A 41,202-nucleotide genomic window follows, 5' to 3' on the forward strand; every position below is an offset into this window, starting at 1 on the left:
GCAGGTTCAAATCCTGTCACCCCGACCAATCTGGGCCATCCTTGTCTGCGGAAAGCGCAGACTGGGATTGGTCGTCATCAGCCCTGGGGGGCGACCCCCCAGACCCCCACGGTGCGAGCTCCTTTCGACCCGGCGCTGGGCACGATTCGTCTGGACCAGCCTTCGTTTACTCGCTTCGCTTCGTTTCGCTTGCTTTCGTTTCACTCGCTTCGCTTCGTTTGTGGGCGGGTTCGGCTCGGGACTGGGCTGGTTTGTTTTTTCGCTTGTGTGGCGGGCTTTTCGGTGCTCCATCTTCGACCATCGTCGGTGTCGTCTCTCGGCTCTGCCGTCCCGTTTGGACAGTCCTCGGTCGGGCCTTTCCTCGATCTTCGCGTCCTCCGCCATCGCCGTGTGTTCTCTCGCGGGCTTCTCTCCTCGCGGGCTTCTCCTCGCGGTCATCACCCGCGGTGGTCCTCCAGCAGTCATCCTCGCCGCCCTTCCCCTCGCCGCCTTCCCCGCGCCGCCCTCCCCCCGCTGCCTTCCCTGCGTCGCCTTCGCCCCGCCGCCTTCTCGGCCCTTCCCCCGGGGCCTCCCCTCGTCGCTCCCCTCGTCGGGCCTTCCCTGCGTCGACCTTCCCTCGTCGGCCTTTCCTGTCGGCCTCCCTTCGTCGGCGTTCCATGTCGGCGTTCCCTGTCGGCCCTCGTCCCTCCGGCCTTTCCTCTTCGCGTTTTCTCGTGGGCTTTGTGGCTGGGCTTCGCGTTTGGGTTCGCGTTGGGGTTCCCGCAGGGTCTTCCCGGTTCGCGTTCCCACATTGTGTTGCCGTTTGGGGTTCCCGGTGGGCTCTCCCGTTGGGATTCCCGGTAGGGCTCTTCGGTTGTCGCCTCGGTTGGGCTTCTCTGGTGCGGGTTCTCGGGTTGGGGTTTTCCTACCGACAGGCTTCCTGTTCCCTTCTCCGGAGTCTCTTAGTCTTTCTTTTGTGCCATGCCGTCTCGCGCTCGGGGCTTCGAGGGGGGCTTCATCCCGGTTTTCCCAACCCTGTTCCCAATCCCGGCTTCCCAACTGGCGTTCCCTGTTAAGCCTCGCTGTTCAGTCTTTCCGGCTTGCCCCGTCTGGTCGGCATTCCCAGCTCAGGCTTCCTGGCCCTTCCGCTGCGCCCTACGCTCTCCCCGCCTTCCACTCTCTCCCGGCATTCGCCTTCCGGCCTGGCTGCCTGCGTCACTCCGCACCGTCGCCTGGCAAGCGCTGTCTCGAAGCCTGCTCGCTGGCCGTTCTCCCCAGCCTGTTTCCCGGCTCGTGATCGGCGCTTCTCCGCCTGCCCCTCGTCCCCCCACATCTCCCGGCCCCTCGGCGGGTTTCTTCGGTGTCGGTGGGGTTTCTCTGGGTCGGGTCCGGGGTGGGCGGGTGGGTGAAATTTCGGGTTTCGGTGGTTGTTACGTAACGGAGTGGGTCGTTGCGGCGAGTTAGCAACCGTCTGCTTCTTGCCGGCGCGGGGGTCGGCTTCTTCCGCGATCGCTTGGAGTGCGTCATGAGGCTGCCTCGTAAGGCCACCGTCGGCTTGATGGTCGGCGTCGTCCTGGTTGCGGTGCCTTCCGCCGCTGCGGCTGCGCCGCCCGATCCCAGTGCCATCTCGGTCAGCGCCACCACCGTCCATCAGGGCGACACCTTCACCATCGCCCAGGACGTCTACAACCCCAACGACAGCACCCTCGTCGGCGGGATGCCAACCCTCTACGGGCTCGTCGACCTCGTCGACATCGTGTCCTGCACCAACAGCATCTTCTCCTGCGGGCCCAACGCCGACGGCCTGCGCGCCTACGTCGGCGACCTCGCGCCCGGCGCCACCAAGACCGTGGTCTGGACCCTGCGCGTGAAGGACGACGCCCAGCCCGGACCCACCCAGCTGCGCCACCAGCTCGACGGCGAGAGCTTCGCCTTCCCAGCCGTGAACGGGCCCATCCTCACCATCACCGGCACCCCGCAGGCCGCCGACCTCGGCGTCGGCATCACCGCCCCGCGCGGACTGCTCACCGGGCGCGTCGAGTACTCGGTCACCGTCACCAACCGGGGGCCCGGGGACGCCACCGCCGTCCGGCTCGTGGCCACCTACGCGGCCGGGCTCCAATGGGCCGGGTCGACGAGCTGCACCCGCACGCCCAACACGCGCACCGTCACCTGCGACATCGCGCAGCTGAACAACGGCCAGACGAAGACAGTCAAGTTCGCCACCAACGCCGGGCTCCTCGCCCTCGGGCCGTTCACCACGACGGCCCAGCGCCAGCAGAGCACCCCGGCCGACCCCGACGCGGCCAACGACCGCGCCAGCAAGACCTGCTCAGCCCTCACCGGCCTGCTGGTCAGCTGCTAGCCCGAGCGCACGGCGGGTCCGCGGGGTGTCCTCGTGGACCCGCCACTCGGTCACCTCGTCCCCGGCAACAGTGGCTGTCCACAGGGCCCGGCCCGGTCAGCACCTCGTGGCCAGGACACTCCGAGCGGCCGACGAGAACGACCCCGCCGGGCCGGGGAACGACGGCGGAGAACACGTTGCCCTCGATGTCGACGAACCGGTGGTCCGCCGACATCAGCGCGGCCAGACCCGCGAGGTCGGCCGCGGTGATGCACTCGTTGAAGCGAAGGGCCACGAGGCCGGACATGTCAGTCCAGCTTCCCCTCGCGCTTGCTGCGGGCCACCAGCGCGCGCACGTTCGTTAGCGTGCCGCAGTTCGCGTCGATCTGGCGGTTGCGCTCCGTGAGAAACGCGTCACCGAGATCGGCGCGGGCCCGGGAGCCGAGCGACGAGCGAGCCGGGTTGAGGATCGTCAGCTCCTCCTCCACGAGGTGGTGGTAGAGCACCTGCGACAGCTTCTCCACCGCGTCGTCGAAGGCCTGGGTGTCCGTCCCCTTCAGCTCCAGCACCGCCAGCAGCGCCTCGTGCCCCTCCGCGTGCTCCTCGGAGCCGTGCTCGGCCTCGTGGGCGCCGACCGCCGATCTGTTGCGCAGCTTGGGATACACGAACTTCTCCTCCGCCTCCGCGTGCGCCACGAGCACGGCGGCCAGCGCGTCGCGGACCGCGGGCCGGTCGGCGCTCGCGTCCCGCAGGTTGCGCAGCAGCTCCTCGAACAGACGGTGGTCGTCCAGGATCAGATCGAGCACGTCGCCCGAGACCGGTCGGTGTACGTCGACGGCATGGTTCATACGGACAGTTCTACCGGCCGTAGCCACAGTCGGCCGATCCAACGACGGCACAACACGATCGGGCGGTCATGAGGCAGGATCGAGGAGTGAGCAAGCACCCCATGGCCGAGGTCCCCGACGCCCTCTTCGCCGACGCCGAGGCGGAGGCCCGCTGGCGCGACCGGTTCACCGCCGCACGCGTGTCGCTGCCGAGGTGGGCGCACGACGCGCCCGACCGCAACCTGTACCTGTCGAACTCCAGCGGGGTCTGGGAGGTCTACGCCTGGGACCGGGCCACCGGCACCCACCGGCAGGTCACCGACCGGCCCAACGGCACCTCCTACGCCGCGATCGGCCCGGACGGCGAGCACATCTGGTGGTTCGCCGACTCAGACGGCAACGAGTTGGGCACCTGGGTCAACGAGCTGTTCGCCGGCCGCCCGTCCGGCGAGGCGCCCGGGCCGGCCATGCCCGGCAGCGAGCTCGGCTACCCGGCCGGCATCGAGATCGGCCGCACGGTCAGCGCGGTCGGCGTCTCCAACGACGCCGGCACCACGGTCTTCGTGTCGCACGACGGCGGTACCGCGCGGGTCGTCTACCGCGACGAGCACGACGGCGGGGTGGCCGCGCTCTCCCGCGACGAGACGCTGCTCGCGATCGAACACTCCGAGCACGGCGACAACAGGCACCCGGCGCTGCGCGTGCTGTCGGTCGCCGACGGGTCCACGGTCGCCGAGAAGTGGGACGGCAAGGGCAAGGGCCTCGACGCCATCGCGTTCAGCCCCGTCCAGGGCGACCAGCGGCTGCTCGTCCTGCACGAGCGGCACGGCCGCGAGGAGCTGCTGGTCTGGGACCTCGCCACGGACACCGAGACCGAGATCGCGCTCGACCTGCCCGGCGAGGTCACCGCCGACTGGTACCCCGACGGCTCGGCCATCGTCGTCGTGCACACCCACGAGGCACGCAACACGTTGCACCGCTACGACCTCGCCACCGGTCGTCTGTCCCAGTTGGACACTCCCAACGGGACGATCGGGGCGGCGGCGGTGCGCCCGGACGGCACCGTCGAGTACGCGTGGTCCAACGCCGCGCGGCCGCCGGTCGTGCGGGCGCAGTACTCCGACGGGACCGAGCAGGTGCTGCTCGAGCCGCCCGGCCACAAGGCGCCGCCGTCGGCCGAGCTCACCGACGTGTTCGTGCCGGCCGAGGGCATCGGCAACGTGCACGCGCTCTACGCGCGCCCGGCGGGCGCGCCGGACGGCCCGCTGCCCACGATCTTCACCCTGCACGGCGGCCCGCACTCGGCCGACGAGGACCGGTTCTCCGCCTACCGCGCGGTGTGGCTGGACGCCGGGTTCGCCGTGGTGCACGTGAACTACCGCGGCTCCACGGGCTACGGCTCGGCGTGGCGCGACGCGATCGAGGGCCGGCCGGGGCTCACCGAGCTCGCCGACGTCGCGGCCGTGCACGCGTGGGCGGTGGAGAAGGGCCTGGCCGACCCGGCGCGGTGCGTGGTCAACGGCGCGTCGTGGGGCGGGTACCTGAGCCTGCTCGCGCTGGGCACGCAGCCGCAGCTGTGGGCGGCGGGCATCGCGGGCGTGCCGGTTGCCGACTACCTGGCCGCCTACGCCGACGAGATGGAGCCGCTGCGCGCGTTCGACCGGGCGTTGTTCGGCGGCTCGCCGGACGAGGTGCCCGAGCGCTACGTCGAGTGCTCGCCGATCACCTACGTCGACCAGGTCCGTGCGCCGGTGCTGGTGGTGGCCGGGGAGAACGACCCGCGCTGCCCGATCCAGCAGATCGAGAACTACCTCGAGCGGCTGGCCGTGCGGCACGCGGCCTACGAGGTGTACCGCTACGACGCCGGGCACGGCTCGCTGGTGGTGGCGGAGACGATCAAGCAGATCGCCATCGAGGTCCACTTCGTCCGCCGGGCGCTGGGCCTCTAGACACCGAACGGCGCCTTCCGGGTTGTCCGGGAGGCGCCGTTCGGGGCACTCACCTGGCGGTCTGGGCCTGCCACATCCAGTGCTGCTTCTCGAGGTTCGCCGTGATCCCGATCAGCATGTCCTGGGTGACCAGGTCGGACTTGTCGGTCTCGTCGATGCCCTTGCGCAGCCGCGCGATCAGCGCGCCGAGGATCTCGACGATCGCGGCGACCGTGGCCTCGACCGACTGCCAGTTGTCGGGGTAGTCGGGGATGCCCGAGCTCGCGACGATCGTCTTCGCCTTGCCGTTCGGCGAGATGCCGATCGCGTTGGCTCGTTCGGCGACGTCGTCCACGTACTGCCGTGCGGCGTCGACCAGCTCGTCGAGCTGGAGGTGCGCGCTGCGGAAGTTCGGGCCGACGACGTTCCAGTGTGCCTGCTTGGCGATCAGGGACAGGTTGATGAGGTCGACCAGGGTGGCCTGCAGAACGGCCCCGGTGGCCTCGCGGTCGCCGTCGCCGAGCGGGCTGCTGATCGGAGATTTGGTCATTACGTCCTCCTCGCGGATCCGCTCATTCCAACGCCCGGCGTACCCGCATCCCTGCCCGTCACACGCGCGCTGTGGCGAACTCCACGACCTGTAAGCCGATAGTGCGCAGCGTGGCCGTGACCTTGGCGTCCGAGCAGTCGCCGTCGGGACCGAACTTCACCTGGGCGGAGTTCACCGCGGCCCCCAGCGGAGTGGGCCAGCCACGCAGCGCGTGCACGATCGAGCGCAGCGACGTCAGCGTGGTGACCGCCGCCTGCCAGCCCTGGGCGGTCGCCACGCAGCCCACCGCGCGGCCGTCGAGGTACGGGCGGAGGTCCTCCCGCAGGTCCTCGACGTAGTCCAGGGCGTTCTTGACCAGGCCGGACACCGTGCCGTGGTAGCCCGGCGACACCAGCACCACGCCGTCGGCCGCACGCAGCTCGTCGACCAGCCGGCGGGCCACCGGCGAGCGGTCGGGCTCGGCCGGGTCGTAGAACGGCAGTACCAGGTCCGCACCGGACACGAGGGTGGTCTTCGCCCCGGCCTGCGCGGCTCCGTCGAGCGCGATGCGCAGCGCCCGCTCGGACTGCGAGTCGGTGCGCAGGGATCCGCCGATACCCACCACGTTGACCGTCACAACCCCGATCATTCCCCATCGGGTGACACGGTGGGGGGCACCGTAGCGCGGGATACCCCGAATCACGGCCTTGGTGTATAGCCTCACCTCGTGCGAGCGGGGAGGACGTCGATGTCAAGTGCCAATGAGCGAGCTGGCGAGCGAATAATCGACACTGGGCGACCGCGAGCGGCACAACCGAGCCTGCGAGGGAGTGTCGTGCGCAAGATTCCACTGTCGGTTCAGGGTGCCGCGCTGCACGCGGTGTTCGCCCTCCCGCAGCCGATGCGCCGGGTCATCGCCGGCCCGCCGGTCCGCCGCGACGGCCTCGAGCTGGCCCTCGACGCCCAGCTCCTCCTGCGCATGGTGGCGCTGAGCGACATCAACCTCACGGGAGGCACCGCGGCCGCCGCCCGCACCCGGCTCGAGGCCGGCCGCACCATGCTCGGCGGCCCGATCGTGTCCGGCGTGCGCACCCGCAACCTCAACCTCCCGACCGCCGACGGCACGATGCCGGCGCGCCTGTACGAGCCCCCGGACCTCCCCGCGGGCTCGCCGCTGCTGGTCTACTACCACGGCGGCGGCTGGGTCGTCGGCAGCCTCGACACCCACGACGGCCTCTGCCGCTACCTGGCCAAGCAGGCCAACCTGCGGGTGCTCTCGGTGGGTTACCGGCTCGCCCCGGAGTACCCGTTCCCGGTCGCCGCCGACGACGCGGTGGCCGCGTACCGCTACGCCGTCGAGCACGCCGAGGCGCTCGGCGCGGACCCGGCGGCGATCGCCGTGGGCGGGGACAGCGCGGGCGGCAACCTCGCGATCGTGGTCAGCCTCGACACGGTCCGCGGCGGTGGGCCGCGCCCGGTCTTCCAGCTGCTGTTCTACCCGGCCACCGACCCGTCGGTGCGCCGCCGCTCGCGGGACCTGTTCGCCGACGGCTTCTTCCTCACCGACGACGACATGACCTGGTTCATCGACCACTACTGCCCCGACGTCGAGAGCCGCACCGACCCGCGGGTCGCCGTGCTGCTCGCCGACGACCTGCGCGGGCTGCCGCCGACCTACCTCGCGACCGCCGGGTTCGACCCGCTGCGCGACGAGGGCAACGCGTTCGCCGACCGGCTGCGCGACGCCGGCGTGCCGGTGGTCAAGCGCCAGCACGACGACCTGATGCACGGTTTCACGACGTTCATCAGCCTCGGCACACGATTTCGCGAAGCGGTCTCGGAAGCCGCCGGCGCCCTGCGTACGGGCCTCGCGCTGCGCTCCCGGGCAAATGTCGTCGACATTTTCCGGCCCACCGCATAACCATTCCGAAGAAATGCGGAACGAGACCGCGGTAATCCACACCCCTCGACGGATTACCGCGGTCTCGTGAATTGCCGCTACATCAATTCGGTCACGGCACCGCGGGCAGCGGCGCGTTCGGAGCCGGGACCGGAGGAACCGGCACGTCCGGCACCGGGGGAACCGGCACGCCCGGCACCGGGGGAACCGGCACGGGGGCGCCGCCCCCGGGCGCGGGCACGTCGGGCACGCCCGGCACTCCGGGCACGCTCGGCACACTGGGCACTCCCGGCACACTGGGCACGCCCGGCACGCCCGGGACCTCCGGCGCCGGCACGCCCGGCAGGTTGGGCAGCGGCACGCCGGGCAGCTCCGGCACCGGCAGCGGCAGTGGCACCGGCAGGCCGCCCAGCAGGCTCGACACCAGGTCCAGCAACGTCGTGAGCAGCGACGTCACCAGTCCGGTGATCGGGGCCAGCAGGGTCAGGCCGGGCAGGTCCCGCTCGACCTGAGCGGCCTTGGCGTCCACCCGATCGTTCAGCACCAGCGCCGCCCGCTCGGTCGGGGCCTTGGCCACGACACCGAGCACGGGGCGCAGGTGGGCGACCGCCGCCTGGACCGCGGCGACGTCGTCGGCGGACACGGCCGCCTCGAGGTAGTGGTGCAGCTGCTGCAGGTACTCACCGGCCGTGTGCGTTGTCTGCGCGGTGGCCGCGTTCTCGATCCGGGACTCGATCTGGTCGGTTGTCGACGCGTTGGCCATACCCGCGCCGAGCACGGAAACCATCGCTGCGGCCGCCAGTCCGGCGACGAAGCGAATAAGTCTGACGTTCATTCGCGGACTTCTCCTTAGGGTGTTGAAACTCCCTCCGGAAAACATGGTTACCGCAGAAGCCCGGCCGCGCCAGACAGAACGGACGCGGATTAGATAATCGATTAGCAATGCGTGAATAAATACGGCCGAGCAGGCGGTTCGGCCCGCCTCAAAAGGGTGACCAAGGCAACGACCGGTTACCACCCTCTCGGTGACCAGCGAAAACGGTGCGACACCAGTGACACGATCGAGCCGCCGAACAACCCGTGTGGAGGATTTACGCGCGCCACCCCGGTGTGCCTGCTTGACCCCACGACAAGGCCCCCTCTCGATCGGAAGCGGCCCGGTCGCCATTTCTTGCCGCTGATCAGGCGATCGGCGGCGAGCCGGTCAGCCGTCGAACGCGCCCGCGACCTTGTCGCCGATGGCCTTGTCGACATTGCGCCAGGTGTGCGGGGTGTCCAGCTCGCCGGCGACCGTGGAGAACCGGACCGCACTGTCGGTGCGGGTGCCCGGCTGGAGGACAGCGGCCTCGGTGAACCGGCTGACATCCTCGGTGAGCTCGAGGAAGCCGAACGCGCCGCCGCCCTTGGCGTGCACGACCCGCTCCGGCACGCGCTCGCGGTCGACCTGCGCGTTCTTCTCGATCAGGTAGCGGTCCTGGAGCAGGATGGGGCCGTTGGTGCCGAGGGTCAGCGAGTCGTCGTCGCTGGCGACCGGGATGCCGATGTTGTCCGTGGTCGGCCGAGTCACGTCCGGTTGTTCATCGTGACCCCACACCATCACCTTTTCTGGAGTCAGTCAAGAAAACCTTCGCGTGATTGTCGGTGGGCGGTCGTAACTTGGTTGCCGCAGACGGTCCACGAGAGGTCAGATCAACCATGCAGCTTTACCGCCGAACGCTCGCGCTGCCCGGCGTGCGCACCCTGATGGTGCTGGTGTTCTTCGCCCGCATCCCGCTGTCGGCCGCGGGCATGGTGCTCACGCTGCACGTCGCGGTCGGCCTCGGGCACGGCTACGGCGCGGCGGGCACCGCGGGGGCGGTGGCCACCATCGGCATCGCGCTGGGCGCACCCGTCATGGGCCGGGTCGTCGACCGCTACGGCTTACGCCCGATGGTGGTCGTCACCACGCTCGGGGAGGCCACGTTCTGGCTGTTCGCGCGGTACCTGCCGTACCCGCTGCTGCTGGTGGCGGGCTTCGCCGGCGGGCTGCTGGTGCTGCCGGCCATGTCCATCGGCCGGCAGGCCATCGCCGCGCTCGTGCCGCCGGAGCTGCGGCGCACGGCCTACTCGATGGACTCGGTGTCCACGGAGCTGTCGTTCATGGTCGGCCCGGCCGCGGCCGTGCTGCTGGCCACCCAGTTCGCCACCACCACGGCGATGCTGGCCATGGCCATCGGCATCGTGGTGGTCGGCGCGGCGTTGCTCGTCGTCAACCCGGCGGTCCGCAGCCAGGAGGAGAACGCCGCGGCCACCGGCGAGCGGGTGCCGCGGCGCACGTGGCTCACGCCGCGGATGGTCGCGGTGCTGGTCATCGGGGCGGGCGCGGTGTTCATCCTGGCGGGCACCGAGGTGGCCATCGTGGCGCAGCTGCGGGAGAACGAGGAGCTCGCGTACACCGGCTTCGTGGTGGTCGTGTGGTCGGCGGTCTCCGCCGCCGGCGGGCTGGTCTACGGGGCGCTGCGCCGCTCGCCGAGCCAGGTCACGCTGATGGCGTGGCTGGGCCTGCTCACCGTCCCGATCGGACTCCTGGCCGGCGAGTGGTGGCTGCTGGCGGTGGCGTTGGTACCGGCGTCTGCCCTGTGCGCCCCCACCATCGCGGCCACGGGCGAGGAGGTCAGCCGGCTGGCCCCGGCGGCGGCCCGCGGCGAGGCCACCGGCATGCAGTCCTCCGCGTTCACCCTGGGCTCGGCGGCCGGCGCGCCGCTCGTGGGCTTCGTGGTCGACCACTCGTCACCGGGGTGGGGCTTCGCGCTGGCCGGCGTGGGCGGGGTCGTTGTCGCGGGGGTGGCGGCCGTGCTCATCGCCCGCCAGCGGCGCACCGCGCTGGTCACCACGCCGGTCTGAGGGGGTTGTCCACAGGCGGGATCCACACTGTCCACAGGTCGCGTTCGCGGCCTCGGCATCGGCACCGGCAGAGTCAGCTGGTGGCGGTGAGGTCGGCGTAGCTCACGACCGCGTTGCGGCCGTTGCGTTTGGCCTGGTACATCGCCGTGTCGGCGGCGTGCACCAGGCGTTCCACCGAGGAGCCGGCCGATGGGTAGGCGGCCACGCCGACCGACCCCGACAGGCCGGAGATCACCGTCTGCTGCTCGTCGATCGCCACCGTCAGGCTCAGCCGGGCCACGGCGCCGCGGATGCGTTCGGCAACGTCGCGGGAGCCCTGCTCGGTGATCTCGGGCAGCAGCACCGCGAACTCCTCGCCGCCCCACCGGCCCACCGCGTCGTAGGCCCGCAGCTCGCCGCGGATGGCGTCGGCCACCGCGCGCAGGACGGCGTCGCCGGCGATGTGGCCGTAGGTGTCGTTGACGCGCTTGAAGTTGTCCAGGTCGATGATCAGCACGCCGAACGGGTCCCGCGTCCGCTCGGTGCGCGCGAGCTCGGTGGTCAGCCGGTTCTTCCACTCGAGGTCGGTCAGCAGGCCGGTCTTCGAGTCCTGCGCGGCCATCTCCTCCAGCTGGCGCATCAGCACGCACCGGTGCAGCACCACCACCGGCAACAGCATCAGCGCCACCAGCAGCGGATGCATCACCACCACTGCCGCGGTCGCGCCGCCCAGGCTCAGCGTGCCGAACTCGAGCGCGTTCTCCGACCGCGTGCCGAACAACGTGACGAACGGCCGCGCCGGGCTGTGCAGCTTCACCCCGATCGCGATCAGCACGCCGTTGACAGTGGTGTACAGCAACGCGGCGACGCCGATCGCGAGCAGTGCCCGCGCGTTCTCCCAGTCCGCGGGGCGCGCGCCGGTCATGCCGAACCAGCTCGGCACCGCCGACACCATCAGGCACGACAGGATGATCGTCGCCGTCGAGAACGGGATCCGGTACGCCGGGCGGTTCTGGATCGGCCGCCACACGCGCAGCCACAGGTGCCCGTAGATGAGCACGGTCAGCAGCACGGCCAGCTCCGGCGGCAGCACGACGGCGCCGCTGAAGATCCACACCGACGTCATGTTGATGTGCGGCATGGTCGACAGGTACAGCCGCACCCGCTCGGTGCCGAGCGACATCTCCGCCTGCACCACCCCGACGACGAGCAGCGCGCCGAACCGCGCCCAGTCGGCCGCGGTGGTGGTCACGGGAAACGTGAGCGCCAGGAGGAGGACGGCGACCAGTTCGGTGCCGAGGTAGTACGGCACGACGCCACGCGGCGCGCCCCGCAGCGCCCAGTGCGCCGGCCGGACGACGAGCGGTCGTCGCTGAACGTGCACAACAGCTCCGGTCGGTGCGAGAGAGCACAAGTATGCCCGCGCCCTCCCGCCCCGGCCAGCGCGCCGCGCACCGCTTGCCGGCCCGGCAAGTGACTATCGCGCGGACCAGATCTGGCTGTCGGCGTAATGGATGTCGTACAGCTCCTGGGCTTCCGCGTGCTCCTGCCCGGCTCCGCGGCGCAGAGCCGGGAGCGGCCGGCCCGCGCTTGAGCCGGTCAGACCTGGGCGGCCAGCGCCTCGGCGATCTCGTAGGTGTTCAGCGCCGCGCCCTTGCGCAGGTTGTCCCCGCACACGAAGAAGTCCAGCGTGTTCGGGAAGTCCAGCGCCTGGCGGATCCGGCCCACGTACGTCGGGTCGTTGCCGACCACGTCGGCCGGCATCGGGAACTCGCCCGCCGCCGGGTCGTCGACCAGCACCACCGACGGCTGGGCGGCGAACACCTCGTGCGCCGCGGCGACCGACACGGGCGAGGCGAACGTGGCGTGGACGGCCAGCGAGTGGGTGGTGACCACCGGGACCCGGACGCACGTCGCCGACACCCGCAGGTCCGGGATGCCCAGGATCTTCCGCGACTCGTTGCGGACCTTCAGCTCCTCGGAGAACCAGCCGTCGCCCTTGTACGAGCCCGCGGACGGCACGACGTTCAACGCCAGCGGCGCCGGGAACGGGGAGTCCGCAATGGACAGTCCGGCCGCCTCGACAGCCTCGCGCACGTCGCCGGCGCGCACGCCGACCTGCTTGCCCGCCACCGCGGCGATCTCCGCGTACAGGCGCTCGACGCCGGCCACCCCGGCGCCCGACACCGCCTGGTAGGACGCCACCACCAGCTCGCGCAGGCCGAACCGGTGGTGCAGCGCGCCCAGCGCGGCCATCATCGACAGCGTCGTGCAGTTCGGGTTGGCGATGATCCCGCGCGGCCGCGTCGACGCCATGTCGAGGTTGACCTCGGGCACCACCAGCGGCACGTCGTCGTCCATGCGGAACGCGCCGGAGTTGTCCACGACGACCGCCCCGCGTGCCGCCGCGACCGGCGCCCACTCGGCGGAGACCTCGTCCGGCACGTCGAACATGGCGACGTCGACGCCGTCGAACACCTCCGGCGCCAGCGCGAGCACGGTGACCTCGGCGCCGCGCACGGTCAGCCGGCGACCGGCCGAGCGCGGCGACGCGACGAGCCGCACCTCGCCCCACGGCCACTCCGGCCGCTCGTTCAGGATCTCGATCATCACCGAGCCGACCGCTCCGGTGGCGCCGACGAGCGCGAGGCAGGGCTTGCGCTCGGCCGCGGCCATCAGCGACCACTCCCCGCGTACACGGTGGCCACCTCGTCGCCGCCGAGGTCGAACGCCTCGTGGATCGCGCGCACGGCCTCGTCGAGCTCGGTGTCGCGGATCAGCACGGAGATCCGGATCTCGGAGGTGTTGATGATCTCGATGTTGACCCCCGCCTTGGCCAGCGCCTCGCAGAACGTGGCCGTGACACCGGGGTGCGAGCGCATGCCGGCGCCGACGAGCGAGACCTTGCCCACGTGGTCGTCGTAGAGCACCGCGGTGAAGCCGAGCTCTTCCTTGATCTTCTCGAGCGCGCCCACGGCGGTGGGGCCGTTGTCCTTCGACAGCGTGAACGTGATGTCCGTACGGCCGGACACCGTGCTCGACACGTTCTGCAGCACCATGTCGATGTCGATCTCGGCGTCGGCCACGACCCGGAAGATGCGCGCCGCGACGCCGGCCTGGTCGGGCACGCCGGTCACGGTGACCTTGGCCTCGGACCGATCGTGCGCGACGCCGGTGATCATCGCCTGTTCCACGGGAATGTCCTCCACTGAGCCGGACACGATCGTGCCCGGCTTGTTGGTGTACGACGAGCGGACGTGGATCGGGACGCCGTAGCGGCGGGCGTACTCGACGCAGCGCAGCATCAGCACCTTGGCGCCGGACGCGGCCATCTCGAGCATCTCCTCGTAGGGCACCCGGTCGAGGCGTCTGGCGTTGGTCACGATCCGTGGGTCCGCGGTGTAGACGCCGTCCACGTCCGTGTAGATCTCGCACACGTCCGCGTTGAGCGCCGCGGCCAGCGCGACGGCGGTGGTGTCGGAGCCGCCCCGGCCGAGGGTCGTGATGTCCTTCGTGTCCTGGCTCACGCCCTGGAAGCCGGCGACGAGGCAGATGAACCCGTCGTCGAGCGCCTGCTGCACGCGGCTGGGCGTGACGTCGATGATGCGTGCCTTGCCGTGCGTGGAGTCGGTGATGACGCCGGCCTGCGAGCCGGTGAACGACAGGGCCTCCGCGCCGAGAGCGCTGATGGCCATCGCCACCAGCGAGTTGGAGATCCGCTCGCCGGCGGTGAGCAGCATGTCCATCTCGCGCTCCGGCGGCACCGGGTTGACCCGCTGCGCCAGGTCGAGCAGCTCGTCGGTGGTGTCGCCCATCGCCGAGCACACCACGACCACGTCGTTGCCGGCCTTGCGAGTCTTGACGATCCGCTCGGCCACCCGCTTGATCCGGTCCGCGTTCTCCAGCGAGGAACCGCCGTACTTCTGGACCACGAGCGCCACTTGTCCGAACCCTCCTCAGACCGACCAAGGCGAGCCTAACGGAGTTGGCCAGTTGATTCCGTCACGCGTGTGGCCGCCGCCACGTGCGCGGATGCGCGCCCTAGTCTGTAACGACCGAGCAGAGGAGCAGGGAAAGGATCGGGGTGTCTGCGACGGACGTCACCCGCGCCGACTCCGAGGAGGAGTCCGCCGCCGAACCCACGGCCGAGGCCAGCTTCTCAGCTGACCCCTCAACCACGGCCGAGCCCGCCTCGCCGGCCGAGCCGGCCACAGCACCGGGCGAGCCACCCACCTCGCCGGCCGAGTCGTCCGGCGCGCCCGCCGAACCACCTGCCGAGCGCGCCGAGCCACCTGCCGAGCCGGGCGAGCCGCCTGCGGCGCCGAGGTGGACCGTGCGGTGGGCCGGGGAGTTGCTCGCGCCCGCGCTGATCTTTCTCGGGATCCGGGAGTTCGGGCTGCTCGTCCTCACCTGGATGGCGGCCGCCACCGGGCGGTCGGTCACCGAGGCTCTGCGGTCCTGGGACGGGCAGTGGTTCCTCGCCATCGCCGAGGGCGGGTACGCCGGGGTGCCGGCGAGCCTGGTCGACGCGTTCGGGCAGCGCGACGCCGAGACGCCGCTCGCGTTCTTCCCCGGCTACCCGACCGTCGTGCGGTGGGTCGCCGGGTTCGACGGGGGCGGCGGGATCGGCCTGGTCACCGCCGCCTTCACGGTGACGATCGTCGCCGGGGTCGCGTGTTCCTACGCGCTCGCGCGGCTCGGCCGGCACATCCGCGGCGGCTCGACGCGGACCGGGCTGATCCTCGTCGCCCTGTTCGCCGCCACGCCGATGTCGATCGTCCTGTCGATGGCCTACTCGGAGGCGATGTTCTGCGCGCTCGCGGCGTGGTCGCTGGTCGGCGTGCTGGAGAGGCGGTGGCTCCTCGCCGGCGTGTGCTGCGCGGCCGCGGGGCTCGTGCGCTCGACCGGCGCGGCGCTGATCCTCGCGGTCGGGCTCGCGGTGCTGGTGGCCATCGTCAGGCGGCGGGACGGCTGGCGGCCGTGGGTCGGCGGGGTCATCGCGCCGGTCGGGCTCGTCGGCTACCTCGCGTGGGTCGGCGCGCAGACCGGTGCGTGGGACGGCTGGTTCGCGCTGCAGGAACGCGGGTGGGGCACGGGCTTCGACGGCGGCGCGGCCACGGTGAGGTTCAGCCTCGAGGCGCTGGCCGACGCGCGGTCGGTGCTGGAGGTCACCACGGTCGGCCTGATCGTCGTCGCGGTGGTGCTGCTGGTCGTCGGCTTGGTGCGGCGGGTCGAGTGGCCGCTGCTGGTGTTCGCCGCCGGCGTGCTGGCGATGGACCTGTGCGCGAACGGCCTGATGAACTCCAAGGCGCGGCTGATGATCCCCGCGTTCACGCTGCTCATCCCGATAGCGTTGGCCCTGGCCAGACGGAAGCCGTCGACGGCGGTGCTGGCGCTGTGCGGGCTCGTCGTGGCCAGCTCCTGGTTCGGCGCCTACTCGATCACCTCGTGGGGATACGCGATCTGATGACCAACGATCTGTCGAAGGACGCCGAGACCAGCGTGGCGGTCCACCCGATCATCGCCGCGCGCTGGAGCCCCCGGGCGCTGGACCCGAACGGCCAGGTCAGCGACGTCGCGTTGCGGGCGATGCTCGAGGCCGCGCGGTGGGCGCCGTCCAACGGCAACACCCAGCCGGCGCGGTACCTGGTCGGCCGGCGCGGGGACGAGACCTACCCGCGGATCTTCGGGCTGCTCTCCCAGCGCAACAAGGGCTGGGCCTGGCCGGCGGCGGTGCTGATGCTGTGCTGCATGGTCACCACGAACGAGAAGGGCGCGCTGCCGATGCCGGCGTACGGCGCGGGCCTGGCGACGGAGAACCTCGTCCTCCAGGCCGTGGCCGAGGGCGTCGTGGCCCACCAGATGGGCGGGTTCGACAAGGAAGGCGCGAAGCTCGTCTTCTCCCTGCCCGCGAACGTGGAGCCGCTGGTGGTGGTGGCCGTGGGCACCCTCGGCTCACCGGACCTGCTCGACGACGACCGCCGCGAGCGCGAGCTCGCACCGCGCCGCCGCAAGCCGCTGGCCGAGATCGCCTTCACCGGCGAGTGGGGCAACTCCGCGTTCTAGGCGCCGTAGACCGGGGTCGGGTCCGGGGTCTTCGCCAGCAGGTCGTCGACGGCCTTGCCCACGTCGGCGGGGTCCCAGCGGGTGCCGTTGTCCGTCGTGGGGCCCCGGGTGTGGCCGGTGACGACCGTGAGCCTGCCGCCCTCGACCTCGAAGAGCCGGCCGGTCACGTGGCGGGACCCGGGGCTGCCCAGCCACACCACCAGCGGGGCCACGTCCTGCGGTCCGGGCAGGTCGGGGAACAGGTCCTCGGTCATGCGGGTGCGGGCCGACGGGGCGATCGCGTTGACCGTCACGCCGTAGCGGGACAGCTCCGCCGCGGCCACGAGGGTCAGGCCGAGGATGCCGGCCTTCGCCGCCGCGTAGTTGGCCTGGCCCACGCTGCCCCACAGGCCCGCGCCGGAGCTCGTGTTGATCACCCGGGCGTCGACCGGCTCGCCGGACTTCGCGGCGGCTCGCCAGTGGGCGGCGGCGTGGCGCAGGGTCAGGAAGTGGGCCTTCAGGTGCACCCGCACCACGTCGTCCCACTCGGCCTCGGACGTCGAGACCAGCATGCGGTCGCGCACGATGCCGGCGTTGTTCACCAGCACGTCCAGCCGGCCGAACGTGGACACCGCCGTCTCGACGAGCGAGGCCGCACCGTCCCATGTGGACACGTCGGCGGCGTGGGCCACGGCCGCGGCGCCGATCTCCGCGGCCACCGACGACGCCTCGGCCAGGTCGTTGACCACCACGCGGGCACCCTGGCGGGCGAACTCCAGCGCGTGCGCCCGGCCGATGCCCTGCCCGGCGCCGGTCACCGCCACCACGCGGCCCGCGCAGCTCATCGAGGCTGCGCCGCGTTCGAGGCGGCCAGGAACGCGGGCCGTTCGCCGCCGCCGTGGACGGTGAGCGTGCTGCCGCTGACGAACTCCGCCGCCGGCGACGCCAGGAACAGGCACGCCTGCGCCACGTCGGCCGGCGTCGCCATGCGGCCGGCCGGGATCGTCGCGCCGACCGCGGCCACCCCGTCGGCGTCGCCGTAGTGCAGGTGGGACAACTCCGTGTCGACCGGCCCGACGACCACCGTGTTCACCCGGACCTTCGGCGCCCACTCCACGGCCAGGCTCGTCGCGAGGTTCGCCAGGCCCGCCTTCGCCGCGCCGTAGGCCGCGGTCCCCGGCGACGGGCGGGTGCCGGAGACGCTGCCGATCATCACGATCACGCCGCCCGGGTCCTGTTGCTGCATCACGGCGTTCGCCCGCTGGGACACGTGCAGCGGCGCGAGAAGGTTGAGCGCGACGATCTTCTCGTGCAACCGCGGCGACGCCGTGGCGGCCTCGGCGGGCGGCGCCCCACCGGCGTTGTTGACCACCACGTCGAGCCGCCCGAACTCGGCGACCACCGTGGACACCAGAACGTCCACTTGGGACACATCGCGGACGTCGGCGCGGAGGTACCGCGCGGGAACGTCGGCGGTCTCGGCCCGGCCGCAGGTCACCACGGAGGCCCCGGCGGCGAGAAAGCCCCGCACGATGCCGAGTCCGACACCGCGCGACCCACCGGTCACGAGCACAACCTGACCAGCGAAGCTCACGGTGTTCATGGGGTCGCTCCACTCCGCGTCATGGCGGCGGACGCTCTGTCGCTCCCGCTCACAGGCGCTCCAAGATGGTCACGTTGGCCTGGCCGCCGCCCTCGCACATCGTCTGCAGGCCGTACCGGCCGCCGGTCCGCTCGAGGTTGTTCAGCAACGTCGTCATCAGCCGCGCGCCCGTCGCACCCAGCGGGTGGCCCAGCGCGATCGCCCCGCCCGACACGTTCACCCGCGCCGGGTCGACGCCGGTCTCCCGCTCCCACGCCAGCACCACGCTCGCGAACGCCTCGTTGATCTCCACGAGGTCGAGGTCCGCGATGGACAGCCCGCACCGCCGCAGCGCGTGGGACGTCGCCGCGATCGGCGCGTCCAGCATGATCACCGGGTCGCCCCCGCGCGCGCTGAGGTGGTGCACCCGCGCCCGCGGCGTGAGCCCGTAGCGGCGCAACGCCCGCGACGACACCACCAGCAACGCCGCCGCCCCGTCGGAGATCTGGCTCGCCAGCGCCGCGGTGAGCCGGCCGTCCGGCAGCAACGGCGCCAGCGCGGCCATCTTCTCCAGCGACGTCGAACGCGGGCACTCGTCGGCCTCGACCGGGCCGACCGGCGTGAGCTCGCGCGCGAACGACGCGGCCGCGGCCAGGGAATGGCTCCGCAGCGCGAACTCCTCCATCTCCAGCCGCGAGATCCCCCACTTGGCGGCGATCAGCTCCGCCCCGCGGAACTGCGAGATCTCCTGGTCGCCGTACCGGGCGAGCCACCCCGACGACGTCGTGAACGGGTCCGGGAAGCCGTACGCCTGCCCGGCGAGCATGGCCGCCGAGATCGGGATCGCGCTCATGTTCTGCACCCCACCGGCCACCACCACGTCGGCCGTCCCCGACATCACCGCCTGCGCCGCAAAGTGCACCGCCTGCTGCGAGGACCCGCACTGCCGGTCGACGGTCACCCCGGGCACCTCCGAGGGCAGCCCGGCGGCGAGCCAGCACGTGCGCGCGACGTCCCCGGCCTGCGGCCCGATCGTGTCCACGCACCCGAAGATCACGTCGTCGACGACGGCCGGGTCCAGCGAGACCCGGGAGAACAGCGCCCGCAGCACGTGCGCGCCGAGGTCCGCCGGGTGGACCGCGGCGAGACCACCGCCGCGCCGGCCGACCGGCGTGCGAACCGCGTCGACGAGGTACGCGTCAGCCACGCTGGTAGGCTACCAAGCTAGCGCTTGGGTGTGGAGAGGGAACATGACAGCGACCAAGAAGCCCTCGCAGCGGCGCGACGCGCTGGTGCAGATCGCCGCCGAGCTGTTCGCCGAGCAGGGCTACCGGGCCACCACGGTCCGGCACATCGGCGACGCCGCCGGCGTCCTGTCCGGCAGCCTCTACCACCACTTCGACTCCAAGGAGACGATCCTCGACGAGCTCCTGTCGAGCTACCTCGAGGAGCTGCTCAACACCTACCGCGCCATCGTCGCGGCCGACGCCTCGCCGAGGACCACGCTGCGTGAGCTCACCCTTGCCTCGTTCCGGTCACTGTCCGAACACCGGGCGGCCATCACCGTCCTCCAGAACGAGCGCAACTACCTCCGCACGCTCCCCCGCTTCGCCTACCTGACCAAGGCCGAGGAGGAGGTCCGCCGGATCTGGATCACCGTCCTGCGCGACGGGGTCGAGGCGGGCGAGTTCCGCCCCGACCTGGATCCCCTTGTCACCTACCGGTTTCTGCGCGACTCCGTCTGGGTGACCGTGCGCTGGTTCCGCCAGGACGGTCGCATGTCGGCCGACGAGCTCGCCGGCCAGTACCTCGCGCTGATCCTCGACGGCCTCACCGTGGGTGATTGAACCGCGTCACCGTGGGGTAACCCTCGGTCAGCAGCACCGAACACGAGCCCGCACGAGCGGGCGGATGGGAGGGCCGACATGGGAAAGCCGCGGAAGATCGCGGGAGTCGCCGCCGCCGCGGTGGCGACGGGTGCGGCGGCATTGTTCGCGGCACCGGCCACGGCGCAGGCGTCACCGGCACCGTGTGGTGGTGAGACGGCGGCGTGCATCGATCTGAGCGCGAACCAGGCCTGGATCATGGACAAGAACGGCCACGTCACGTACGGGGCCGTGCCGATCACCTCCGGGCGCCCGGGCTACGAGACGCCGGCCGGCTCGTTCCGGGTGATCTGGGAGGACGTCGATCACTGGAGCCAGGCCTACAACGGCCCGATGCCGTACTCGGTGTTCTTCACCGACAGCGGCATCGCGTTCCACGAGGGGAGCCTGTCGGTGCCGTCGCACGGCTGCGTCCACCTCTCCCCCGCGGCCGCCAGGAAGTTCTTCCACACCCTGGAGCCGGGCAACGTCGTGACGGTCGTGCCGTAAGGAGACGACCGCACGTGACGGGGCCGGTGCCGCCGGCCCCGTCGCCGTTTGTCGGGTCACCGGATCGGGTAGGCATCTCCCATGCGCACCCACACCGAACGCGAGCGGAAGTACGAGCTTCCCCCGGACAGCCAACTCCCCTCCCTCGCCGAGCTCGCCACGTCGGTCGGGCCGCGCGACGAGACGCTCGAGGCCGTGTACTACGACACCGTGGACCTGCGCCTCATCCGCGCCGGCCTCACGCTGCGCAAGCGCACCGGCGGCAAGGACGCGGGCTGGCACCTCAAGATCCCGAAGGGCGCCGACACGCGCGAGGAGCTCCACTTCCCGCTCGGCGACTCCAACATGCCGCCGGCCGAGCTGGTCGAGCTCACCAAGGGATACACCCGGGGTGTGCCGCTGGAGCCGGTCGCCCGCATCGTCACCCACCGGGCCACCTGGCAGCTGGTCGACAACTCCGGCGCGGTGCTCGCCGAGCTCACCGACGACCGCGTCGAGGCCGAGAACCTCAGTTCGTCCACAAAGGACAAGTGGCGCGAGCTCGAGGTCGAGCTGGCCGACGACGCCGACGACGCCCTCCTCGACCGCGCCGAGCGCGAACTGCTCAAGGCGGGACTGCGGCCGGCGAAGTACGGCTCGAAGCTGGCCCGCGTGCTGCGCCCCGCCCGGGAGGGCCGGCCGGGCCGCGCGGCCGGCGAGCAGCTCGGCGCGTACCTGTCCGCGCAGGTCGACGCGTTGGTGCGGCACGACCTGCTGGCCCGGCGCGACACGCCGGACGCCGTGCATCAGATGCGGGTGGCGACGCGCCGGCTGCGCAGTGTCCTGCGCGCCTACCGCACGCTGCTCGACCGCGAGCGGGTCGACCGGCTGCGCTTCGAGCTCAAGTGGCTCGGCGGGCAGCTCGGACCGGCCCGCGACCTCGAGGTGATGGAGGCCGATCTCGAGCGCGCCGTCGCCGAGCTGCCGGACGACCTCGTCCTGGGCCCGGTCGCGGCCCGGCTGACCCGTCACTTCTCGCCCGCTCGGGCCGAGGCGCGGCAGACCGTGCAGCAGACCCTGGGCGCCGACCGGTACCTGCGGGTACTCGACCAGCTGGACCGGCTCGTGGCGGACCCGCCGTTCACCGGCCGGGCCGCCAGGCCGGCGAAGAAGGAGCTGCCGAAGCACGTGCGCGACACCTACCGCCGGACCGCGCGCCGGGTGCGCTCGCTCGACGGCTCCGACGAGGCCCTGCACGGCGTGCGGAAGGCGGCCAAGCGGTTGCGGTACGCGGCCGAGGTCGCCGTGCCGGTGGTGGGCAAGCCGGCCGACCGGACCCGCAAGCGCGCGAAGGAGGTCACCCGGGTGCTCGGCGAGCACCACGACAGCGTGGTGGTCCGGCCGGTGCTGCGGGGGCTGGGGGTGCAGGCGCACCTGGCCGGCGAGAACGGCTTCACGTTCGGGTTGCTGCACGAGCGGGCGCAGCGGCGCGCCGACGAGGCCGCGGCCCGGTTCGGCAAGACCTGGGCCAAGCTCGAGGCGCGCAAACACCGAGCGTGGCTGGGCTGACGCGGCGGTCACCCGGCCGGGTGGGATACGGCGCCTCCCCAGCCGGGAGGCGCCGTTCGCGCGCGCGACACATCGCGTAACCCGGTGATTACCTGACGGCACACGACCGAAAACTTGCCTCCCTAGCGTCGGGCCGACCTCTCGTCCCGGCCCCCGGAGGCAGGTTTCATGACCGACACCCTGGACGCCGACACAACCCCGCAACGCCAGTACGCCCCGCTCGCCGCGAACGAGAACCGCGAGGACTACTCGCTGCGGTTCGCGGCGCACTCGTTCCGCAGGTGGTCCCCGTTCGTCGTCGCCGGCACCGCGCTCGGCGGCATCGCCTACCTGGCCGACTTCGCGATCGGCGCCAGCATCGTCCTCACCTACGGGTTCACCTCCGGCGTGCTCGCGATCCTCGCCGCCGCCGTGATCATCTTCCTGACCGGCATCCCGATCGCGTCCGCGTGCGCCAGGTACGGCGTCGACATGGACCTGCTGACCCGCGGCGCCGGCTTCGGCTACTTCGGCTCGACGCTGACCTCGTTGGTGTACGCCAGCTTCACGGTGATCTTCTTCTCGCTCGAGGGCTCGATCATGGCCCAGGCCTTCGACCTCGCGATCGGCCTGCCGCTCCCGATCGGGTACCTGCTGGCCACGCTCATCGTGCTGCCGTTCGCGCTGTACGGGATGGGCGCGGTGGCGAAGATGCAGACCTGGACCCAGCCGCTGTGGATCGCCGGGCTGATCCTGCCGTTCGTCGTGGTCGCGATCCGCGAGCCCGCCCGGCTGGGCGACTTCGCGGCGTTCGCGGGGCTCGACGGGAGCGGCGGCACGTTCTCCGCGATCGGGTTCGGGCTCGGCATGGGAGTCGCGTTGTCGTTGATCGGCCAGATCGGCGAGCAGGCCGACTACCTGCGGTTCATGCCGGAGAAGACCGCGGCGAACAAGCGGGCGTGGTGGACGGCGGTGATCGCGGCCGGGCCCGGCTGGGTGATTCTCGGTGCGGCCAAGCAGATCGGCGGCGCGCTGCTCGCGTTCCTGGCGCTGGGTGCGGTCGGCGAGACCCACGCGCTGGAGCCGATCGCGCCTTACCTGGAGGCGGTCCGCCCGGCGCTCGGCCCGGTCGCGCTCACGTTCGCGGCGATCTTCGTGGTCGTGTCCCAGATCAAGATCAACACGACGAACGCGTACTCCGGCTCGCTCTCGTTCGCCAACTTCTTCTCCCGCGTGCTGCACCGCCATCCCGGCCGGGTCTGGTACGTGCTGGTCAACTGCGGGATCGCGCTGGCGCTCATGGAGTTCGGCGCGTTCGCGCTGCTGAACAAGATCCTCGGCTTCTACTCCAACGTGGCCATCGCGTGGATCGGCGCGGTGTGCGCGGACCTGGTGATCGCCAAGCCGCTCGGCCTCTCGCCACGCTACGTCGAGTTCAAGCGCGCGTACCTCCACAAGATCAACCCGGTCGGCTTCGGCGCGATGGTGACCGGCTCGGCCATCTCGATCGCCGCGTACTTCGGCGCGTTCGGCGACTTCCTGGCCGCGTTCAGCCCGCTGCTGGCGCTGGTGATCGCGGTCGTGCTGGTGCCGGTGCTCGCGCTGGTCACCAAGGGCAGGTACTACCTCGCCCGGCCGAACACCGTCGGCGGCCCGGACGTCGAGCCGGCCGACCTGCGGGCCACCTACGACTGCACGGTCTGCGGGGTGGCCTACGAGCTGCCCGACGTCGCCGACTGCACCAAGCAGGACGGCGCGATCTGCTCGCTGTGCTGCACGCTCGACGCCACCTGCCACGACGCGTGCCAGAAGGATGACGCCGCCCCGGTCACCCTGGGCATGCCGACGATATGGTCAGCCCAGCCCGCAGAGGTCCGCGACGTGTGACCGGACCTCCTTGACCGGCAACGGATCCACGGTCTGCTGGACGACCGCGCCGACCAGGTAGCGGAACAACGCCTGGGCGCGCTTGCGCGGCTCGCCGACCGGGATGGCCGCGAGCAGCTCGGCGAAGATCCACACGCAGTCGCGGTGCAGGCGCCGCACCGCGTCGAGCCGGTCGCGGCGCACCGCGTCGACCCAGTAGTCGAACCACAGCACGGCCGCGTTCGGCTTGGCCTGGAAGAGCTCGAGGTAACGGGTGACGGCCGCCCAGAACCGCTCGAGCGGGTCGTCGTGCGCGGCCGCGGCGGCCCGCAGGTGCTCGACGGTGGCCTCGATGTGGCCGGCCATGGCCGCCTCGACGAGGTCGTCCATGTCGGCGAAGTAGTAGTGGATGGCGCTCTTGGTGAGCGGGCTCGCGTCGGCGACCGCCCGGGCGGTGCAGCCGGCCAGCCCGTCGCGGGCCAGCACGTCGCGGGCCGCCTCGATGATCTGCCGCTGCTTGTCGAGCTGGTTGGGCGAGAGGCGATCGCCCGCCGCCGAGGTGTTGAGCGCCACGTGGTCAGGGTAGGCCACTTGCCAGCGCTAGGACACGTGGCCTAACTTTCAGTACAGTTGTCCTAACTCACGGGGAGCTCCACCATGGCGTTGCCGTTCATGTTCTTCGACCTGCGTACTTCCGACGTGCCGACCGCCCGGCGCTTCTACGGCGAGCTGTTCGACTGGCCCATCGCCGACGTGCCGGCCGGCGACCGGACCATCCCGATGCTGACCGACGGTCACGACCCGTGGGCGGGTTTCACCCAGCTCGCACCGGACGACGAGCGGCGCCCGCAGTGGGTTCCGTACGTCCCGGTGGACGACCTCGACGCGGCCACGGCCCGGGCGAAGGAGCTCGGCGCGACCGTGGTCCGGGAGCGGGTCGAGCTGGCGCAGGGCTCGCTGGCGGTGCTGGACGACCCCACCGGCGCGGCGCTCGTGCTGTGGCAGCACAAGGAGCAGGACCGGGTCAGTCCCGGAGGAGACGCTTGAGCACCTTGCCGGACGGGTTCCTCGGCAGGTCCGGCCGGAACTCGATCTCCCGGGGCACCTTGTAGTTGGCCAGCTCGCGCAGGCAGTGGCCCCGGACGTCCTCGACCGACAGGGCCGGGTCCCGGCGGATCACGTAGGCCTTGCCCACCTCGCCCAGCCGCTTGTCCGGCACGCCCACCACCGCCGACTCGGCCACGCCGGGCAGCCGGGCGAGCGCCTGCTCGACCTCGGCGGGGTAGACGTTGAAGCCACCGCAGATGTACATGTCCTTCAGCCGGTCGGTGATCGTGAGGTAGCCGCGGTCGTCGACCTCGCCCACGTCGCCCGTGTGCAGCCAGCCGCCGGCGTCGACGGCGGCCGCGGTCGCGGCCGGGTCGTCGAGGTAGCCCAGCATCACGTTCGGGCCGCGCAGCAGGACCTCGCCGGCCGCCGGGTCGATGCGCAGCTCGAAGCCCGCGGCCGGGCGGCCGCAGGTGTGCGCGACGGTCGACGCGTCGTCGTCGGTCCGGCACATCGTCGCGACGACCGCCTCGGTGAGCCCGTACGCGGTGAGCACGGCGTCGAGCTCGAGCTCGTTCTGCATCCGCTCGACGAGGACCACGGGCACGGTCGCCGCGCCGGTCACCGCGAGGCGCAGGCTGGACAGGTCGACGTCGTCGCGGTCGGGGTGGTCGAGCATCGTCTGGTAGATCGTGGGCGGGCCGGGCAGCACGGTGATCCGCTCGGCCGCGACCAGCCGCATCGCCTCGACGACGTCGAACACGCGCTGCGGCACGATCGTCGCGCCGGTCAGCAGACAGGCGAGGATGCCGGCCTTGTAGCCGAAGCTGTGGAAGAACGGGTTGATCACCAGGTAACGGTCGGCGCTGGTCAGCTCGCCGAGCTCGGCCCACGCGCGGGCCACGCCGAGGGCCTGGCGGTGCGCGCTCATCGCGCCCTTGCTGCGGCCGGTGGTGCCGGAGGTGAACAGGATGTCGCTGACGTCGTCCGGGCCGACCTCGGCCGCCCGCGGGTCGGCGTCGGGCACCCCGGCGGCACGGGCCGCGAGGTCGGCCCAGGCGATGACGCCCTCCGGTGCCGCGCCCGCGTCGAGCGGGATGTGCACGACCGTGTCCGGCACCGGGTGCTGGCCGGCCCGCAGCTCGGCCAGCCGGTCGCGGCCGAGGAACTCACCCGCCACCACCAGCGCGGCCGCCTTCGTCCGGGTCAGCAGGTCGGCCGTCTCGGCCGCGGTGAAGCGGGTGTTGATCGGGACCAGCGTCGCGCCCGCGTAGGTGGTGGCCAGCGCGGCGATCACCCAGTGATGCGTGTTCGGCGAGCACAGGGCCACCCGGTCGCCCGGGCCGATGCCCTCGGCCAGCAGCGCACGGGCGACCGTGCGGACGTGCTCGCGCAGCTGACGCCAGGACAGCCGGACGGTTCCGTCGACGAGAGCCTGGGCGTCGCCGAAGCGCGCCGAGGCGGCGGCGAGTGCGGCCGGGATGGTGTCCACCCGCCAATACTAGAACACGTTCTAGAAACTGGGTCGCAACGTCGGGGGTGGCATCGGCGTACTGCTTGTCATGACATTTCGAACGATCGCCCTCGCGGTGGCGCTCGCGCTCCTGCCCGGGCACCTCGCCGCCGCGGCCGAACCCGAGCTGACCTTGGCGTTCACCGACCGCGCCGGGGCGCCGGCGGCCCGCGCCGAGGCGACCCTGATCAACCTCGACACCGGCGACCACCTGAGCACCGACAGCGCCGGCGGCACCGCCACGATCCCCGCGACCCCCGGCCGGTACATCCTGTACTCGATCGTCTACACGGGACGGTCCGAGGCGAGCCTGCTGCTCTGGCCACGGCTGGAGGTGAGCGGGCCGGCCACGCTCGCCCTGGACGCGCGGCTGGCGCGGCCGGTCGAGGTACGGGTGCCGCACAGGTCCGCGCGCGTCGCCGCGGCGGTGATCATCTCGAACATCGACTACACCATCGACGGCGAGGCACGCGGGGCCATCGCCTCGGTGAGCACGGCCGAGGCCCCGCGGGTCTCGAGCGCGCAGCTGGGTTCGGCGGAGCCGGTCGCGGGCGTCCACAGCCGCATCAAGGTCAACCTCGCCGAGCCGGACGCGGCCGGCGACTTCCGCGCGAGCCCGTACCACTACACGCTCCAGTGGGCGCAGGAAGGTCGCATGTGGACAGGCCTGCGGGAGGAGGTGCGCGCGGCCGACCTGGACACGGTGCGGGCCGACTACGCCACGCTGGACGGCAAGTTCGACGCCTACACCGGGGCGTTCGACGTCGGCGGCGGCGTCGACCGCTCGATCGGCGTGCCGATCACGTTGCCGCACAAGCGAACCGAGTTCTTCACCAAGGGCGTGGCGTGGAACGCACGGGTGTGCTTCGCGCCCGACCTCACCGCGGGTCAGTCGTGCCTGTCCGGCAAGCCCGCGTCGCGGTGGAACTACGGGCCGTACCTGCCGGCCGCACGGTTCATCGAGCGGTTGGACAACCGGATCCGGATCATCGCGGGGCTCGCCGACCAGTCCGGTCACCTGGGCCTGGACGAGGGTGACATCGTCGACGGCCGGTTCACGCTCTACCGCGACGGCGTCAAGGTCGGCGAGACTTCCCTGGACCAGCCCGGGTTCGACGACCTGCCCGCGGAGCCCGCGCGGTACCGGATGGAGTTCGACGGCTCGATGGCGACGCTGCTGCCGGGCTCGTTCCACGCGGCGTGGACGTTCGAGTCCGGGTACGCGCCGATCGGCGAGGGGATGCTGCCGACGCTGAACGTGCGGTTCACTCCCAAGCTGGACAACGAGAACCACGCCGTGGCGGGCCGGCCGCTGACCCTGCCGATCGAGGTGGCCGGCGGCGACGCGCGGGCCGTGACGGTGGACCTGTCCTTCGACGCGGGGAAGACCTGGCGCCCGGCGACGGTCCGGCCGGCCCGGGCCGGGTGGACGACGACCGTGACTCCCCCGGCGGACGCGGCGGACATCTCCCTGCGTGCGCACGCGTCCGACGCGGACGGCAACGCGGTGGAGCAGGTGATGACCCGGGCGATCCCGCTCAGGCCAGCCGGCGGATGAGCCGGGAGACGACCGAGGAGACGATCAGCCAGAACAGCGCCGCCAAGCCGTAGTTGACCAGGACGCGCAGCTCCGCGTTCTCGGGCGTGAAGAGGTTCCGGAAGGCCAGCGCCAGCGGCTCGGCGGCGTCGGCGAAGAAGACGGTGATGCTGTTGTCGGGGTTGGCGCTGCCGACGGTGAGCACGACGTGCACCACCAGCACCAACGCGAAGATCAGCCCGACCCAGCGGACCAGACCTGCCAGCACTCCCACCACGGACGCGCGGACTTCGGCAGGGGTTCGCCGTCGCTCCTGCGCGACGTCCTCAGGGCGCTCACTGTGCGCGGCCATGGTGGAAGTCTGGCACGTCCGGTACCCGCCTGGCTACCGGCGGGTAGGCGGCTGCGCCGGCACCGGTCAGCGGGAGACCAGCCGGGCGATGAAACTGGCCACCACGACCCAGAACACGGCGGCGAGACCGTAGTTGACGAGTACCTCGAGGTTGACGTTCGCGAGCTTGAACAGGCCCGGGAAGAACAACGCGAGCGGCACGGCCAGCGACTTGACGAAAAGGAAGAACGAGTTCGCCGGGTTCGCGCTGAACAAGATCATGAGGATGTAGACGACCTCGATCACGGCGAACAGAGCGCCAATGCCGGTAATGACTCGCGCGGCGGTGCCGCGCCCGCTGCTGATGGCCCATCTACGAGTAGTCATGCACGGTGGATGCCCGCACCGCCCTGTGACGAAACGCCCGGCCCAGAGCAATCCGCTACGCCGTTCGGCCCACTATGTGGAACCCGGGTTTCCCCACGGCCGGTCCCGGTGACTACGCTGACGGCCGTGGCGCGTGTTCTCCTCCTTCGCTGCCGCGACGGGGCCTGACCAGACCGGCTCCCCGCCGCGGGGCGAAGCCTTGCCGGTCTTCCTTCATCGAACCCGGCCAGGAGACCTTCACATGACCATTCCGGACACTCAGCGCGCCGCGAACAGCAAGCTGCGCATGCCTTCGCGCCCCGCGCCGGCCGAGCAGCCGGCCTGGAACACCCAGCGCGGGTCGGCCATGCCGACCCACCGGTACAAGCCGTTCGCCCAGCTCGTCGAGCCCGTGACGCTGCCCGACCGCGCCTGGCCGGACCGGCCCATCACGCGCGCGCCGCAATGGTGCGCGGTCGACCTGCGGGACGGCAACCAGGCGCTGATCGACCCGATGTCGCCGGCCCGCAAGCGCAAGATGTTCGACCTGCTCGTACGCATGGGCTACAAGGAGATCGAGGTCGGCTTCCCGGCCGCGTCCCAGACGGACTTCGACTTCGTCCGAGAGATCATCGCCGACGGGGCGGTACCCGACGACGTGTCGATCCAGGTGCTGTCGCAGTGCCGGCCGGAGCTGATCGAGCGGACGTTCGAGTCGCTGCAGGGCGCGCACAAGGCGATCGTGCACATCTACAACTCGACGTCGATCCTGCAGCGGCGGGTCGTGTTCCGCGAGGAGCGCGAGGGGATCAAGAAGATCGCCACGTCGGCGGCGGAGATGGTGCTCGAGTACGCCGGCAAGTACACCGATACGGACTTCCGGTTCGAGTACTCGCCGGAGTCCTACACCGGGACCGAGCTGTCCTACGCGGTGGAGGTGTGCAACGCGATCACCGAGATCTGGCAGCCCACTGTGGACCGTCCGGTGATCATCAACCTGCCGGCGACGGTGGAGATGGCGACCCCGAACGTGTACGCCGACTCGATCGAGTGGATGCACCGCAACCTGGAGCGCCGCGACTCGGTCGTGCTGTCGCTGCACCCGCACAACGACCGCGGCACCGCGGTGGCTGCCGCCGAGCTGGGCTACAAGGCCGGTGCGGACCGGATCGAGGGGTGCCTGTTCGGCAACGGCGAGCGGACGGGCAACGTCTGCCTGGTCACGCTGGGGATGAACCTGTTCAGCCAGGGCATCGACCCGCAGATCGACTTCTCCGACATCGACGAGATCCGGCGGACCGTCGAGTACTGCAACCAGCTGCCCGTCGGCGAGCGGCACCCGTGGGGCGGGGACCTGGTGTTCACCGCGTTCTCGGGCTCGCACCAGGACGCGATCAACAAGGGCTTCGACGCGATGCGTGACCAGGCTTCGCGGGCGGGCCGGCCGGTCGAGGACCACGAGTGGGAGGTTCCCTACCTGCCGATCGACCCGAAGGACGTCGGCCGGACCTACGAGGCCGTCATCCGGGTGAACTCGCAGTCCGGCAAGGGCGGCGTGGCCTACGTGATGAAGACCGAGCACCAGCTGGACCTGCCGCGGCGGCTGCAGATCGAGTTCTCGCAGGCGATCCAGCGGTACACCGACAGCGAGGGTGGCGAGGTCTCGCCCGCCCTCATGTGGTCCACGTTCGACTCCGAGTACCTGTCGCCGCGGTCGCCGGTGGTGCTGCGCGAGCACCGGATCAGCGACGACGGCCAGGGGCACGACGAGATCGCGGCGGTGGTCGAGGTCGAGGGTGACCGGCACGAGATCTCCGGCGCCGGCAACGGCCCGATCGCGGCCTTCGTCGACGCGCTGGCATCGGTGGGCTACGACGTGCGGGTCCTGGACTACACCGAGCACGCGCTCACTGCCGGCGACGACGCGCGGGCGGCCGCCTATGTCGAGTGCACGATCGGCGACCGGGTCCTGTGGGGCGTGGGCGTCCACAGCTCGATCGTGACCGCGTCGCTGCGGGCGGTGGTGTCGGCGATCAACCGCGCGCATCGCTGAGTGGGGGACGGCGTGGGGGTACCTGCGGTAGGCCTGGGACAAAGAGCCCGCGTAGTACGACTACGCGCCTTCCTCGGATGACGCGCCGTAGTTTTGTCGGTGCTGCGCGCTACCGTGCCGGGCATGGACGAACACCAGGTCAGCTCGGTCTCGCAGCCACCAGCCGCCGTCCGCGTGGGTGGCGGGCGCTCAGGTCTTCCCGAAGCCCGGCGAGCACCGCCCACACCACGCGCGCGCTGATCGCGGCGCTCACCATCGGCACCTGCCGCGTGCCCACCGCGGCCAGCACCTCGCACACCAGGCGATCGGTGTCGCCGCCATGGGCGGCGCCTCGGGCTATCCAGTTGCCCACGGCCTCGGCCACCGTCACGCGGGTGTGGTCGGCGGTTCCCCAGCCGAACATCGGCAGCTCCACCGTCAGCGTGGGGATGCCGAGCTCGCGCTCGATGTACAGGCCCGCGCACTCGGTGCCGTCGATGCCGATGCGTTCGGCGGGGAAGTACGCGTACGTGTGGTCGTCGAGGGTTGTCGTCCAGGTGGCGGCCAGCGTCGGCCAGCGGGCGAACGCGCCGGCCAGGTCCGTGCGCAGGCGGTGGCTCGCGCCCGGCCACGAGCGGTTCGCGTACAGGTAGGGAGCGGCCGCGCCGACGTCGTTGTGCAGCAACAACACCGCGTCGGGGCGCAGCTGCGCCAGGCGCGACCGCAGCTCGGCGGCTCGGTTCTGGGCGGGGGTCCGCGGGTTCGCACAGTGGGCGAACTCGGCCTGCTCCGGCAGCGGTTGCAGGTAGCCGCCGGCCACGTACCCCACCGGGTCCGTGGGCAGCGCGAAGCGGTGCTCGGGCGGCGGCGGGTCGATCGGGCCCACGAGCGCGATCCGGCCCGGCGCGCCGGTCAGCGGCACGGTGGCGGCGAAGGCCGAGCCCAGCGGCTCGTTGGCGTGCGGCAGCAGCCCGACGGCGATCAGCGGGCCGTCGGAACCGAACTCGGACACGTCGATCGCGTCGGCGCTCGGCCATGAGTAGGAAGCGAGGACCTCACCAGATGCTGTAGCCACCATCCACCACCAACACCTGACCCGTCATGTGGTCCGACATGCCCGACGCCAGGAACAGCAGCGGGCCGTTCAGCGCGTCCTCCGGTCCCACCCGGCCGGTGGGCATGAAGCGCTTCACGAACTGCTGCCCCACGTCCGAGTCGAAGTATTCCGCGTTCTTCGGCCCGGCGAGGTAGCCCGGCGCCAGCACGTTGCACTGCACGCCGCGGCCGGCGTACTCGAGCGCGATCGACTTCGTGAAGCCGATCAGCGACGCCTTCGCCGCCGCGTACGCGGCCACCGTCGGGACGGGGTGCATGCCGAGCACGGACGACAGGTTGATCACCTTGCCGCGCCGCCGTTCCGCCATGCCGGGCGCGTAGGCGCGGCACAGGCGGAACGCGGTCCGCAGGTTGATCTCCACCATGTGGTCGAGCACGTCGTCGGTGGTGTCGGCCAGGATCAGCGACGTGCCGGCGCCGACGTTGTTCACCAGCACGTCCACCTCGGGCTGGTCGGCCACGATCTGCGCCACGAACTCGGCGTCGGTCAGGTCGCCGGCCAGGCCGTCGGCGAGCGCGCCCGTCGCGATCAGCGAGACCAGCGCGTCCTTGTTGCGGTCGACGCCGACCACCTTCGCGCCGGCCTCGGTGAACGCCGCCGCCGCGGCCTTGCCGACCGCGCCCGCGGCGCCGGTCAGCAGCACCGTGCGGCCGGCGAGTGACCAGGGATGGGGAGTCACACTGCCTCCAGGTGTCGTGGCGCGGACATGCGCACGGACATCGCGAGCCCGGCCAGGGCGAACAGCACCGCGCACAGCGCGGCCGGCCCACCCGGGCCGGACCACGCGGTGAGCACGCCGACGAACGGGGTGAGCACGGCGAAGCCGAGGTTGCGGCTGGTCGTCATGATGCTCATGGCCGTGGCCTCGCCGTGCTCGCGCAGGTCGTCGAGCACGCGCGCGCGGAACCGCGGCACGAGCCGGGCCTGCGCGGTCTGCACCACGACCGCCGCCACCAGCACCACCGCCACCGACTCGAGGCCGAGCGCGGCCGACGCCAGCGCGGCCAGCACCACACTGACCCGCAGCGGCCAGCGGTCGGGCAGGCCGAAGGCCGCGGCCGACGCGCCCAACGCGACGCCGGCCGCGGCCACCCCGACCAGGTGCTCGCTCAGCCCGGCGCGCACGTAGTACACCGGCGTCAGGTAGAGCAGCACCGAGAACGCGGTGCCGATCAGGATCATGGCGAGCAGGTCCAGCGGCAGCCCGGGCGCCCGGCGCACCCCCCGCACCAGCCCGCGCAGCCGCCGGCCGAGCGGCACCCTGTCCACATCGGACTCCGAGCGCACGTCGGCGACCGTGGTGAGGATGCCGACCGCCGCGAGCTGCGCCGCGGCGGTGGCGACGAACGTCCACCGCATGCCGGCGAACGACAAGGCGCTCGCCGACACCAGCACCACCGCGGTCACCGCCAGGTTCAGCGACTGGAACAGCCGCTCCCCCGCCTCGAACTCGCCCGGCCGCCCGGCCCGGCGCAGCACGCCGGCCGCGAGCGCCGCGTCGGCGCCCATGGTCAGCGCGGTGGCCGCGGCGAACAGCGGTTGCGCGGCCCAGAACGCGGCCGCGTCGGGCACCGTGCCCAGCAGCAGCGCGGCGCCGCCCTGCAGCGACGCGCCGAGAACCAGCGCCTGCCGCGGCCCGATCCGGTCGGCCAGGTGCCCGGCCGGCAGGTCGAACACGACGATGAGCAGCGCGAAGAACGCCTCGATGACCAGGAGCAGGGAGAGCGATATGTCCATTGAGGACGCGTAGAGCACGAGGTAGGGCACGAAGAAGTAGCTGCCCAGCAGCAACCGGGCCACCAGCACCTTGCGGAGGTGGTCGGGCCACGGCCTGCGCATCGTGCTCACCGCCCGGTCGGGGACAGGAGCTCCCAGGTGCCCGGCTCCTCGACGTCGAGCCAGATCAGCTCCTGGTAGATCCGCTTGTAGTACGAGCAGTGCTCGGACTCGCGGTCGAGGCGCTTGAAGTGGGTGTAGCTCTTGTGCACGCAACCGCCGTGGCAGAACTGCTTCCACGTGCAGGAGGAGCACTCGTCGATCTCCTCGACGTGCCGCTCGCGGAGCCTCTCGACGACCGGGCTGGTGTCGACGGCGGTGCGGATGTCGGTCTCGGCGAGGTTGCCGATGACGAACTCCGGCTTGCCGACCATCTCCTCGCACGGGTAGAGGTCGCCGTTGGTGTCGATGGTGATCATGTTGACGCCGGCGCCGCAGGGGTTTCGCATGCACATGTACTCGCGGCGGAACGAGCGCAGCGACCCGAGCTCGCCGGCCAGGAGGTTGGCGAGGGGCACGAGCTTCTCGCCCGCCCGGGCCCGCGCGGCGACGTGCCGCACGACCGTGAAGTAGGACTCGAAGTAGCGGTCGCCGCTGAGCCAGTCCTCGTCGCCGGCGTTGCCGGACTGGAACACCGGGAGGAAGCGGATGCTGGCGACGTCGAGCGCGGCCATGGAGTCGTACATCTCGACGATGCGGTCGGTGTTGCCCGCGTGCACGACGCAGACCGCGTGCACGGCGATGCCCTTGTCCTGCAGGCGCTTGATGCCCTTGACCACGCCCTTGTAGGAGCCCTTGCCGCGGTGGTCGACGCGGAACTCGTCGTGCATCTCCGGAGTGCCGTCGAGGGAGACACGGACAGAGAAGTTGTTGTCGGCCAGGAAGTCGCAGGCGGCGGGGCTGAGGTTGTAGCCGTTGGTCTGGATGGAGAAGACGACTTTCTTGCCGGCCTTCGCGTAGACCTCCTTGGCGTAGGCGACGACCTGGCGGATGTCCTTGAGGGCCATGGTCGGCTCGCCGCCGTGGAACTCGAGGCTGGTGAGCGGGGTGGGCAGCGCGACGAGCTCGTCGACCGCCTTCAGCATGAGCTCGAGCTTGAGCTGCTTGCGGGGGACGCCGTCCTCGATGGTGTAGCAGTAGGTGCAGGCGAGGTTGCACCAGTTGTGCACGTGGAAGACGCCGAGCACGGGGTAGGAGTTGTGGGTGCTCTTGGGCGCGAGCAGCTGGAGGCCCTCGACCCGGCTGGAGGACGTGCCGTACCCCATGCCGTCGAGGGTGACGAGCCCGCGCTGGAACAGCTCGGCCACCCGCTCGGGCTCGAGCCGGATGTCCTTCAGCTGTCCCGTCTCGAGCGCCCGCAGAACGTCCACTTCGGACTGGTCGGCGGTGACCGTCCACCCGCCGGTCCCGGGCGACACCACGAGCGTGTGCGACCCCCGGTCCTCGAAACGAAGCTCATCGGCAAGGCCGACGCGTGTCTCGGCCGTAAGCGAAAGTCGCACTGTTCTCCCTCTTCTCCTTGGTCTCTCCCTCTTCTTCCCGGTCTGGCCGGGGCCCGCCCCGTCGCGGGACGCGCCCCAGCCCGCCGGACATCAGGTGGCCACCCACACGGTGGCGACCACCTCCTCGGTCTCCACGACCTCGATCTCGACCATCTGAACGCACCCCCTCTCTGTGCAGATCGGGTTAGCTACCGACGGTGACCAGGTTCTGACCGCCCACTCGAGATCTGCTCGAGAACCACGCAAGTGTGACCAAGAGATCATCCGGAGGCCGGCCGGAGCGCACCGCGCAGCCAACCGTCCACACAGGATTTGGGGCGGGGTGTGGCCGCCGGCCCCCGAACCCAGCCTACCGGCGGGACCGACAGAAAGGCGCAGCTCAGCGCGGCCTGTGGACAACCGCGGGGAGGGCGAGCCGGGCTACGGAGCCTCGGCGGCGGCCGCGGGGGGCTCGTTCGTCGTGGGGTCCACCGGCGGCTTGTCCAGGTTCTCCGGGAAGTGGCAGGCCACCCGGTGCCCCGGCGCCAGCTCGGCCAGCGGGGGCTCCTCCGTCGAGCAGATCTCCTGGGCCTTCCAGCACCTCGTGTGGAAGCGGCACGCCGGCGGCGGGTTGATCGGGCTCGGCACATCGCCCGTCAGGCGGATTCGCTCGCGGCGGCGTCGGCGCGCCGTGTCGGGGATGGGCACGGCCGACAGCAGCGCCACCGTGTACGGGTGCATCGGGCGCTCGTACAGATCCGTGCGGTTCGCCAGCTCGACGATCTTGCCCAGGTACATCACGGCGACCCGGTCCGACACGTGGCGGACCACCGACAAGTCATGGGCGATCATCACGTAGGTGAGGTCCAGCTCGTTCTGCAGGTCCTCCAGCAGGTTCACCACCTGGGCCTGGATGGACACGTCGAGCGCGGACACCGGCTCGTCCGCCACGATCAGCTTCGGGCGCAGCGCCAGGGTGCGCGCGATACCGATTCGCTGCCGCTGACCGCCGGAGAACTCGTGCGGGTAGCGGTTGTAGTGCTCCGGCGAGAGGCCGACCAGCTCGAGCAGGTCCTGGACCGCCCGCTTGATGCCGTGCTCGGTCTTGACCTTCTGCAGCTTGAACGGCGCCCCGACGATGGTGCCGACCGTGTGCCGCGGGTTCAGCGACGAGTACGGGTCCTGGAAGATCATCTGCACGTCGCGGCGCAGGGGGCGCATCTTGCCGGCCGAGATGTGGCTGATGTCGCGGCCCTCGAAGACGATCTTGCCCGCGGTCGGCTCCAGGAGGCGGGTGATCAGCCGGCCCGTCGTCGTCTTGCCGCAGCCGGACTCGCCCACCAGCGACAGGGTCTCGCCCTTCGTCACGGTGAAGTCGAGCCCGTCGACGGCCTGGACGGCGGCCACCTTGCGTTGCAGCAGGCCGCGCCGGACCGGGAAGTGCTTCTGGAGCCCGGAGACGGACAACAGCTCCTCGCCCGAGCCCGAGGTGGGGCCCGAGCCGGCCGGCGACGAGGCCTCAGCTTCAGCAGTCACATTCTCCCCGTTCACAGCTTCGGCTTGATCTCGTTGTTCCAGAGCCGCAGCCGGTTCTCCGCGGACAGGTGACACGCGATGTGGTGCCCGTTGCCCACGTCCCGCAGCTCCGGCACCTCCGTCTCACTCAGCCCGTTGTTCAGCTCGTCATAGGCACACCGCGGGTGGAACGGACAACCCGGCGGCACGTTGATGAGGCTCGGCGGCGTGCCCGGAATGGGCAGCAGCCGCTCGGAACGCTCGCGGTCCAGCCGCGGCATCGAGCCCAGCAGGCCCCACGTGTACGGGTGCTGCGGCTCGGTGAAGATGTCGTCCGCCGAGCCGTACTCCGCGGCCCGGCCCGCGTACATCACGAGGATGTCGTCCGCGAGCTCGGCCACGACGCCGAGGTCGTGGGTGATGATGATGACCGCGGAGTTGAACTCCTCCTGCAGGTCCCGGATCAGGTCCAGGATCTGCGCCTGCACGGTCACGTCGAGCGCGGTGGTCGGCTCGTCCGCGATCAGCAGCTCCGGGTCGCACGACAGCGCCATCGCGATCATGGCGCGCTGGCGCATGCCGCCGGAGAACTGGTGCGGGTAGTCGTCCACCCGGGACCGCGGGTTCGGGATCCCGACCCGGTCCAGCATCTCGATGGCGTGCTTGCGTGCCACCGCCTTGCTGACGTCGTGGTGGACCCGGTACGCCTCGACGATCTGGTTGCCCACCGTGTAGTACGGGTGCATGGCCGACAGCGGGTCCTGGAAGATCATCGCCATGTCCTTGCCGCGCAGGCGGCGCCTGGACTCCTTGCCCAGCCCGACGAGGTTCTGCCCGTTGAACAGGATCTCGCCGGAGATCTCGGCCGTGCCCTCCTTGTGCAGCCCCATGATCGACAGGCTCGTGACGCTCTTGCCCGACCCGGACTCGCCGACGATGCCGAGCGTCTTGCCGCGGTCGAGCTGGAAGTTCAGCCCGTCGACCGACTTGACGACACCGTCGTCGGTCGGGAAGTGCACCCGCAGGTCGCGCACGTCGAGGAACGCGCCGGACGCGACGGGCTCCGGCTCGGCCACGACGTCGGAGGGCTCGGCGTAGATGTCCTCTTGGCTCATGCGGTCCGCACCCTCGGGTCGACGACTGCGTAGAGAAGGTCGACGATCAGGTTCGCCAGCACGATGAAGACGGCGGCGAGCATGGTCACGCCCATCACCTTCGGCAGGTCGTTGTCGTTGATCGCCTGCACCGCGTACTGGCCCAGCCCCTTGAGCGAGAACGCCTGCTCGGTCAGCACCGCGCCGCCGAGCAGCAGGCCGACGTCGAGACCGAAGATGGTCAGGATCGGCGTGAGTGCCCCGCGCAGGCCGTGTTTGACCACGACCTTGCGTTCTCGCAGGCCCTTCGCGCGCGCCGTCCTGATGAAGTCCTCGTTCATCGTCTCCAGCATGCCCGCCCTGGTGAGCCGGGCGTACTGGGCGGAGAACAGGAACGCGAGCGAGATCCACGGCAGCAGCAGCGACCACGCCCAGTCGGCGGGGTTCTGTTCGAACGGCACGAACCGGCCGGCCTTCGCCGTCCAGTCCAGGCCGTAGCTGAAGATCGTCAGCGCCATCAGACCGGTGTAGAAGATCGGCAGTGACACGCCGGCCAGCGCGATGCCCATCGCGCCACGGTCGAAGACCGTGCCTCTTCGCAGTGCCGACAGGACGCCGATCGAGACGCCGGCGACCACCCAGATGAGCGCGGCGCCGACCGCCAACGACAGCGTCACGGGTATTCGGTCGATCAGCTCCGGCCACACCGGCCGGCTGGTGAGGAACGAGTAGCCGAGGCACGGCGCGGGGCAGTGCTCGACACCGGCGCCGAGGTCGTAGTCGTCGCCGGCGACGACACCCTTGGCCCACCGGCCGTACTGCGCGAACACCGAGTCGTAGAAACCCAGCTTGTCCGCGATCGCCTTGACGGTCTCCTCGGTCGCGGTGCGGCCGACGTACCGGGTGGCGAGGGTCTCCGGGGTCGCCCCGGTGAGCCGGGGTACCAGGAAGAAGATCGAGAACGTTACCGCGCTGACGATGAACAGCAGCACCACGGCGGCGATCAGCCGCCTAATGATGTAAGTAATCAACGGTTGTCATCCAATGCGAGAACGTTCTCGTTGTGGAGGTGGCCGGCCCGGTCCGGACCGGCCACCCCACATCGTGCTTTTACCGGATCCCGGCTGTCACGCGACGCCGAGCGCCAGGTAGTCGTACATGCTGAACGCCGGGCTGATGAACACGTTCGTCAGGCCCTTGCCACGGAACAGCAGGCTCTTGGCGTACACACCGGGCAGGATCACGGCCTCTTCCATGACCCGCTTGTCGATGTCGCCCCACAGGCCCTCGCGCTTGGCGGTGTCCTGCTCGTTGACGGCCGCGTCGAGCAGCTGGTCGACCTCGGGGATCCGCACACTGGTGTTGGACGAGCCACCGGTCTCCCGGATGACCCGGCTGTCGACGATCTGGGACAGGAAGCCGAAGCCGTCGTTCCAGTCCGCACCCCAGCCGTTGATGACCAGGCCCAGCTTGTTGGCGACCACGAACGGCGGGTTGCCGGCGAACTGGGAGAAGTAGTCACCCTGCGCGTAGCCCTTGAGGGTCAGCTTGATGCCGACCTTGCCGAGCGACTGCTGCAGCGACTCCGCGGCGGCCTTCTCCTTCGGCCGCTCGTTGCGGTAGGAGATGTTGGTCTCGAAGCCGTTGGGCTGGCCGCACGCCTGCAGGTGCTGCTTGGCCTTGTCGACGTCACCTTTGTGGTCCGGGGTGTTGTAGAGGTCGAACTTCTTGTAGCCCGGGATCAGCGGCGGCATGAGGGTCGTCGCGACGTCACCACCGGAGAACGGGCCGCCGTAAGCGGTCTGGTAGCCGGTCAGGTCGGCCGCGTACTCGACGGCGAGGCGGCACTCCTTGTTGTCGAACGGCGCCACCGTCGGGTTGATCGAGGTGTACCAGAGCCGCGCGAGCTTCGCGTTGTCCGCCTGGGCCTTGAGCGCCGGGTCGGGCAGGATCGTGCCCTGCGCGGCCGGCTCCACGCCGTCACCGACGACGTCGACGTTGATCGAGCCGTCCATGAGCGCCTGGTCCAGCGAGTCGGCGTTCATGTTGAGCGTGACCTCGTACCGGTCCGGCAGCGCCTTGCGGTACTGGTCGGTCGACGCGGACCACTGGTCGTTGCGGACCAGGGCGAAGCTCTTGCCGGGCTGGTTGTTCTCGAACTTGTACGGCCCGGAGGAGATGATGTGGTCCTGGTACTTCGCGCCCTTGTTGCCACCCTCGTCGGCCGGCACCGGCATGGTCGAGACCAGCTGGGCGAAGTAGTCGAAGCTCGACAGCGGGTTCTTCAGGTGGAAGACGATCGTGTAGTTGTCCGGGGTCTCGATCGCCTGGTTGGTGTCGACGTTCGGCGACTTGTACGGACCCGCATAGCCGTCGGGCAGGTTCAGGAAGTCGTTGAAGTAGGTCGGGCCGTCCGGGAACGTGACCTTGTCGATCGAGCGCAGGACGCCGTACTTGACGTCCGCGGCCTTGACCTCGGTGCCGTTCTCGTACTTGACGCCCTTCTTGATCTTGTACGTCCAGGTCTTCTGGTCCGAGCTCGGCGTGCCGAGGTCCTCGGCGAGGTCGGGCACCAGCGTGTTGCCCTCCGCGCCCGGCACCGGCTTGAACATCAGCAGCGAGCGTCCGTAGAGCCGCGCGAAGTTCCAGGAGTAGCCGTAGTACGTGTCGGCGGTGTCGAGCGAGTCCCAGTCGCCGTTGTTGGCGAGCTTGATCGTGCCGCCCTTCTTCTCAGAAGGGTTGAAGATCTTGTCGACGGCCGCGTTGAACGCCGGCTCGGTGGTGGTCGCCGGACCGCTGCCGCCGCCGCTGCCGCCACCACTCTCCGAGCCGCCGCAGGCGGACGCGGCCAACGCGATCGCCGTGGCTGCGGCGATCGCGGAATACAGGCGCTTTCGTTTCATCTTGCGGGTGCACCCCTTCTAGTTGGGAACCTCATCGCGATCGCGGGTCGAGAGCGTCGCGCAGCCCGTCCCCGAACAGGTTGAACGCGAGCACGGTAATGAAGATCGCCAAGCCGGGCCAGAGCATGAAGTGCGGCAACGTGTAGAACCGCACGGCGTCGGAGAGCATCCCGCCCCAGGTCGCGGTCGGCGGCCGAATACCGACGCCGAGGAACGACAGCGCCGCCTCGAACAGGATGTTCGTGGGGATCAGCATCGTCGAGTAGACCAGGATCGGCGCCACCAGGTTCGGCAGCAGCTCGCGGAACAGGATGTAGGGGCCGCGGCCACCGAGGCTGCGCGCGGCGTCGACGAACTCGCGCTCTCGCAGGGACAGGGTCTGGCCACGCACGATCCGGCCGATGTAGGGCCAGTTGAAGAAGCCGATGACGAAGATCAGCAGGACGATCCGCAGGCCGTCACCCTGGAGCCCGAACGCCTGGTCTGGCACCACGCCGGCGAGCGCGATGGCGAACACCAGGATCGGGAAGGCGAGGAAGACGTCCATAGCGCGGCTGATGATCGTGTCCACCCAGCCGCCGAAGAAGCCGGCGACGACGCCCATGACGGTGCCGATGGTGACCGACAGGAGGGTGGCCGAGACCGCGATCAGCAGGGAGATCCAGGAGCCCGCGTAGATGCGGGTGAGGATGTCGCGCCCGTTCACGGGCTCCACGCCCAGCGGGT

The 41,202-nt window shown here is 70.8% G+C and carries 36 protein-coding genes and 1 pseudogene; 13 read left to right on the forward strand and 24 right to left on the reverse strand.

Annotation, left to right across the window (positions count from 1 at the left end; all coding sequences use genetic code 11):
- Positions 1–1,504 precede the first annotated feature (1,504 nt).
- Positions 1,505–2,344: a hypothetical protein gene (locus VGD70_RS02350; RefSeq protein WP_331077605.1), complete on the forward strand. Its 840-nt coding sequence runs from the start codon at positions 1,505–1,507 to the stop codon at positions 2,342–2,344.
- A gap of 287 nt (positions 2,345–2,631) precedes the next feature.
- Here the strand turns inward: VGD70_RS02350 and VGD70_RS02355 are convergent, their stop codons facing one another.
- Positions 2,632–3,171 carry a hemerythrin domain-containing protein gene (locus VGD70_RS02355; protein WP_331077606.1) on the reverse strand — a complete coding sequence of 180 codons (540 nt, stop codon included), beginning with the start codon at positions 3,169–3,171 and terminating at the stop codon, positions 2,632–2,634.
- 68 nt (positions 3,172–3,239) lie between these two features.
- Here VGD70_RS02355 and VGD70_RS02360 point away from each other — a divergent pair, with 68 nt between their 5' ends.
- Positions 3,240–5,099, forward strand: a complete 1,860-nt coding sequence (locus tag VGD70_RS02360) for a prolyl oligopeptidase family serine peptidase (RefSeq protein ID WP_331077608.1) — start codon at positions 3,240–3,242, stop codon at positions 5,097–5,099.
- Between the two features lie 49 nt (positions 5,100–5,148).
- Here VGD70_RS02360 and VGD70_RS02365 read toward each other — a convergent pair whose 3' ends face one another.
- Positions 5,149–5,628 carry a DNA starvation/stationary phase protection protein gene (locus VGD70_RS02365; protein ID WP_331077610.1) on the reverse strand — a complete coding sequence of 160 codons (480 nt, stop codon included), beginning with the start codon at positions 5,626–5,628 and terminating at the stop codon, positions 5,149–5,151.
- Between the two features lie 58 nt (positions 5,629–5,686).
- Complete coding sequence (locus tag VGD70_RS02370) at positions 5,687–6,256, reverse strand: NADPH-dependent FMN reductase (protein ID WP_414637875.1); 570 nt, start codon at positions 6,254–6,256, stop codon at positions 5,687–5,689.
- A gap of 252 nt (positions 6,257–6,508) precedes the next feature.
- Between VGD70_RS02370 and VGD70_RS02375 the strand changes: the two genes are divergently transcribed.
- Complete coding sequence (locus tag VGD70_RS02375; protein ID WP_331077667.1) at positions 6,509–7,528, forward strand: alpha/beta hydrolase; 1,020 nt, start codon at positions 6,509–6,511, stop codon at positions 7,526–7,528.
- 91 nt (positions 7,529–7,619) lie between these two features.
- On the opposite strand, the gene VGD70_RS02380 is transcribed toward VGD70_RS02375, so the two are convergent.
- Positions 7,620–8,342, reverse strand: coding sequence for a hypothetical protein (locus tag VGD70_RS02380; protein ID WP_331077612.1), 723 nt, complete (start codon positions 8,340–8,342; stop codon positions 7,620–7,622).
- Between the two features lie 417 nt (positions 8,343–8,759).
- A pseudogene (locus tag VGD70_RS02385) lies at positions 8,760–9,074 on the reverse strand (catalase); the annotation flags it as partial.
- Positions 9,075–9,202: 128 nt separating this feature from the next.
- Between VGD70_RS02385 and VGD70_RS02390 the strand changes: the two are divergent.
- Positions 9,203–10,390: an MFS transporter gene (locus tag VGD70_RS02390; RefSeq protein ID WP_331077613.1), complete on the forward strand. Its 1,188-nt coding sequence runs from the start codon at positions 9,203–9,205 to the stop codon at positions 10,388–10,390.
- Positions 10,391–10,463: 73 nt separating this feature from the next.
- On the opposite strand, the gene VGD70_RS02395 is transcribed toward VGD70_RS02390, so the two are convergent.
- The 3 genes from VGD70_RS02395 to VGD70_RS02405 form a co-directional block, all read right to left on the reverse strand.
- A complete protein-coding gene (locus VGD70_RS02395) occupies positions 10,464–11,753 on the reverse strand; it encodes a diguanylate cyclase (RefSeq protein WP_331077614.1) in 1,290 nt (429 codons plus the stop codon).
- A gap of 215 nt (positions 11,754–11,968) precedes the next feature.
- Positions 11,969–13,045 carry an aspartate-semialdehyde dehydrogenase gene (locus VGD70_RS02400; RefSeq protein WP_331077616.1) on the reverse strand — a complete coding sequence of 359 codons (1,077 nt, stop codon included), beginning with the start codon at positions 13,043–13,045 and terminating at the stop codon, positions 11,969–11,971.
- Complete coding sequence (locus VGD70_RS02405) at positions 13,045–14,310, reverse strand: aspartate kinase (RefSeq protein WP_331077618.1); 1,266 nt, start codon at positions 14,308–14,310, stop codon at positions 13,045–13,047. Before VGD70_RS02405 ends, VGD70_RS02400 begins: the two co-directional genes overlap by 1 nt.
- 143 nt (positions 14,311–14,453) lie before the next feature.
- Between VGD70_RS02405 and VGD70_RS02410 the strand changes: the two genes are divergently transcribed.
- On the forward strand, positions 14,454–15,836 hold the full coding sequence (locus VGD70_RS02410; RefSeq protein ID WP_331077620.1) for a hypothetical protein: 1,383 nt from the start codon (positions 14,454–14,456) through the stop codon (positions 15,834–15,836).
- Positions 15,836–16,435: a nitroreductase family protein gene (locus VGD70_RS02415; RefSeq protein ID WP_331077622.1), complete on the forward strand. Its 600-nt coding sequence runs from the start codon at positions 15,836–15,838 to the stop codon at positions 16,433–16,435. Before VGD70_RS02410 ends, VGD70_RS02415 begins: the two co-directional genes overlap by 1 nt.
- Here VGD70_RS02415 and VGD70_RS02420 read toward each other — a convergent pair.
- The 3 genes from VGD70_RS02420 to VGD70_RS02430 are packed head-to-tail and all read right to left on the reverse strand — an operon-like array spanning position 16,432 to position 19,203.
- Positions 16,432–17,259 carry an SDR family oxidoreductase gene (locus VGD70_RS02420; RefSeq protein WP_331077624.1) on the reverse strand — a complete coding sequence of 276 codons (828 nt, stop codon included), beginning with the start codon at positions 17,257–17,259 and terminating at the stop codon, positions 16,432–16,434. The two genes, VGD70_RS02415 and VGD70_RS02420, sit on opposite strands and share 4 nt — an antisense overlap.
- Positions 17,256–18,017, reverse strand: coding sequence for an SDR family oxidoreductase (locus VGD70_RS02425; protein ID WP_331077626.1), 762 nt, complete (start codon positions 18,015–18,017; stop codon positions 17,256–17,258). Before VGD70_RS02425 ends, VGD70_RS02420 begins: the two co-directional genes overlap by 4 nt.
- A gap of 49 nt (positions 18,018–18,066) precedes the next feature.
- Positions 18,067–19,203 (reverse strand): acetyl-CoA C-acetyltransferase, encoded by a 1,137-nt coding sequence (locus VGD70_RS02430; RefSeq protein WP_331077628.1) that lies wholly within the window; start codon positions 19,201–19,203, stop codon positions 18,067–18,069.
- Positions 19,204–19,246: 43 nt separating this feature from the next.
- Here VGD70_RS02430 and VGD70_RS02435 point away from each other — a divergent pair, with 43 nt between their 5' ends.
- The 4 genes from VGD70_RS02435 (at position 19,247) to VGD70_RS02450 (ending at position 23,785) form a co-directional block, all read left to right on the forward strand.
- Positions 19,247–19,843 carry a TetR/AcrR family transcriptional regulator gene (locus tag VGD70_RS02435; protein ID WP_331077630.1) on the forward strand — a complete coding sequence of 199 codons (597 nt, stop codon included), beginning with the start codon at positions 19,247–19,249 and terminating at the stop codon, positions 19,841–19,843.
- Positions 19,844–19,921: 78 nt separating this feature from the next.
- The gene (locus VGD70_RS02440; RefSeq protein WP_331077631.1) at positions 19,922–20,371 is read left to right on the forward strand and encodes a L,D-transpeptidase; all 450 of its coding nucleotides are present in this window, start codon (positions 19,922–19,924) and stop codon (positions 20,369–20,371) included.
- A gap of 81 nt (positions 20,372–20,452) precedes the next feature.
- Positions 20,453–21,919, forward strand: a complete 1,467-nt coding sequence (locus tag VGD70_RS02445; RefSeq protein ID WP_331077632.1) for a CYTH and CHAD domain-containing protein — start codon at positions 20,453–20,455, stop codon at positions 21,917–21,919.
- 168 nt (positions 21,920–22,087) lie between these two features.
- On the forward strand, positions 22,088–23,785 hold the full coding sequence (locus tag VGD70_RS02450; protein WP_331077634.1) for a hypothetical protein: 1,698 nt from the start codon (positions 22,088–22,090) through the stop codon (positions 23,783–23,785).
- On the opposite strand, the gene VGD70_RS02455 is transcribed toward VGD70_RS02450, so the two are convergent.
- The gene (locus VGD70_RS02455) at positions 23,753–24,337 is read right to left on the reverse strand and encodes a TetR/AcrR family transcriptional regulator (protein WP_331077636.1); all 585 of its coding nucleotides are present in this window, start codon (positions 24,335–24,337) and stop codon (positions 23,753–23,755) included. The genes VGD70_RS02450 and VGD70_RS02455 overlap by 33 nt on opposite strands.
- A gap of 84 nt (positions 24,338–24,421) precedes the next feature.
- Here VGD70_RS02455 and VGD70_RS02460 point away from each other — a divergent pair, with 84 nt between their 5' ends.
- The gene (locus VGD70_RS02460) at positions 24,422–24,811 is read left to right on the forward strand and encodes a VOC family protein (protein WP_331077638.1); all 390 of its coding nucleotides are present in this window, start codon (positions 24,422–24,424) and stop codon (positions 24,809–24,811) included.
- Here VGD70_RS02460 and VGD70_RS02465 read toward each other — a convergent pair.
- On the reverse strand, positions 24,789–26,303 hold the full coding sequence (locus VGD70_RS02465) for a FadD3 family acyl-CoA ligase (RefSeq protein WP_331077640.1): 1,515 nt from the start codon (positions 26,301–26,303) through the stop codon (positions 24,789–24,791). The two genes, VGD70_RS02460 and VGD70_RS02465, sit on opposite strands and share 23 nt — an antisense overlap.
- Before the next feature lie 70 nt (positions 26,304–26,373).
- On the opposite strand from VGD70_RS02465, the gene VGD70_RS02470 reads away from it, so the two are divergent.
- Positions 26,374–27,882, forward strand: a complete 1,509-nt coding sequence (locus tag VGD70_RS02470) for a hypothetical protein (protein WP_331077642.1) — start codon at positions 26,374–26,376, stop codon at positions 27,880–27,882.
- Here VGD70_RS02470 and VGD70_RS02475 read toward each other — a convergent pair.
- Both VGD70_RS02475 and VGD70_RS02480 read right to left on the reverse strand, forming a co-directional pair.
- Positions 27,863–28,213 carry a hypothetical protein gene (locus VGD70_RS02475; RefSeq protein WP_331077644.1) on the reverse strand — a complete coding sequence of 117 codons (351 nt, stop codon included), beginning with the start codon at positions 28,211–28,213 and terminating at the stop codon, positions 27,863–27,865. The genes VGD70_RS02470 and VGD70_RS02475 overlap by 20 nt on opposite strands.
- 66 nt (positions 28,214–28,279) lie before the next feature.
- Positions 28,280–28,579, reverse strand: a complete 300-nt coding sequence (locus VGD70_RS02480) for a hypothetical protein (protein ID WP_331077646.1) — start codon at positions 28,577–28,579, stop codon at positions 28,280–28,282.
- Between the two features lie 241 nt (positions 28,580–28,820).
- Between VGD70_RS02480 and leuA the strand changes: the two genes are divergently transcribed.
- Complete coding sequence (leuA, locus tag VGD70_RS02485; protein ID WP_331077648.1) at positions 28,821–30,611, forward strand: 2-isopropylmalate synthase; 1,791 nt, start codon at positions 28,821–28,823, stop codon at positions 30,609–30,611.
- A 139-nt stretch (positions 30,612–30,750) separates the two neighbouring features.
- Here the strand turns inward: leuA and VGD70_RS02490 are convergent, their stop codons facing one another.
- From VGD70_RS02490 to VGD70_RS02530, 9 genes are all read right to left on the reverse strand, one after another.
- Entirely contained in the window at positions 30,751–31,602 is an 852-nt protein-coding gene (locus tag VGD70_RS02490) for a hypothetical protein (protein ID WP_331077650.1), read from the reverse strand.
- A 43-nt stretch (positions 31,603–31,645) separates the two neighbouring features.
- Complete coding sequence (locus tag VGD70_RS02495; protein ID WP_331077652.1) at positions 31,646–32,386, reverse strand: SDR family oxidoreductase; 741 nt, start codon at positions 32,384–32,386, stop codon at positions 31,646–31,648.
- Positions 32,383–33,546 carry an MFS transporter gene (locus VGD70_RS02500; RefSeq protein WP_331077654.1) on the reverse strand — a complete coding sequence of 388 codons (1,164 nt, stop codon included), beginning with the start codon at positions 33,544–33,546 and terminating at the stop codon, positions 32,383–32,385. The genes VGD70_RS02495 and VGD70_RS02500 overlap by 4 nt, the downstream gene beginning before the upstream one ends.
- A 5-nt stretch (positions 33,547–33,551) precedes the next feature.
- Positions 33,552–34,985 carry a radical SAM/SPASM domain-containing protein gene (locus VGD70_RS02505; protein ID WP_331077656.1) on the reverse strand — a complete coding sequence of 478 codons (1,434 nt, stop codon included), beginning with the start codon at positions 34,983–34,985 and terminating at the stop codon, positions 33,552–33,554.
- Positions 34,986–35,405: 420 nt separating this feature from the next.
- Entirely contained in the window at positions 35,406–36,500 is a 1,095-nt protein-coding gene (locus VGD70_RS02510) for an ABC transporter ATP-binding protein (RefSeq protein ID WP_414637876.1), read from the reverse strand.
- An 11-nt stretch (positions 36,501–36,511) separates the two neighbouring features.
- The gene (locus VGD70_RS02515) at positions 36,512–37,594 is read right to left on the reverse strand and encodes an ABC transporter ATP-binding protein (protein WP_331077658.1); all 1,083 of its coding nucleotides are present in this window, start codon (positions 37,592–37,594) and stop codon (positions 36,512–36,514) included.
- Complete coding sequence (locus VGD70_RS02520) at positions 37,591–38,604, reverse strand: ABC transporter permease (RefSeq protein WP_331077660.1); 1,014 nt, start codon at positions 38,602–38,604, stop codon at positions 37,591–37,593. The genes VGD70_RS02515 and VGD70_RS02520 overlap by 4 nt, the downstream gene beginning before the upstream one ends.
- 96 nt (positions 38,605–38,700) lie before the next feature.
- Positions 38,701–40,476 carry an ABC transporter substrate-binding protein gene (locus tag VGD70_RS02525; protein WP_331077662.1) on the reverse strand — a complete coding sequence of 592 codons (1,776 nt, stop codon included), beginning with the start codon at positions 40,474–40,476 and terminating at the stop codon, positions 38,701–38,703.
- Between the two features lie 31 nt (positions 40,477–40,507).
- Positions 40,508–41,202, reverse strand: a 695-nt coding sequence (locus VGD70_RS02530) for an ABC transporter permease (protein ID WP_331077664.1), incomplete at its 5' end; no start/stop codon positions are given.

It is taken from the genome of Actinophytocola sp. (genome assembly GCF_036402745.1).
In the GTDB taxonomy this organism is placed as follows: Bacteria; Actinomycetota; Actinomycetes; order Mycobacteriales; family Pseudonocardiaceae; genus Actinophytocola.

Excerpts from the sequence above, each read along its gene's own strand:
- VGD70_RS02350 (WP_331077605.1), top strand. The coding sequence starts at position 1,505 with ATGAGGCTGCCTCGTAAGGCCACCGTCGGCTTGATGGTCGGCGTCGTC.
- VGD70_RS02355 (WP_331077606.1), bottom strand. The coding sequence starts at position 3,171 with ATGAACCATGCCGTCGACGTACACCGACCGGTCTCGGGCGACGTGCTC.
- VGD70_RS02360 (WP_331077608.1), top strand. The coding sequence starts at position 3,240 with ATGAGGCAGGATCGAGGAGTGAGCAAGCACCCCATGGCCGAGGTCCCC.
- VGD70_RS02365 (WP_331077610.1), bottom strand. The coding sequence starts at position 5,628 with ATGACCAAATCTCCGATCAGCAGCCCGCTCGGCGACGGCGACCGCGAG.
- VGD70_RS02370 (WP_414637875.1), bottom strand. The coding sequence starts at position 6,256 with ATGATCGGGGTTGTGACGGTCAACGTGGTGGGTATCGGCGGATCCCTG.
- VGD70_RS02375 (WP_331077667.1), top strand. The coding sequence starts at position 6,509 with ATGCGCCGGGTCATCGCCGGCCCGCCGGTCCGCCGCGACGGCCTCGAG.
- VGD70_RS02380 (WP_331077612.1), bottom strand. The coding sequence starts at position 8,342 with ATGAACGTCAGACTTATTCGCTTCGTCGCCGGACTGGCGGCCGCAGCG.
- VGD70_RS02390 (WP_331077613.1), top strand. The coding sequence starts at position 9,203 with ATGCAGCTTTACCGCCGAACGCTCGCGCTGCCCGGCGTGCGCACCCTG.
- VGD70_RS02400 (WP_331077616.1), bottom strand. The coding sequence starts at position 13,045 with ATGGCCGCGGCCGAGCGCAAGCCCTGCCTCGCGCTCGTCGGCGCCACC.
- VGD70_RS02415 (WP_331077622.1), top strand. The coding sequence starts at position 15,836 with ATGACCAACGATCTGTCGAAGGACGCCGAGACCAGCGTGGCGGTCCAC.
- VGD70_RS02420 (WP_331077624.1), bottom strand. The coding sequence starts at position 17,259 with ATGAGCTGCGCGGGCCGCGTGGTGGCGGTGACCGGCGCCGGGCAGGGC.
- VGD70_RS02425 (WP_331077626.1), bottom strand. The coding sequence starts at position 18,017 with ATGAACACCGTGAGCTTCGCTGGTCAGGTTGTGCTCGTGACCGGTGGG.
- VGD70_RS02435 (WP_331077630.1), top strand. The coding sequence starts at position 19,247 with ATGACAGCGACCAAGAAGCCCTCGCAGCGGCGCGACGCGCTGGTGCAG.
- VGD70_RS02440 (WP_331077631.1), top strand. The coding sequence starts at position 19,922 with ATGGGAAAGCCGCGGAAGATCGCGGGAGTCGCCGCCGCCGCGGTGGCG.
- VGD70_RS02445 (WP_331077632.1), top strand. The coding sequence starts at position 20,453 with ATGCGCACCCACACCGAACGCGAGCGGAAGTACGAGCTTCCCCCGGAC.
- VGD70_RS02450 (WP_331077634.1), top strand. The coding sequence starts at position 22,088 with ATGACCGACACCCTGGACGCCGACACAACCCCGCAACGCCAGTACGCC.
- VGD70_RS02460 (WP_331077638.1), top strand. The coding sequence starts at position 24,422 with ATGGCGTTGCCGTTCATGTTCTTCGACCTGCGTACTTCCGACGTGCCG.
- VGD70_RS02470 (WP_331077642.1), top strand. The coding sequence starts at position 26,374 with ATGACATTTCGAACGATCGCCCTCGCGGTGGCGCTCGCGCTCCTGCCC.
- VGD70_RS02475 (WP_331077644.1), bottom strand. The coding sequence starts at position 28,213 with ATGGCCGCGCACAGTGAGCGCCCTGAGGACGTCGCGCAGGAGCGACGG.
- VGD70_RS02480 (WP_331077646.1), bottom strand. The coding sequence starts at position 28,579 with ATGACTACTCGTAGATGGGCCATCAGCAGCGGGCGCGGCACCGCCGCG.
- leuA (WP_331077648.1), top strand. The coding sequence starts at position 28,821 with ATGACCATTCCGGACACTCAGCGCGCCGCGAACAGCAAGCTGCGCATG.
- VGD70_RS02500 (WP_331077654.1), bottom strand. The coding sequence starts at position 33,546 with ATGCGCAGGCCGTGGCCCGACCACCTCCGCAAGGTGCTGGTGGCCCGG.
- VGD70_RS02515 (WP_331077658.1), bottom strand. The coding sequence starts at position 37,594 with ATGAGCCAAGAGGACATCTACGCCGAGCCCTCCGACGTCGTGGCCGAG.
- VGD70_RS02525 (WP_331077662.1), bottom strand. The coding sequence starts at position 40,476 with ATGAAACGAAAGCGCCTGTATTCCGCGATCGCCGCAGCCACGGCGATC.